This is a genomic window from Nitrosomonas limosa, from assembly GCF_054188085.1.
Genome location: NZ_CM135180.1, coordinates 57,672 through 115,342 on the forward strand (window position 1 = coordinate 57,672; position 57,671 = coordinate 115,342).

Sequence of the window (57,671 nt, forward strand, 5' to 3'; positions counted from 1 at the left end):
CAAAGAAGTATTAGGGTATCATGCCGCAGTTTAACTGGCGTATTATTTTTTGCTGGTTTTAATTATCATTCGCTCTCATCATAATTATTAATATCGGATTCTGCCACTATGTTTAATTTCTTGAGCAACAGTATTCTTGGAAGTTATTTTTCAACAGACATGGCGATTGATCTGGGCACAGCCAATACGCTGATATATGTCCACGGACAAGGTATCGTACTGGATGAACCCTCTGTAGTGGCTATTCGCGAAGAAAGCGGCGCTAATGGAAAAAAAATGATTCAGCAAGTCGGTCTAGCAGCCAAGCAAATGCTCGGCCGCACACCGGGCAATATCACCGCAATCCGTCCGATGAAAGACGGTGTGATTGCAGATTTTACTGTGACTGAACAAATGCTCAAGATGTTTATCCGTAAGGTAAATCCGCCACGGTTATTTTCCACCAATCCCCGGATCGTTATTTGTGTGCCTTACGGCTCAACGCAAGTGGAGCGGCGGGCAATCCGCGAAGCAGCTTATGGCGCCGGTGCGCGTAAAGTCGAATTGATCGAAGAACCGATGGCGGCGGCATTGGGTGCTGATTTGCCGGTGGAATCGCCGACCGGGTCCATGGTGGTGGATATCGGCGGCGGAACCACGGAAGTCGGTGTGATATCGTTGGGAGGAATCGTATTTTCCAATTCGGTCCGTGTCGGCGGAGATAAATTCGACGAGGCGATTATCAATTATATTCGCCGTAATTATGGCATGCTGATCGGTGAAGTGACCGCAGAAATCATTAAGAAGGAAATCGGTTCGGCATTTCCGGGTTCAGAAGTCCGGGAAATTGAAGTGAAAGGCCGCAATCTTGCGGAAGGCATTCCGCGCAGCTTTACCATCTCAAGTAACGAGATCCTGGAAGCATTGGCGGAGCCGCTCAACAGCATTGTGAGCGCGGTGAAATCGGCGTTGGAACATACGCCGCCTGAACTGGGCGCGGATATTGCCGAGAAAGGCATGGTTATGACCGGTGGTGGCGCATTGCTGCGGGATATTGATCGATTGTTGATGGAAGAAACCGGTTTGTCGGTTATCGTTGCCGATGATCCGTTGACTTGCGTGGTACGCGGCGCCGGGATTGCGCTGGAGAATATGGATCGATCAATCGGTATTTTTGCTCGCGATTAGTACTGGCTTATGCGCTAATATTTTGTTTTTCTTGCGTGTCGGTTCGGAAAAAATCCAATGATTGAGTACGAGACGTAATGGAAAAAACGCCGCAGTTTTTCAGAAATGGCCCCGGTCCGTTCGCAAGATTACTGGTATTTGCGCTGCTTTCATGCGTATTGATTGCCGAGGATACCCGTTTCAAGTTTTTTCCAGAGTTGCGGCAGACTATCGGTGTCCTTATTCACCCTTTGCAGAGAATGGCCTATTTTCCTGCAACCGTTTATGACCAGTTGGAAAAATTTGTTGCGAGTTTTTACTTGCTGGAAGAGAACGCCAAGTTACGTCAATTGTATTGGGACCGGCGTGAGCAATTGCTGAAACTGGAAGCGCTGGAAGCAGAAAATCTGCATTTGCGCAAACTGCTGGGAGCTATTCAGCAAATTCAAGCCAGTATCAAAACCCGAACTATCTTGGCAGAGATCCTGTCGACACCGCGCGATCCCTTTAACCACAAAATTACCATCAACAAAGGCAGCTTCCACGGAATTCAGCTCGGACAAGCAGTTATCGATGATAAAGGGATTATCGGGCAAGTCACACAACGCTATCCCTGGTCTGCTGAAGTGACGCTGCTGACCGATAAAGATCACTCCGTGCCGGTTCAAGTTGTGCGTAACGGGTTGCGTTCGATCATTTCTGGCAGCGGAAAGAATAATGAGCTCGAACTTCGTTACTTGTCGGTTAATACCGATATTCAACGAGGCGATTTGTTAGTGACCTCCGGCATCGGGGGCGTTTATCCGCCGAGTATCCCGGTTGCTATTGTCGAAAGGATCGGACAAGATCCTGCCGGCGATTTTGCGCTGATCATCAGCACACCGGTGGCGGGTGTGGAACGAAACCGGCAGGTTTTGGTGCTATCTTTAGTACAATCAGAGCTTAACGAGTCTGGAGAGGTGCCGGCAATTGAACCGGGGCAGAATTAAAGAGAATAATGCTATTCAGGAAAACTATTTAGAGCAGGATCTGTATGTTCCCGCCAGTAGTTGGTTTGTTGCTATCAGCCTGGTGGCCGCCCTGATACTGAATTTCTTACCGCTTCCGGATGAAATCACATTTCTGCGCCCCGATTTCGTTGCGCTCTTACTTGCTTTCTGGAACATCAATCATCCCGACAAAATGGGCATGAGTGTCGCGTTTGGCATGGGATTGATGATGGATGTCGCCAATGTCAGCATACTGGGGCAGCATGCATTGGCCTATTGCGTGGTAATTTATCTGACGACAGTGTTTGGGCGTCGCTTAAGGTTGTTTGGATTTTTGCGGCAGGCGCCGCAAATAGGTCTCGTGTTATTCATTATGCAAATCGTTATCGTATTGATCGCCGCATCCACCGGCGCATCATTTGCCGACTCGCAGTTTTTTATTGCTGCTGTTTCTGGCAGTATTGCCTGGGTGCCAATGTCTTGGTTACTGTCATTACTGTTACAGCCAAAACCTGATCCTGATGCATTATGAAGCAACACGTAGAGTTACGTAATCTTCCTGTTGAATTAAGTAAATTCCGGGTTCGTCTTGCCATAAGCATGGGTTTTATGCTTGTGTTATTTCTGATTCTCTATGCGCGATTCTATTATCTGCAAGTGACTCAACAGGAGCACTATCATACGCTGGCGGAAGCAAATCGTATTTCCATTCTTCCGATAGTGCCCAATCGAGGTCTGATTCTGGATCGGAATGGCCGGGCGCTGGCACAAAATTATTCGGCTTACACCTTGGAGGTGGTTCCCAGTAAGATCAGCGATCTCGATGTGACTTTGGACGAGCTGGCGACACTCATCGAGATTACTCCAACGGATCGGCAACGCTTCAAGAAATTATTGAAGGAAAGTAAGCGTTTCAGAAGTCTTCCCATTCGAAGTCGTTTGACGGATGTGGAGATCGCAACTTTTGCCGCAAACCGTTATCGCTTTCCGGGGATTGAAATCAAGGCGCGAGTGTTTCGTCAATATCCAGAGAAGGAGATTGTGTCACATGTGATCGGCTATATCAGCCGTATCAATGATCAAGATCTGGAGTATCTGGAGCGTAGCGGAGAGCTTCGCAACTATCGCGGTTCGCAGCATATCGGGAAAATTGGTATCGAACAGAGCTATGAAAAGCAGTTGCATGGAATCACGGGGTTCGAGGAAGTGGAAACCGATGCGGCGGGGCGCTCGATTCGGGTTTTATCTAGGACGCCGCCGATTCCGGGTAATAATCTGATTCTTTCTTTGGATTTAGGATTGCAGCAAGCAGCGGAACAAGCTTTTGGCGAACGCCGCGGCGCATTGGTTGCGCTGGATCCGAATAATGGCGAAGTGCTGGCGTTTGTCAGTAAACCCGGATATGACAACAATCTTTTTATCGGCGGGATTGATCATGAGAATTGGAAATTACTGAATGGATCGATCGACCGGCCACTCAATAACCGGGCTTTGCGCGGGGTATACCCGCCAGGGTCAACGTTCAAGCCTTTTATGGCATTAGCCGCGTTGGAATTAGGCAAACGTACGCCGGAATACAGTATGAATGATCCAGGATTTTTCTCGCTGCCAGGTGTCGATCGGCGTTACCGCGACTGGAAACCGGGAGGGCACGGCAGGGTCGACTTGCATAAATCCATCGTTGTGTCATGCGACACCTATTACTACAGTCTTGCGAACGATCTTGGCATCGATAATATTTATAATTTTATCAGTCAATTTGGTTTGGGGCGCAAAACAGGCATCGATGTTGAAGGCGAGGTATCTGGATTATTGCCGTCGGCTGCCTGGAAAATGAGCCAATACAAACAAAAGTGGTATGCCGGAGATACCATTTCGGTTTCAATCGGTCAAGGCTATAACCTGACAACTCCTCTACAGCTAGCGTTTGCCACGATGTTGATTGCCAATGAAGGCAAGGCTTACCGGCCGCATTTTGTCAAACAAATTCAGGACAGTCTAACCGGCGAGATCGAGGAAATCCCCGCGCAACTGATGTATACCTTGAATTTAAAGCCAAGGCACCTAGAAGTGGTCAAGCAAGCATTGGTGGATGTGACCAAACCGGGTGGAACGGCGGCGAAAGCCGGAGCCAATGCAGCTTATACGTTTGCAGGGAAAACTGGAACATCGCAAGTTATTGGGATCAAGCAAGGGGAGCGTTACGATGAGAAACGCATCAATGAGCGGCACCGCGATCACGCGATGTTTATCGCATATGCGCCCGCAGAAAATCCCCAAATCGCGCTCGCTATTCTGGTAGAAAATACTGGAACGGGCGGTTCGACTGCAGCGCCGATTGCAAGGCAAGTATTCGATTACTATTTATTGGGGAAAAAGCCGGAAACTACAGTGGCGCAACTGACTGACTCGTCTGAGAACCATGATCATTTGTGAGACAACATCAACGATTCTTAATCAATTATCCTAGCGCGACAATAGACCAATTTTTGCATGATTGAAGTTAAAACCATTTGGCATTTCCTGACCCGCTATATCGATAGTTTTTTGCTGATCGGGCTGTTGGCGTTGATGACCGTCGGGTTGTTTGTGCTCTATAGCGCTACCGGCGCCAATATGGCGCGCGTCAGCAATCAATTCGTTAATATGCTGATAGCGCTGGTCATTATGTGGCTGGTTGCGAATATTCCTTTGCAGCAGATCATGCGCCTGGCATTGCCGCTCTATTTGTTCGGACTCGCATTACTCGTCGGCGTGGCGTTATTTGGAGAAATAAATAATGGCGCCAGACGCTGGTTGAATATCGGAATTACCCGGGTTCAGCCTTCGGAATTAATGAAAATCGCCATTCCGCTGATGATGGCGTGGTATTTTGATAAGCATGAGATTACCTTACGCTTGCGCGATTATCTGGGCGCCACCATTCTGCTGCTGCTGCCGGTATTCCTGATTTTGCGGCAGCCTGACTTAGGAACCGCATTATTGATCGCTGCCAGCGGTTTCTACGTACTGTTTTTGGCAGGATTGTCCTGGCGTATCATCATGGGCTTATTACTGACAGTGTCGGCCAGTCTGCCAATTCTGTGGACATTTATGCATGATTATCAGCGACGGCGTATCATGACACTGCTGGATCCGACGCAAGATCCCCTTGGAGCGGGCTATCATACGATCCAATCGTCGATTGCGATTGGTTCCGGCGGTATTAGCGGTAAGGGCTGGTTAAACGGCACGCAAACGCAACTGGATTTTTTACCCGAGCAAAGCACAGATTTCATTTTTGCAGTTTTTTCAGAGGAATTTGGTCTTATCGGTAATACCATGTTATTATTGCTTTATTTGTTTGTGATCGGGCGCTGTTTGATGATCACCGCAAACGCTTCAACACAATTTACAAGATTGATTGCCGGGTCCATTACACTCACTTTCTTTACCTATATTTTTGTAAACATGGGCATGGTCAGCGGCATTCTGCCTATTGTGGGAGTACCGCTGCCGCTGATCAGTTACGGAGGCACTTCCATGGTGACGATGTTACTGGGTTTCGGTATTTTGATGAGTATTCAGACGCATCCCAAGCTGGTCAAAACCTAATAAACACGAATTCAGTTTTGCAGGAGGTAGTTAGTAATTGTATATATTCTCACCGTTCGCAATTAGATTGTTACTGGCACTGCCAATAGTTATATTGTCCGCTTGCAGCAGCACACCGCAATACAACCAGCAATCTTCCATTCAAAAAAAACCGGATGCAGTCACTGCAGTCTTATCCGATTCGAAATATCGCTCAGCAACTGTCGGCAAACGTGGCGGCGGTTATTACCTTGATGACGGACCGGAAGATAACCCTCCATCAAATTTGCATTTGGTTCCGGACGCCGTTCCCAAAGCCGAACCGCTACGGTCGGCAAATATGCAACCGTATGTTGCTTTGGGTAAAACTTTTAAGCCGATGACCGAATTGACACCTTATAAAAAGCGAGGAATCGCTTCCTGGTACGGACGCCGTTACCACGGAAATAATACCGCTTCGGGTGAGGTCTATGATATGTATGCCATGACAGCGGCTCATCCCACACTACCGATCCCAAGTTATGCCAGGGTGACCAATCTGGATAATGGTAAGTCGGTCATCGTGCGGTTGAATGATCGTGGTCCGTTTCTGGCGGATCGATTAATTGATTTGTCCTACACGGCGGCATACAAGCTCGGAATACTGGCGGCGGGCAGCGGCCGCGTGGAGGTCGAAAGCATTTTGCCCGATAATGATTCAATGACATTGGCCATTTCCAAACCATCGAAATCATTGCCGGTAGCGGATAGTAATGCTGAAATGGCTCTGGTTTATTTGCAGTTGGGCGCTTTTGGTTCACCCGATAATGCCCGGAATTTTCTGGCACAGGTGCAGAAAAGAATTCCTTCTTTGAAAGATTCCGTCAACATCTCTAAAAATAATGGGCTGTACAAAATTCATGCGGGACCTTATCCCGATCAAGCGGTCGCGAAATTAGCGGCCAATTCGATCGGCCGTCATCTGGCGGTTACCCCGATCGTAGTGACCGACTAACAGGCCGTTGAAAAACTATCTGTGTTGCCGCTACGGTGTTAAAAACAAGCTCAAAATGCTCATTTATACCGCATAAACTGCGCTTTTTCGCCTGTTTTTGCCTTGTATCGGCTGCCTCGAAAACGTTTTTCAACGGGCTGCTAAGCGAAGCAAAAAAATCCCTATTGCAAGCAATAGGGATTAAAGGGCCTCGTCATAAAATCGTTCATCACAATCAGCGGTCGAATGTAAAACATCTTCATCAGTAAAGTATCGCTACGTTTTTTACATTCCGCTTCGATGTTTGGATCGATTGCGATTAATTGACTTTAAGTTTAATACTTACTGAATATTTTGAAGATGAAAACAGAGGGGAAATATACCCCTATCTTTTAAATATGACTGTGACTTTTCTCACACCGTTGTGCAGATTTTTTTTGTGACCATTAACTGCCGACTTTGACAAAACTGCCGTCCTGATTCACCCAAACCTCGCCGGTAAAAGCATCGGTAATCGTTGTGGCATCGGTTGCAAAGCAATCGGCAACGGTTTGATTGGTAAAGGTTCCTCGAGTGTAATACTTCACCGGCGGCGTCACCACAATGCCTTCGATAGGAAGGCTGGACAAAGTCCCGGTCAGTGATGCTGTAATGTCGAGACAGAGATCGGAATTTACAACCAGATTGGCGGATTCAGCAGGGGCATTAATCGTGCAATGCTTCACACTGGCAGTCGCATCGACAATGGCTTGGAACGGATTCGGTAACCCTGGGATGCTGGTTGATATACCTTCAATACTCGACGATGTGACATTATTGCTGCCAAGCAAAGAAATACCACTGGCCGCAGTTTGTTCCGGTATCTTACACAGATTTGTGTTGGAGAGTTCAGGCGCAGTAATGCATGAACCATTTGTCGTCACTGTCACGACATTGCCACTTTGACTATAATTGAATCCAGGTAACGCGTTTGAAGTATCACAAGCTGAGATTTCACCCGAACCCCCTGAACTATTAATATAGTTGATGAGGTTTGAAAGTGTGTCGATCAATGCAGGCGTCTCGCCCCAAGGACCTCCCATTGCGTAAACCCGATTGTCGCTTTTGTTGACGCCGACATAAATATTGGACTCAGGATAATGCCGGAATAGCCAGGGCTCGATACTCTGAGTTGCACGACGGCTAGAAAAGATCGACGGAAAGGTATTTTCCGCCCAGTTGAAAAGTTTCTCGGTATCGCTTGCGATCGTAGCGTGAGCCGAATGGATATTACCGATCAAGGCGAAAGTACAGAATAGTAATTTGAATAGTTTCATGGGGAAAATCTCCTGTAGGCTGTATGGAGTAAAGTATTTAATATCAATGGATTACCTCATTATAGCTAAAGGTAAAGCAAGCAATGATTTTAAAGAAGTTATCGTGCAATCAATAATGGGAAATAGCTATCAAAAAGGGGATATTTCCAAGAAATCAGTTTGATACTTATCGAGACCTTTGCACGGCTACTACGCGGCATGATAATCGCGTTAAAAATTCGCGAAAAATGCTCATTTACTCCGTGTAAATTATTGATAGACCTTGGCTGCGAGTTGCAATAATTTCGAGCTGATATCCAATCCTGCTTTTCTCGCGATTCCCAGATTGATTTCAAAAACGACTTTTTCGTTCACCAGATTCATATTGATTGCGATACCTTTTGAGGTAGCATTGGGGCTGTCTGCCAATGTCAGAATCGGTTTGTCTGACAGATCGCGCATCAACTCCGCCAAGTCATTATTGACGGATTTGGCAAAGAAAATCGCCTGACATTGCGCCAATTGCTCCGGATTGCTGATTCGCGATACTTTAAGCGAACGCGTGCCTACCGCTTTGTTTTGCAGCTTATCGATTTCATGACCAAAATAATCTTCACCATATAAGCACAGATTTACTTCCGAATCAGCATCGCTTGGCCATTGCGTGAACGCAATGAAATTGTAAATAAAGGCTGCTTTGACTTGATACTCAAGGGCGTTATCCGCTCGGGCCGTTTCGTGAACAACCGGCAGGCCAAAACCTAACCACACGGTCAGCAGCAAGCGGCTAGCCCATCGATCGGCTAGTTTCGCTAAGTATTTATTGAGTCGGTTATCGATGCGCATATCGCTTTTACCGTATCCTCTATTAGAAACGCCACTGCACACCGGCAAAGACTCCTCGCGGAATCGCTGCTGGCACCAAAGGAATAAAGTCGGAAGTCAGTTCCCGGTGATGCTGGCTGAACAGGTTTTGGCCGACAACGAACAATTCAGTATTTTTTGCCGGTCTGTAGACCAGTTTGGCATCCATTGTGACGTAACTTGGAATCTGGTAAAAAGCGATTTCGCTGGTATAGCGCAACCACAAGTTCAGTTGTAGCCTTTCAGAAAAATCGTAGTTGGAGCGGACCGACAGTTGATGTTGAGGATTCGCTTTTTCGGATCCTCCGGTGGTCGGATTGGTGTTTTTGAGCAAGTTATTCGAAGAGAAATCGATATGGATAAAACTGTAACTGGTCTGGATACGCCAGTTTTCTAGCGGTCTCAGGTCGATCGATGTTTCCACGCCATACGTCAAAGCCGATCCTTGGTTGTTAATGAATACCGGTTGCAGCAATCGCAACGGCAAGCCGGTACTCAACGAAAATGCGCCGAAGGAAACATCGCGCAATTGACTGTAGTCGTTGGCGAAACCGGCGATATCGATGGAAGCTTGGGGAGAAAACTGATGCCGGTATCCCGCTTCGTAAGCAATCAGCTTTTCCGAATTGTATTGCCCGCTGCCGAGCAATGTGGCCGAGATCGGAAACGGCAAGCTGGATAATGCCAAACCAGTTGCGACCGGCAAGAAAGGCGTGATATCGATTTTGCTGTCATTTTCAGCACGCGATGGTGTGCGGACAGCGCGTGACACAGCTATCCATACCGAATTTTCCGGGTTTGGTGTCCACATCAGCCGTGCATTCGGCTGTATTTCCATGCCGGTAAAATCGTTGTGTTCAAACCGGCTGCCAATTGTGAACATCAGCCGATCCGGTATCAGCGTGATGTCATCGCGAATAAACGTACCAATTAAATGATTGGTCTGGTTACGTGGAGAGAACGTCAATAAAGGCGAATCAAATACCTTGTTATGATAAAGCCGGTAGTGCGCGCCCCAAGTGAGTTGATGGCGATCGAACAGCGGGAAGCGATATTGCAGATCGACGTCGAAACTTTCGGCGTCAAATTTGCCGATGGGTAAGAGCTGCGAATGGTGCCGGTCGTAATAGGTTTGCAGCATGATCGACGATTGCTCGGAAAAAGTCCGGTCCCAACGGAAACGGATATTACCGCCTTCGTTGTGTCCCCGCATCTGGCCGCCAGGGGATGCTGAAAGATATCGTGCGTCATAATCCAGCGTGCTGCCGTCGAAATTGGAGAAGACATCGCCTTGCAGTGTAAATTGATCGATACCGCGTTGATGATCGACGCGGAATCCGCCACGGGCGGAATGCCATTGATCGTTGGCATGCTCACCCGCCGATGCTTGCGTTTGTCCGCGGGAGAACCCTTTGGCGTAAACGCGGAAAGGCGTTTCATCATTGATTTTTCCGCCGTAGCGGGCGCCCGCAAAGCCGTGTTCAAAGCTTCCGCCGCCAGCGGTAAAGAGCGTACCTTGGGTATCGGCGGCTTTTTTGGTAATGATATTGATAACGCCATTAACCGCATTGGCGCCCCAGGAAGTCGCCGCCGGGCCGCGGATCACCTCGATCCGTTCGATGTCTTCCATCAGCGTATCCTGCTGTTCCCATAAAACACCGGAGAAAATCGGCGAGTAGACACTGCGACCATCCATCAGCACTTGCAATTTGTTGGCATATACGCCGTTAAAGCCGCGGATACTGACCGCCCATTTATCGGTACCGACACGTTCGACCTGTACACCGGGCGCCATACGTAACGCATCGGGGATGCTGGTGGCGCCGGAACGGCGGATGTCATCCTGGGTAATTACGAATACCGCTGATGCGACTTCCGTCAGTTTTTGCGGACGCCGGGAAACCGTCGTGACTTTGACGTTCATCAGTTCTTCGATGCTTAAATTCAAGAACTGGCCATCGGCGGATTTATTGCTGGCCAGTGCAAGTTTCATAAAGCATCCGAGGAAGCTGAAAACCGCCAGCGATAATACCCATTTATGCACGATAACCTGCTTCCGGACCAAGGGGCTGGATCTGTTGAATTGGTGGGGTGTATATCCGGTATTCATCGCTAAAACCGCCATTCCACGCCGGCATAAACGCCACGCGGGATATAAGTGGGAAACGAGGGAATAAAATCGGAAACAAACTCCCGGTGATTCTGGCTGAACAGGTTCTGGCCGACTACAAAAAGCTCAACGTTTTTTCTCGGCCGATACACTGCTTTTGCATCCATCGTGGTATAGCCAGGCAAGTGATAAAAGTCCACACTGCTGACGTAACGCAGCCAAAGGTTCAGTTGCAGCCGGTCGGAGAAATCGTAGTTCGAACGCGCTGAAATCTGATGCTGCGGGCTGACGGAATCGGCGCTGCCGGTGGTTGGATCGAATTGCCGTAATAACGAATCCGAATGAATATGCATCTTAATGAAGCTGTAACTACTCTGCAGCCGCCATTTCTCGTTTACCCGCCAATCAGCCGACGCCTCGACCCCATGCGTGTGTCCGGAACCTCTGTTGGTCAGCAGGATCGGCAGGATGAGATGTTGCGGAAAGCTTGATTGAAACGATAGCTGCTGAAGGTTCGGCGCTAGATCACGCAACTGACTGTAATCGTTATAGAAAGCGGCAATATCAACCGATGCGGTCGGTGAAAATTGATGCCGGTATCCAATTTCGTAAGCGAGCAATTTTTCAGCACTGAAATTGGTGCCGCCGGCTAACTGTGTCAATACCGGGAAAGGCAGCAAACCCGACAAGCCGGGTATGTCCCTTGCGCCTAAGGTTCTGGCATTAAAGAGAATATCGTTTTCCGCGCGCGAAGGGATGCGAACCGCACGGGAAACCGCCAGCCACAATGAATTCTTTTCATCCGGTGTGAACATGACGCGCGCATTCGGTTGAATCTCCCAGCCGGTGAAATCGTTGTGATCGAAACGGGAACCCAGTGTCAGTTTTAAATGTTCCGGGATCAGCGTGATGTCATCGCGAATGAAGGTGCTCACCATGTGATTGGTTTGCTGGCGCGGACTGAACGAAATCAGTTCGTTATCGAACACTTTGTTGTGGTACAAGCGGTAATTGGCACCCCAGGTCAGATCGTGCCGTTCAAACAATGGAAAACGATGCTGGAAATCGATATCGAAGCTTTCCGCTCTGAATAGAGAACTGGTGAGCAAGCGGTAGTCGACCCGGTCGTAATAGCTTTGCAGCATGATCGACGAACGGTCGGACAGGGTGCGATCCCAGCGGAAACGGATATTGCCGCCTTCGTTGTGGCCTCTGGCGGAATCCGCCTGGATGATCGGGGCGCTCAACTGTGTTTTATTCAGGTGATCGCCAAAAGCGTTATGAAAAATATCGCCTTGCAGCGTGAATTGATCGATACCGCTTGAATGATCGACGCGGAATCCGCCTCTGGCGGAATGCCATTGATCGTTGGCGCTTTCTCCCGTAACGGTTTTCATGTTGTCACGAGTAAACCCTTTGGCGTAGAAACGGTAGTAAGTATCTTCATTGATTTTTCCACCGTAGCGGGCGCCTACGAATCCGTGTTCGAAACTGCCGCCACCGGCAGAGAACAAAACGCCTTGCGTGTCGGCGGCTTTCTTGGTGATGATATTGATCACGCCATTCACGGCGTTGGCGCCCCAGACAGAAGCATTCGGCCCGCGGATGACTTCGATACGCTCGATATCCTCCATCATCGTGTCCTGCTGTTCCCACTGCACGCCGGCGAACAACGGATTGTAAACACTGCGGCCATCGATCAGCACTTGCAGCTTGTCGGCAAAACGGCCGTTGAAACCACGGATGCTGATGGCCCATTTGTCGGTGCCGATCCGGGCGACTTCGACGCCGGGCGCCATACGTAACGCTTCGGGAATACTGGTGGCGCCCGAGCGGCGGATATCGTCCTGGGTGATAACGAAGATGGCGGCAGGAACTTCTGAAAGTTTTTGCGAACGGCGGGCAGCGGAAGTCACTTGAATGTTCATCAATTCTTCGATACTGAGTTCCAAGAGCTGATTACCAGCCGGTTTTTTTCCTTGCGGCGACAACTTTTCTGCAGCCGCAATATTGCTTAGACTGCACACCACAATGGCGCTTAGCAATAATCTTTTGTTCAATCGCGATATCAGATCAAGCATTGTGGTAACAGATGCCGGGTTTCGGGTATGACCTATGGTGATTGGGCGGTAATTATTGAATTCAGACTGATTATTATCTGTCAGAACTTGCTATCTTACTTTGTCAGAAAGTTCCTGAAAACCTCAATTACCGCAGATTCAACCGCTTTTTTTAGCAATTTGACTGCATTCAGGAATTCTCTGCCGGTTTATTGTTGCTTGTAGGCGCTGCAATGAGTTTGTTGTTAAGCGACAGATAGACTCTGTTTCTTCCGGCATTCTTGGCGGCGTATAGTGCTTTATCGGCGGTGTTGACCAGGTGATCTTCACTGTGCATTCCCGGTTCTTTTAAAGCGACACCGATACTGACTGAGATTTGGATATTAATATTTTCAACGGTGATTTGCTGGTTATGGATATGTTGGCGCAGCCTTTCAGCAAATAGCACGGCGGACTTCGCATCGGTATTTCCCGGCTGGCACACGACTAAAAATTCTTCACCGCCCAAGCGGCAGAAAGTATCGCCTTTGCGGGCGGTTTTGCGGATGATTGCTGATACCGCGATGAGTACCTTGTCGCCGATCGCATGACCGTAACTGTCATTGATGACTTTAAAATGATCAATGTCGATCAGCATGATAGCCATCAATTGCCCGGTCCGGTTGGCGATACTCCAGGTTTCCGCCAGCGTTTCCATGCCGGAGCGGCGGTTCGGCAGCTCTGTCAGCATGTCGGTCAGCGCGAAGTGTTCCAATTTCCGGTTGGTGACCGCCAGCTCTGCGGCAAAGCGTTTAAGCTGCTCTCGATCGCGTTCCCAGGATTCTTGCAATTGGCGATAGTGCCAAGCCGCACGCAGTCTGGCGCGGAATGCGCGAATATGGATCGGCTTGGTGATGTAATCGTCGACACCGGCATCAAATGCCTTGATGACTTCTTCTTCGTCTTCGACGCTGGTCAGCATGATGATGTATAAATTCTGACCCCATTCGGTCACGCGCAATGCTTTAGTCAATTCCAGGCCGCTCATAACCGGCATGAGCCAATCGGTAATGACGATATGCGGCATGGATTCCATTGCCAACGAGAGTGCTTGCTGACCGTCGGAAGCAGAAAACACGGTGTGGCCGAGCACATTTGCAAGCAGCTCTTTGACCAATATGTGATTGGATGGATCGTCTTCTACCAACAGTACCCGTAAGGAAGACGCATTGGTCGCATTTTCCGGACGCGGCGCCGCAGCATTCATCATTTTAAGGAATGGGGGCGGTAATTCGACCACCGGCAGCTTGAGAATTGCCCGCCAGCCATGCCATTCTTTCATGATCTGATCGACAAAGGTGCCAAATGACTCGGTATCGAGTCCAATTTTTCCACCCAGCAGCAATAATTCGGGGATATGTTTGTTGCGCTCGGATTCTTCAACTAACCCGAAATCAGCGATCTGCTTGGCCAGGTTTAACAGATGCACGATTTGATAGGGGCGGGAGCCCTCTGAAAACCCTGATTCGGCGGGTGCTTCATGATAATAAACCGGTTCGACAAAAATTGCCGGAAAACCAAAATTCATCAGCATCGCTGCGGTAATCTGATTGTGATCGGTCTGCAGGAATTGTTGTTCCAATTGCACGATTGGTGCTTCGGGCGTTTGCTTTTTCAATAGCTCGGTATATTGTTCAGGGTAGATAGTGGCTAGCGCCAAGCAACCGATGCGTGCCATCAACCCGCAGGCGAACAATTCATCCGGTGCGGAAACCCGGTTTACTTTACCTAGTTCCTGCATGGCAATCGCCATTAATAACGAATGTGACCAGAATTCCTGATAGTCGAAGCCTTTGCAAGGACCTCCCTGAAATTGATCGATCAGGGAAAACCCCATCGCCAGTTGTTTAACAACGTTTAATCCCACATGCGGAATGGCTTCCATAACAGAAGAAATGGCACGGGTGCGCTGGTTGGTGGCATTGGCTTTCTGTATCAGGCGGCCGGACAGTACCGGATCCGTTTGGATAAGCTTGGCAATTTCATTGATAGTGACATCTTCCCGCCGGCACGCTTCGGTTAGCGCCAACGCCACCCCCTTGGGGCTTGGCAGCAGTTGGCTGATTTTAAGCTGGTTGATATCAGCGATCTTCATGGTGTATGTCATTAGGCTTCATTGGTTGGATCGACCAGCGTTTGTTGCTGGCACAGAGGATTTCAGTTTCTCCGATCGGTTTGCTGAAATAGAAACCCTGCAAAGTTTCACAGCCGAGATATTTCAGGACTTGCGCTTGTTCTATTGTTTCAATACCTTCGGCAGTGATTGCAAAGCCAAGGTTTTTCGATAGGGAAATAATGGCGCGGACGATGGCAAGATTGTCGTCGTCGTCCAGCAGGCCACGGATAAAACTTTGATCGACTTTCAAGCAGTTGATGGGCAGGCGCTTCAAATAATTCATGGAAGAATACCCTGTACCGAAATCGTCCAGCGCAATTTGAATATTGTGACTGCGCAACGTATGAAGCGTATTTAAGGTATTCTCATTATGCTCCATGAGTGCGCCTTCGGTAATTTCGAGGACTAATTTTTCCGGCGGGAAGTTTGTTTCCGCCAGGATATCCAATACCGATTTGACCAATCCGGGATTCTTGATTTGCAGCGGTGACAGGTTGACTGCGACTTCCAGGCAATGACCTTGTTGATGCCAGCGTGCAGCGTCACTGCATGCTGTGCGCAATACCCATTCTCCGATAGGGATAATTAAGCCGTTTTCTTCCGCTAACGGGATGAAATCGAGCGGCGAAATGGCGCCTTGCTTGGGGTGATTCCAGCGGATCAACGCTTCGACCGACTGGAAGCTTTCTGCGGCAACGTCGAATTGCGGCTGATATACCAGGAAAAATTCATTTTTTTGTAACGCATCGCGCAGGTCGTTTTCAAGATGCATGCGTTTTTCCGCCCGGAGCGTTAACGCGATATTGTAAAACTGGCAATTATCGCGGCCTTCATTTTTGGCATGATACATCGCAGTGTCGGCATGCTTCAGCAAAGTTTCGGCATCGTCGCCATCGTCCGGGTAAAGCGCGATACCAATACTTGCAGTGAGCACCACATCGCGGCTTTCGAGATGAAAGGGGCGGCGCATCGCTTCGCGGATTCGGTGCGCCAATATTAGCGCATCTTCCGCGCGATGAAGGTTCGGAATGACAACGGTAAATTCATCACCGCCAAGCCGGGCCAGCCTGACTTCCGATTGTTTCGGGTTGTTCCGCGATACGAAGTCGGATTGCCGCGTGCTGCTTTGCAACCGCTCGGCCGCCCATTGCAGCACCGTATCTCCGGTAGTGTGCCCCATGGTATCGTTGATACTTTTGAATCCATCGAGATCTAGGAAAAGGACTGCTAACTTATTGCCGGTATACTTGGCGCGGTTGATTTCTCCTTCAAGACGCTCCATAAAGGACTGACGATTGGGTAATCCGGTCAGGTTGTCAAAATACGCCAAATGAAAGATTTTGCTTTCGGAATCCTTGCGCTCAGTGATGTCGCGCACAAGGCAGAGCGTTTCCTTGGCGTCAATGGCAACAACGCGATTTTCATAATACCGGGTTTTACTGTCATTCAGCGTCAGCGGATATTCGAAAGGTTCAACGATGCCTTGATGGCGCGCCCGATCCGCCGCTTCTAGATAAAGTTTTGCAATATCTTCCGGCAGTGAATGGGTTAATGCGTTCTCCACATTTGCTTTGAGCCACGGTGTACTCTCGGAATGGCTGCAAATATCGATCACTTTGTCTTTTTCGTTCAAGATGAACATGGTATCGGGAATTGCGCTGAAAATCGCTTTATTGCGCGCGTTTGCAGCCTTGAGCGCAAGCATGTTCAAATAACCGCGCCGCAAATATAAAATTCGATAAGCGATCAAATTCCAATTGATCGGTTTAGCGATAAAATCGGTAGCGCCGGCTTCGAATGCGCGATTAATCGATTGCATGTCATCCATGCCCGTCACCATCATGATCGGTAATTCATTTCCAATCTTTGCCCGTAAATACGAACATACCTGATAGCCATCCATGCCGGGCATTTCAACGTCCAGCATGACCATATCCGCAGGATCTGCTTCAAACAGCCGTACCGCTTCTTCACCGTCGCAGGCCAACGTTACTTGGAATCCTGCTTTCAGCAAGGCGGCATGCATCAATAATCTGACCGTAGGATCATCATCGGCCAGTAAGATTCTAAAAGCTTCTATTGTCACGATTGATTGAGTATTTGCTTGATTTCGGTGGTTACGCCTTGGTATTGCAATTGCATGCTTTCCAGAAGCGTTCTGGCATGAGCGAGTTCTCCAGCCTTGGCATCCGCTTCTATCTGCTTGAAGATTGCAGATAAATCATCCGCGCCGACATTGCCTGAACTTGATTTTAATGCATGAGCGGATTGCCGCAAACTTTCCGCATCATCGTTGGCAATCGCTTGTTCAAGCTGGCGGACATAACTTTCCGCTGAATCCAGATAAGCTTGGAGAATCTTGTGCAATAGGCTATCGCTGCCCGATGGATCAAGCTCGCGAATCTGATTAAGACGTGTAAAATTGATCGTAGACATAGCGCTAACCTCATCGTATTTTTCAATTGATCCGGCTACTGACGCGCCCGTCTTATCCGCTTTTTCTTGAGACAGCCAAGCGGTTATTTTTTGTTGTAATTGCTCGATGGAATAAGGTTTGGAAAGAAAATCATTCATTCCGGCGTTCAAGCAAAGCGCTCTATCTTCTTCAGTGGCGTTGGCGGTTAATGCAATAATCGGGATGCCGCCATACTGCTTTCTGATCAACGAAGTCGCTTCCAAACCGTCCATGACTGGCATTTGGCAATCCATCAGAATAATATCGTACTGATTTTTTTCAACAAGATCAACAGCTTCTTTTCCATCGTTAGCAATGGTCGCGGTCATGCCAAGTTTTGATAACATGGCTTTGGCGACTTCCTGGTTTACCAGGTTATCCTCCGCGACCAACACTGCTCCGCTGATATGGGGCATTTCAGGTGACGGAGCAGTCCGCGCCGGAGCGACTTGTCCGGCAGCATTGTTCAGGTTACGGCTCATGACGTCGCGGATAATATCGAATAACTCTTTCTGGCGGATAGGCTTGTTGACGCAGCGCAAAATACCGACACTTTCTCTTTCGAGCTGCGTTGCATCGCTGTGAGTTGAAGTCAGCATCATCATGCGGGTTTTGCACAGCGCGGGGCGCGAATGGATTTCTCTGGCCAGTTCCAATCCATCCATTTTGGGCATGTGCATGTCGAGGATCACTAACTGGAATGGCTCATTTGTTTCCACTGCTTCGGTCATCAATCGCAGCGCTTGATCGGCGCCATCGGCGCATGCCGTATTGATATGCCAGTTTTGCAACTGAATCTTGAGAATTTCCCGATTGGTTTGATTGTCATCAACCACCAATACTTTGAGGCCGAGGAAATCGGCCATATTTGATGCTGTGCTATGCGCTAGCTTGGATTTCTCCAATTGCAAGTGGATCCAGAACTTGGAGCCTTGGCCTTGGGTGCTCTCAACCCGGATGCTACCTCCCATCAACTCCAGCAAGCGTTTGCAAATCGTCAAACCAAGCCCGGTTCCGCCATATTGGCGGGTAGTGGATCCGTCCGCTTGCGAGAAATGCTGGAAGATCTTTTCGTGATATTCGGGAGGTATGCCGATCCCGGTGTCTTCCACGCAGATGCTGATATTTGCCAGAGTCCCGGATTCCTCGGTCATTGTCGTACGGATGACCACTTCACCTTCGCTGGTGAATTTGATAGCGTTATTGACCAGATTGGCAATCACCTGACGCAACCGGAAAGAATCTCCCCGCACCATCAGAGCGGTATTCGGCGGGGTGAATTGCACGGCTAATTCCAGCCCTTTTTTATCAGCCGGTTGCGCGAACATTACGAGCGTATCTTCGATCATTTGGACCAGATCGAAATCGATGATTTCCAATTCCATGTGATCCGACTCGATCTTGGAGAAATCGAGAATGTCGTTGATGATGCTTAACAAGTGTTGACCGGAACCTTGCACGGTTTCGGCAAAGCGGCGCTGATCCTTGTCCAGAGCTGTGCCTAGTAATAACTCGGTCATTCCCAAAATACCGTTCATCGGCGTGCGGATTTCATGACTCATGGTTGCCAGAAATTCGCTTTTTGCTTTACTCGCAGCTTCCGCCGATTCTTTGGCGATTACCAGCTCTTCAGTTCTTCTCGCGACTTCATCTTCCAAATGATCGAGATGCAATTCCAGTTTGGCATCGCGTTCCTGGATCATTTCCAGCATATTGTTGAAACCGTAGGATAAGGTGTTCAATTCCACGATGGCACCGGGCTGTAACCGCGTGGAATAGTCCGCTTTGGTGGTGACATGCCCCATCACGCTGGAGAGCTCGTTGAGCGGATCCAACACCGAACGGTTCAACCGCTGCAGCCTTAAGTTAGCGATGAATAACGCCAGAGCCGCAGCCGCGCTGGTAACAATGATGTACCAAAGAATTTGCCAATATAGCGGGGACAGTGCTATTTCCAAATAGAGACTGCCCAGCAACTGATCGCTGAAATAAATAGGCTGATTGATCGTTAAGTGACTGATGCTGGTTGCAATGCTCTCGGTCAACGACATCAAGGTTTCAGGAAGCGGTTTATTCTCAGTCGAATATTGCACGAATTGGTTTTTTTCAACATTGTAAATCGCCGCAGCTTGTACGTCTGGCGTATTGTTGAGCGAGTGCAGTAATGTTCTGGCGGTATTGGTGTCCTGGAACATCAACGTCGCGACTGCATTCTCAGCCAGCAATTTCGCGGTGGAACGGCTGGTCTCGAGCAATGACAGATAACTGATAAAGAAGCTGCTGATAATAACCAAAGCTGCAACCAGCAACATCGCAGTGCCTTGGGTGGCATAGCTGATCTGCTGCAATTTGGCGCGCAAAGTCATAGCAGCAATTGTTGGAGACTCCATTATTGATGTACCTCACTGGCGAAACGTAGTAATTGAGAACTGAGATTAAGGCGATTTTTTCCAGCCATGGCGATGTTGGCTTCAAATGTAACCTTTCCTTCTTTGATGGCCATATTGAGCACTACGCCCCGGCGGCCAGCCCCAGGGCTGTCTGCAATGGTTAGTATCGGCATTCCTTGTAATTGTTTAATGATGTCATCAACGTCTTTTATGACGGATTGAGTGATAAAAACCATATGACAATCAGTAAGGTCTATGATATTTCTCGTGTATTTTATCAATATATCATGTTCGTTGATTTTTTTACCGTGCAGGTGCTGCAAGTTTTGACCAAAGGGGTCCTCACCATGAATACAAAGCGTTAGATTGCGATCCGGCGGATTCGGCCATGTTGTATACGCGGCAAAATTGTACAGAAAAGCCACTTTCAAACGGTATTCCGAAGGTTGTTCTTCGGCGTAAAGAAAAGAAGGGGTACACAACTGCAAGAGTAGAGAGAAAACCATTATTCGCCAATCAGTTAAGAATCCCTTCCTGGAATTTTGATGATCGGCAGCTACGATGCTTTTTCTTCTGGCCATGAAACGAGCAAATCTCAGATATCTGGCGATAACAGATCGGGTAGAAAATTTTTTGTCGTGGAACTTCCACATGCCCGGCAAACCTAGAAACGGTAATCCAAGCGGAAGCGCACGGTGCGTCCCGGCTGCCAGAAAGTGTTCTGCCAGTTAATGTCGGAAGCCGGATGCAGGTAATTTTCGTTAAACAGGTTATAGAAGCTTAATGAGGCCTCCAATCCTTTTATGCGCGGAACATCGGTTACCAGATTGAGATTGGACAGCACGTAGCTATCGGTATTCGAGCCATCGAGTGTTTTACGCTTGCCGAAGTATTGCAGTTCATAGCCTGCTCGCAGCCCGGTGATCAATGGAATGGGAATGGAAATATTGATTTTTCCGAGATGGTAGGGTGAATTAGGCAAGTGTGAATCTTGCTGATTCGCGCCCTGAATGCCATAGCTGCTGCGGAAACGCCCTCCCCAATCCCAGGTTTTGTCGAGCGACAGCTCCACGCCTCGGGCCTTTACTTTACCTTGTGATCGTTGATATTGCGTTAGTTTGCTCACCGGATCAATGCCTAACGCAATCAGGTTGTGCATATCCCATGCATAAGCCGTGGCCCGTAGATTCATGCTCGGCTGAGGGCGGTAATCGGTTATGAATTCCAAAGTATCTACCATCTCGGCGTGTAATCCCGGGTTGGCGACTTGAGAAATGTTGTCGCCGAAATCACGCTCGAAAGCATTCGGGGAACGGTGAGCGCGTCCATACAGCGCTTTAAATGTGGTTTTAGGCGTGGCTTGCCAAATCAACGCGCCGCGCGGACTTAACCGGCTGTTGATCCAAGTGTTGAAATCGTAGCGTAAACCCGCAGTAGCCGACAGCGTGTCGGTGATGCGCCATTCATCCTGGAGATAGACGCCTGCACGAACTACCGAGCTGTTGATCGATAAATTATTGTCGGGCGCATCGAAGTTTTGATAGGTTTGTTTGATGCTGGTATTGTTTTGATACTCGACGCCTAGCATTAAATTATGATTCGTGATGGCGGTGGAGAGTAATCGCACTTCTGCGCCATGCCAATTGCTGGGGCCAGTGGATAGAGTGCTTTGTCCCTCATAGATATACGCGGCATGATAATCGTATCGACCCAAAAATAGCCGGCCCATGACATTCAGCGTATTGTTGGCAAATTGCTCGTTATACTGAATCTGGGTATTGAGCCGCCGGTCTTGTTGAAATTGCCCGCCGGTCAAAGGATCGGAAAAATAAGCGCTGGTGGGGTCTTCTTTGTTGCGATTGCCGTAAATGAAATCGAACGAAAGCGGTCCTCGTGAGATACTGGTAAAAAATTGTTTAACGTGCTCGCCGTCCAGACGGCGTGCGAAACCGGAAAGCCCAGTATCACCGTAATCGAAAAAACGATCCGTACCGCGTGCCTGCAGTGCTGAGAAAGAAAATATCGCATCGATGCCATTATCGAATTTCTTTCCCATGGTGATTCGCTCTTGCGGCATGCTTTCTGCAGTTTGGTACGATGCCGACAGTTCGATGCCTTTTACATCGGAGCCTTTACGGGTAATGATGTTCACTACGCCCAGCATGGCATTTTGACCATAAACGGCGCTGCCGGGGCCCGGAATGAATTCGATGCGTTCGATCAAGTCGATATCGAGTGGAAAATCCCGGCCAATGGGGCCTTGATCATAAGTGGCATCGTTGATGCGATTGCCATTGATTGTAACCAGAACACGTGTTGTGAAATCACCCGGCAGGCCAAAACCTCTCACTCCCAAAAAATCGTACTGATAGTCATACGTTGTATAAATACCGGGAAGACTAGCCAATGCCTCGCCCAATGTGCGCCAGCCGTAAGTGCGGATATCGTTGCGTGTGATGACGCTCACTGCAGCCGCCACTTGTTGTTGTTTTTGCTCGTATTTTGAAGCACCGACGATACTGACATTCATCAGTTGTTCCAGGCTCATTTGTTCCAAGCTGGTTGCGAATGAAATTGCTGGAGCTTGTAACGCAAACAAGCAAAGATATAAGGATATTCTTACGCGGTTGAATGGTTGGTATTTCGATGTATCGGACACGATTAGCGGTTTAAATCTTTAGATGTCGCATTTAATCATGTCCGGCAGTTGGGTAAATTTTGGAAAATAGCGTATTAATTACTCTAATTTACAGAATGGTTTTAATGTTCAACTTGATGAGAATGCTACAGCGTCTGTTACGGTTATGTAGGAATCCGAAACAGATGATTTTCCTATTATGGATGTGACTGCGAGCGCACTGATCCACATAGTGGTTGCGATGCTGCACCTAAAAAACATCGTAACGGATTGTTCATACACAATTGGCTGAAGCCAGGTAGGGTGAAATCAAGGTTGCTCGTTTTCAAGCAATCCCAAAAAACCGCCGGATTGGTGGCTCCACAATTGCGCGTAAAGCTGGTTATTGGCGATGAGTTTTGCGTGGCTGCCTTGTTCGACGATGCGGCCTTTGTCGAACACGATCAGCCGGTCCATCGCGGCGATGGTCGATAGCCGGTGCGCGATCGCGATCACAGTTTTGCCTTCCATCAATTGGTACAGGTTCTGCTGGATACTGGATTCAACTTCGGAATCAAGCGCTGAGGTGGCTTCGTCCAGCACCAGGATCGGTGCGTTTTTCAACAGTACGCGTGCAATTGCAACGCGTTGCCGCTGGCCACCGGAGAGCGTCACGCCGCGTTCACCGGCATACGCATCGTAGCCGGTGCGGCCTTTGATGTCGCGTAATGCGAGGATGAATTCGTGCGCATGTGCTTGTTTGGCGGCGGCGATCATTTGCGCTTCAGTTGCATCGGGTCTTCCGAACAGAATATTGTCGCGGATCGAGCGATGCAATAGTGAAGTATCCTGCGTCACCATCGCGATGCTGCCCCGTAAACTGTCTTGGGTGACGTCGCGGATATCCTGTCCGTCGATGGTGATGCGGCCTTGTTGCGGGTCATAAAAACGCAACAGCAAACTGACAAGTGTTGATTTGCCGGCGCCCGAGCGCCCGACAATGCCGACTTTCTCACCGGCGGCGATTTGCAAATTGAGATTCTCGAAAATATGAAGCGGGTCGCGATGTTCCGAATGGTAGGAAAACGATACTTGATGGAATTCGATGGCGCCATGTTGGACGGTTATATCCTGAGCATTGGCGGTGTCGGTGACGAGCTGTGGCTTTGAGATGGTGTTGATACCATCCTGCACGGTGCCCATGTTTTCAAACAACATGTTGACTTCCCACATGATCCAATGCGACATGCCGGTTAACCGGATCGCCAGACTCATGACAATTGCAATCGCACCCGGGCTGATCCCGCCTTGCATCCAGATGGTAAGACCCAGCGCGCCGGTGGCAAATACCATCAGCATGTTGATGGTCCACACGGAGAAATTAAGACCTGTCGCCAGACGCATTTGCGGATAGACCGTTGCCATGAATTCTTCCATACCGGCTTTGACGTAAGCCGATTCCCGCTGGCTGCGGGAAAACAGTTTTAATGTTAGGATATTGGTATAACTGTCGACGATGCGGCCGGTCATCAATGCACGGGCATCGGCCTGTAAGGTGGAGATGCGTTTCAGTCGCGGTACGAAATAAAACAGGATACCAATGTATAACATCAACCAAACCAGCAATGGCACGCACAGTAACGGATCGGCGTTGATGATCAGAAACATCGTGGTGGTCAGATAGATGGTGACGAACAGCATCACGTCGAGCAGCTTTAATACCGTCTCACGTACAGCCAAGGCGGTTTGCATCACTTTGGTGGCGATCCGTCCGCTGAATTCGTGTTGAAAAAAGGCGTAACTTTGGCTGAGCAGGTAACGATGCGATAGCCAGCGCACCCGCATCGGAAAATTACCCATCAGCATCTGGTTGATCGCCAATGCGTGCAGTAACACCAACAATGGAATCCAGATCAGAATGAAAACCGACATGGCAAGAATGGTGGGCCATTCAGTTTCTAAGAAAGCATCGATTTTCTTTTCCGCCAGCCAATCCACCATTTGACCGACGATGCTATAGAGCATGGCTTCGCTGATCGCGAGCAAAGTGGTCAGGATTGCCAATACCACCAAGTGCGGCTCGATACCGCGAAGGTAATGGCGGCAAAACGGATAGAGCCCTTGCGGCGGTTCCGCCGGATGTTCCGGCGGATAAGGATCGATCAGGCGTTCGAAAAAGCCGAACATTATTGGCTAACCTGTGCTGAGTTGCTCAAATATTCTAAATCCGGCGACATAAGTGCCAATTGCGGAACCGAGCGTGGATAGAATAAAAATCAGCAGAATGCGGGTTACCTGATTGTTCCACCAACCCTTCAGAGTGGTTGTGTCCGAACGGAGCCGGTTAAAGTCACCAACTTGCGGTTTTCGGAGGTAGGTTTCAACAGCGGCTACGACCATGCCGGCGCCGATCGTTGGATTAAGGGATGTGAGCGGTGCTGCCAGAAAAGCGGTCAGAATGGATAATGGGTGCGCGAAAGCGATGGCTGCGCCGATTGCGGAGAGCCCGCCGTTAATTAAAACCCAATCAAGAACCATCGATGTTCCCAATTCAGGGCTGCGCATGAAACCAATGACGAATCCAGTCAGAATCAACGCGACGATCAGCCATGGAATCATCTTGAACCAGCGCGATGCTGGCGGGATAACGTCAAGTTGTGCGATTCTTTCATTTGGGTTGGCGATAGCATTCGTTTCAAGCTGCCGTGCCATGCCGTTTAAATGTCCGGCGCCCACCACAGCTAATATATGCTGATAGTTGTTTTCCCGGCATTCTTTGATGAGGCGCGCGGACATGTACTCATCGCGTTCACTGATCAGGGGTTGAAATAAATCTTTTTCGTTCTCAGCGAATTGCGAGAAAGAGCTTTCCAATACATCGCCTTCTTTCAGTTTTTCAATTTCCGCTTCGCTGAATTTTTCCTTGCTGATGACGCTGGCGATTAGTCCTGCAAACAAATTCATGCGTCTCCACCAAGGAACATTATGGTATATCCGTTTCATGGTGGTGCCAATTTCACGATCAATCAGCAGTACCGGCAAATGCGCTGTTTGCGCGTCTTTGATCGCTACACGCATTTCCGCGCCGGGTTCGATACCGAACTGTTCCGCCATACGTTGCTGGAATGCGCCCAGTGCGAGACTGGCCGCAACCATGCTGGCCTGGCCTTTTTTGATAACCTGGAATAAATCCATTTTGGCCATGGCGTCCGGATTGACGATGGCTCTGTGACGGCTGGGGCATAGTTCGACTGCGACCGCATCGTATTGTCCGGTGGCGATCAGTTCTTGCACTTTGTCGGCGCTGGCTTTCGAAACATGCGCGGTGCCTAGCAAGGTGATTTTGCACTCGTTAAGTTGAATCGTTTTGATCGGCTCGGCAGACTCTGCTGGGGAGTCAACCATGGTTGCTGCATTGGTTGTTGTCATTTTTTTATTAAAGAATTAAAAGGTTATAAATTTTCATATACTTTAGCGCGAAAGGGAGATTTTGCGGGAAAAATTCTTCTGGTGGCAAGAAAACGTTTTACATGAAACGTAATTATATATATCATTTCAAATGGGCTCGTCAGATTGTCATTGTTTTTTCATTCTACGTTGTTCGAAATCTGTTTGCTTATTCAAGAATACTAATAAACGCTTTAAGCAACATTTTATATATCTTTGGAGGTTCTAAAATGTTGAAATGCGGTTTTAAACTAAAAACAACGGCTATTGCATTAGCTTTAATGGCAGGTAGTGCCGCAAATGCAGCACCGGTTGTAATGGGGAATTGGGGAGATCATGATCCTGCGGAAATGGGCTTTTTCGCGTTGATCACCTCAGGAGCCACGCCGATCGATCATATCTATACATTCAGTGTGGCAACAGCGGTTAACGGACTATGGTCCAGTGTTTCCAACGATGCGCCGCCTGTATTCGATATCACAGGTGGTTTGGTGCAGTTGTGGTCAAGTGATGGCGATGCTGATTATGGCGGATCGGATCCCGGTGATAGTTTGGTTACATCACTGGCTTTTGATTCATCATCGGTCAATCAGACTTTTACCATTAATCCCGGGGATTATTATTATCAAGTAACGGGTAGTATCGACGGTTTATTGGGCGGCAGTTATTTACTGTCTTCTTCAGTGACTCCAGTTCCGGAACCTGAAATGTATGCGATGTTGTTGGCTGGTTTTGGTTTAATCGGCTTTTCTTTACGGCGTCGCGCAGTTTAATCCAGTTCGTATCTACCAGAAAACCACTGAGGGAAATACTCAGTGGTTTTTTTATTTCTTGCTGATAGCTAACTTCTTTTGGGCTGCTTCTGAGAGTACAATGTTGTGATGGCTTGTTCGTGCCTGGTCGCTTTCGAAGGGGAAGATGGCATGAGGCTATCCCGTTGCATTATCAGCTTTAATAGGTTAGTGAAAAACTATTTGGCGTTGCCACTGCGGTGTGTCAGTGAAGCTCAAAATTTTGTTTATTTTCGATACGCTGCGGTTTTTTCTTGTTTTTCGTTGCAGTGGCTCCTTCGGCAATGTGCTTCAACGACGAGTTGATGGAACCTGATAACGATTTGAATCAAACTAAAAAGGAAGTGGAAGCTATGTATAAACCCGTTACTTTGTTAGTGTTTGTGATCCCAATTCTAATGTCGCTGCCGGGTTGTGTGACTGCACCGGAAAATAGTTCTGCATCCTTTGTTTCGCCATCTCAGTTCCAAACTTACAGTTGCGAAGAGTTGTTGAAGGAAACCGAACGTATTCAAAGCAGAGTAAGCGAATTAATTGGCAAACCGGCGGATGCCGCGCCTGCCAAAGACAAATGGATTTTGGGAGCGGACTTGTCACTGTCGTGGGCAGCGTTGTTTGCGCTGGGCGGCACTAAAGAGCAAGAAGCGGAGTATCTTCAATTGAAAAGCGAATACGACGCGATTCAGCAATGGGCGGCTATCAAGCAATGCCCTGGCGTGATTCCTCCCGCAGAAAAGCCGCCGGAATTTGATCCCGATATGGTGGAGTCTGTCAGACCTGCGGCTGTTGCCGATCAGCGATGAAGCGTTCCGGGCGTGCCGGTTTGATGGCACGGTTGAAATCGCAGGTGCTGGATGCTGTTAACGGCGGCGATGCCGTGCAAGATAGCGGGGTGTCCAGCCGTAAGGAATTTTGTGCACGAAGTGGTAACGCGCTACATGGTAACTCGGATCAAAGCCATAGAAGTTAAGTTGCATCCTTTGAAGTTCTTCATCGCGGTAGCTTTGCAACGGTTTTTGATGTTCTTCTTGCTGGCGGCGTTGAATCTTCTGCTGCAAGCAGGAAGAGAATTCCTGACTGGCAGCGAGCGTTTCAGCGATCATTGCGATTTTTTTGGTGAAGTCGTTGGGATTCAAGGAAAAGCAATCATCGATCAACCCCATGTCTCGCGCCTCCGCAGCGCTGATTGGTAGCCGGTTTTGTGTCAGCGTTTGAGCATGAGTGCTTCCCACCCTCCGTGGCAATAAATAAGTCCAATATTCTGAGCCATACAAGTTTCCCATGCTTTTATAATGCGGATTCAAAATAACGCTGGCGTTGGCATAGATATAGTCAGCAGCAAGCGATAAAAACACGCCGCCTGCGCCGGCATTGCCTTGTAAAGCGGCAATTGTGAGCTGCCGGTCGGTAGTCATGATGGCATGCACTAAATCATTCATAGCGTTGATATTGCGCCAGGATTCATCCGCAGGACTGTCGGCATACTCGATGTGATTCAAGTGTATGCCGTTGCTCCAGAAATCCGGACCACCCATCAGCACCAATACACGGATGTCGCTCGACACTGCCTTGAGATAAGCATTGCGCAATCGTTCGCATTGTTTGGAGTCCATGGCGCCGTTGTAGAATGCGAAATGCAGATAACCGACTTCATGTTTTTTTTCAAACCAAATTTCCTGATAAGTATCATCAGCTGCGCCTGTAATGGGATCAAGGGAGATTTCCGGAACGTCGTTTAGCTGGTGCTTCAGTGCGCTGGTAGCGGCCAGTTTAAACGTCGATTCGTGATCCTTCCGCGGTTTGACATGACCGATCCAGATTGCGCCATCCATCGTTGCGCGGCAAATGGCGGAGTCACGTTTGGCAATGACGGTTCCGGGTTTGCCGCTAAGTTTCTTTTCAGGATGCGCATCGTAAAGATAATAGAGCTCTCCGGACAAAGAATCGAGGACACCGGGAGATCCATCGGCAGCATGAATTTTTTTCAGAATGTCGAGCGTGTTGTCTTGTTGCCAGTTGATGCAACGGTCGATTTGCCGCATGGGGGCATGTAAATTGCCATGTACATCCGGACGCGTGTAATCCAGCGGGATCGGCCGGTAAATTTGCGATTCGAAACGTTTAATTGCTGTTAAGACGGCGCGCGTTGCCGCTTCAACGACTTCGTGCCGGTATATGCTGCTTTTTGGGGCTAATCGCATGGGAAAGGTTTCACTGGCCCAGATATCGCCGGCGTCCATTTCCGCGTTGGCCTGTAAGACGGTGACACCCCATTCCGGCACACCTTTCATAATTGCCCAGTCGAGTGCGGAGGGGCCTCGGTCACCGACAATTCCTGGATGCACGATAAAGCAAGTGCGGGTGCGCCAGATGTTTTTCGGGATGCGGCGTTTAAGGAAGGGTGCAAGGATCAAATCGGGATGGAACAGCTCGACAGCTTCGCAAGTAACGGCATCGTTGATATCGAACTCGACTGATAGTTCGTATCCACGGCGCTGCAATTCGACGAAAAGCCGCTGTGTCAGGCAGTTAAAACTGTGCGTCAGGATTAAAATTTTCAACACTGCTGACTAACAGATGCGGGGCAGTTGCTCGCCACTCAACCAATCAATCACCCGATTGCCACCCATTTGAGTCTGCATTTGCACAAAACAATGGGTGTCATTGATCACTTCACCGATCATTGCGGCATCTTGGCCGAGCGGATGATCTTTCATCGCGCGTAACAAGTTTCCGGCATCTTCCGCGGGGCAGATTGCTATCAGTTTGCCCTCGTTGGCGATATACAGCGGGTCGAATCCCAGAAATTCACAAGCTGCCTGGACTTGTTCACGGATAGGCAGGGTATTTTCATACAGCAACATTCCCACCGACGATTGTTGAGCGATTTCATTCAGAGTTGAAGCCAAACCGCCTCGGGTCGGGTCGCGTAGTACCCGGATGGCGGGGGCAGCGGCAATCATGATAGCAACCAGATCATGCAAGGCGGCTGTATCCGATTCGATACTGGTATTGAACGATAAGTTTTCACGGCATGCCATCACTGCAATTCCATGATCGCCCAATGTGCCGGATACGATAATTTTGTCGCCGGGGCGGGCATTCTCTCCTGAAATGTCAATCCCTGCCGGTACGATTCCGATGCCGGTAGTCGTGATGAAAATCCCGTCACCGCTTCCTTTTTCTACGACTTTGGTATCCCCGGTTACAATCGGTACGCCTGCTGAATGCGCCGTTTCCGCCATGGAATTGACGATGCGCTGCAGATCGGCCAAGGGTAAACCTTCTTCCAGAATGAAACTGGCGGCGAGATAGCATGGTTTGGCGCCGGCCATCGCGATATCGTTGATGGTTCCATTGACGGCCAGGCTGCCGATGTTACCGCCTGGGAAAAAAAGCGGTGTCACAACATGAGAGTCCGTGGACATCACCATGCGACCGTTAAAACCCGGAAAACACGCATGATCGTTCAGGGGGTGTAAATATTCGTTATCAAATGCGCGAAGAAATAATTGTTGAATCAGCTGTGTCATTGCCCGGCCGCCGCTGCCGTGCGCCATTTCGACACAACCTTGTTTGAAGTCGAGTTTTCGCGTGTAGCCGGGTTTGATGTTATTGCGGCTGGGCATGGTTTTTTTCCTGTGGCAGATTGCGACTTTTTTCGCGGAAGCGTCCATAGCTGTAGTACGCGGCGCATGCGCCTTCCGACGATACCATGCAGGAGCCGATTGGATTTTCCGGGGTGCAAACCGTACCAAAAATTTTGCAATCCTGTGGACGTTTGACACCGCGCAAAATGGCGCCGCATTCGCAAGCTTTGTTATCGGGGATCGATAATGCCGGAATTGGGAAACGTTGCTCGGCATCGAAGCTGGCATAGCGCGATTTGATTTTTAATGCGCTGTAAGGCACCAATCCAAGACCGCGCCATTCAAAAGCGCGACGTAGTTCGAAAACATCGGATACCAGCATTTGCGCCTTAATATTTCCCGTAGGTGTGACGGCCCGAGTGAATTCATTTTCAACCTCAGCGCGGCCAGAATTGATTTGGCGAATCAGCATCAAAATCGCTTGCATAACGTCCAGTGGTTCAAAACCTGCAACCACCACTGGTTTCTGAAATTCTTCGGCAAAATAGTGATATGGCTGGCTGCCAATCACGACAGAGACGTGCGCCGGTCCGATAAAACCATCCAGCGAGACCACCCCGAGCTCGCGGACTTCGGGAGATTGCAAGATATGCGATATGGCGGATGGTGTAAGAACATGATTGCAAAATACGCTAAAATTTTTTAAATCGAGTGCATGTGCTTGTTTGATTGCAACCGCAGTCGGGGGTGTGGTGGTTTCGAAGCCAATGGCCAAAAATACGACTTGGTGCTGCGGATTGTTTTGGGCTATGGCTAGCACGTCGTCGACAGAATAGACCATTCGGATGTCCGCTCCCTGTGCCTTAGCTTTCAATAAACTCATACCACTGGGTGTCGGTACCCGCAACATATCTCCATAGGTGCAAAGGATCAATTCGGGAGTTTGTGCCAGTTGAATCGCATTTTCTATTCGGCCTGCCGGTAAAATGCATACCGGACACCCTGGGCCATGAATCATTTGAATGTTACTGGGCAGCAGATCCACGATGCCGTACCGTGAAATGGCATGGGTATGTCCACCGCAAAATTCCATCAAATGGTAGTGTCGCTGAGGATTGGCTTCCTGCAAGATATTGGCGGCGATCGTTTTCGCAAGAGCGCCATCACGAAATTCACTGATGTATTTCATAATGAATCATTGAGCCGCATCATTATTATTGAATGCTGACAATTCAGCAAAAATCGCTAAGGTGTGCTGTGCTTCAATCGGATCAAGTTTCTGTAGCGCAAATCCAACATGTACGACTACATAATCTCCTGGGACGACATCATCGACCAGTTCCAACGAAATTTCCTTGCGGATACCACTAATATTGACAATTGCGCGATTTCCATCGGTCAATTGCTCGATATACGCGGGAATAGCAAGGCACATAAGCGTCTTATGGAAGTTTGCGGATATAGAAATTATGACATAATTAGTTATCCTAATTCTCGTTAGTCAAAAAAGTGGACAAGCAAAATTATCTTATTCATTTCCTAATGGTCTTTTTGATTGGTTTGATCGGATTGATGGCAATCAGTAAGTTTGCTCAAGCAGACACTGGAATATGGATTGATGTCGATACTACGGAACATACTTTGTCGGTAATGCAAGGGGACACTGTTCAAGCAGTGTTCGAGAATGTTGCGATTGGGCGATACGGCACCACCCGGTCAAAAATGACGCTGGATGACAAAACTCCGTTAGGACAATTTAAAGTCGGCTGGGTGAACGAGAAAAGCCGCTATTACCGTTTTTATGGCTTGAACTATCCGAATCTAGAAACTGCGAAACGCGCTTTTGATGAAAACAGGATTGACGAGGATACATGGCTATCGATTTGGCGTGCAAAAATCAGAGGTAAAACGCCTCCGCAAAATACACCATTGGGCGGCTATATCGGCATCCATGGAATTGGTAGAGGCGATCGGGAAGTGCACCATCAATACAACTGGACCAATGGCTGCATAGCACTGACAAATGAGCAAATCGACCAGCTTGGAAAATGGATAAAACCAGGCATTATGGTGAATATTCGTTAATTGTGATTTGGTTAGCGATCAAACTGGCTGGTTTCATTTGTTTGTTGTTAATTGCTTGAATCATAAAAAATATATAAATCTTTATATTTATTAGATACTTGCTCTTTATTGTGTTGTGTTTATGTCTAATCCATTGGTAAATTTGTCACAGAATCCATTTATTTTGCGGAAGAAATCAGATAAGATTCCACTGCGTTGCCGATTTTACTATCGGTAACAACAAAGTTGTGGATGTTTGTGCGTATTGAATAAAATAAACAACTGAGGAGATCGGAATGAAAGGAAAAATCCAGCATCCAGTTCGTAAGCTAACGCTGGCAGTAGTTGCGGGAGCTTTTATTGGGTTAACAGGGTGTGCAACAACAGCACAGCTTGAAGAATTGCAAAATAAAGTGAATGCTGATATTGCTTCAGTAAAAGCTGACGCTGCTGCTGCAAGACAAGCTGCAGATGCTGCGAATGCGAGAGCAAACGAAGCAGTTCGCATTGCAGAAGATGCCAACAGACGTTCAATGGATACAGCAGAAAAAATTGATCGGATGTTCAAAAAAGCAATGCATAAATAAGCTTTATATTTAAAGTTAGCATAAAAAAACCCCTCATCTGAGGGGTTTTTTTATGGGAATCTAGAATAGATAGAAAACTAGAAAAAAACTAACTTTAACTGAGATTAGTTACTAATTACGTTTTGCGTGTGTAACTGATTTTGTGAGCGAGAGCGGGAAATTAAAACAGGAATCCCGCTTTTTTCCAAGATCGCTTGTTCTAGGGCTTCTTGATCAATTTCAAAATCCTCCGGGATATTTCTTTTGTTGCTATTGCGTGCGAGGAAATCATTGATGGCAGCAACTACAATACCGTGATAGTTGGAGTATTTCTCCTGATCTTCTTCTAAAGGCGGATGCAGTTCAGCGAAAAGCGAGTCAAGCTGCCATCCAAGTTTGATTGGTTGATTGACAACTTGTACTTGCGTGCCGATAGGAACTTTATCGAAGAGTGCTTCAATATCTTCAGGATACATTCTTACGCAGCCTGCTGAAACCCGCATACCGACGCCGAATGGCTTGATAGTGCCATGAATCAGGTAGCTGCCGCTACTGATACCCAAACGCATGGCATGCCGACCGAGTGGATTGGTCGGTCCAGGCGGCACGATACTGGGATAGGGCTGCTCGCCATTCGCGATTCTATCCATCTGCAAAGATTTGGGAGGTATCCAGGTTGGATCTTTCTTTTTTTCAACAATTTTTGAAATGCCCAATGGCGTAACCCAGTCCATTCTTCCAATTCCAACGGGATGAGTAATGATTACAGGCTTCTCCCCTTTTTTAGGTTCAGGGAAGTAATAGATGCGCATTTCCGGTAAATTAAGTAACAGGCCTTTGCGTTCGCCTTGGGGGATGATGTAGCGGCTCGGTAAAATGACTGTCGCACCATCTTCCGGCAGCCATCGGTCGACATTCGGATTGGCAAGCATTATCTCAATCTGGCCAATATCATATTGGCGTGCAATATCAAGCAATGTTTCCGACCGGCTTGCTTGGGTGGTTCGTATTTGACCGAAAATATCAATGTCCGGTGGCGGGAGTATCCAGGTTGCAGCTTGGGCAGACTGAATCAGGAAAGGGTTAATTAGGAGCAAAAAAATAGTAAAAATTTTATACATAATCAAGCCCTGCAATTAATTGAAATGCGAATAAGCGATAAGAACGAAATAATAATAACTGAAACTTGTGTTTAAAAAATGCTAAATAGCATGATTATTTGATATGAATTTCGAGTTTTAGTGAGAATTAGAATAAGTTGAAATGAATGTCGTAGTCAGGAAAACAACAGATTTGTTGTGTGTGTGCAACAGTATTGTTGCGGATTTCACAAAAAGTTCTTATTTTTCTTGCAGTACGTATATGTGTTATTGCACAATCAGACCAAACCTTCCGAGATGGAAGGTCCGAACAAGCGGGGTGCATTCCAGCGGAGTGTGGTGAGTGTTAAATAGGACGGCCCCAGTCGTTTTAAACATTAAAGGAGAACGTCGGTATGAAGAAAAAACTAATTTCGTTGGCAGTAGCTGGTGCACTAGCAGTTCCAATGGCAGCGTCAGCTCAAGGTACTCATGTAACCCTATTTGGTAGTGTTCAAGCTGAATACGCAACCGTTAACCGTGAGAACCAAAGTAGCCAAGCTCTGATAGGTGATGATACAGGGCGCTCAAGAATGGGTATGCATGTAACCGAAAGTTTGGGTGGTGGTTTTAAAGCTAAAGCGCATGTTGAGTATGGCTTTAATACAGGCGCTGGCGCGTTAGGTGTTGCACGTGAGCGCTGGGTTGCATTAGCGAATGATAACTGGGGTGAAGTGAAATTCGGACGTGTTCAATCACCATTCAAAGATTTTGCAGGTGGTATGACCATTGATCCATTCGCTTATACTACGCTCCAAGCAGGTGGTAGCGGCGGTACCATGATGTCATCTGCAAATGGCTATGGTTCGGGCGCGCAAGGCTTTGTAAACAGCGCAGTTCGTTATGATTCACCAAAAGTTGAAGGTTTTAGCTTTGCTGGTTTGTTAATGCCAGGCGATTCCAATAGATTGGATCCTGCAAATTTTATCGCTCCAACCAGTAGCTTCCAAGGTAGTCAATCGAATGCCGGTGGTGAAGATGGTGAATGGGATTTCCAAGTTGCGGGTAAATATGACAGACAATGGCAAGGTCATAACTTTGCGGTGTTCGGCGGTTATTCACGTGATAACGTCAGTACCCGTCAAAAAACAGTACAAGGTTTGTTGAACAATGAACACGTATGGCGTGGTGGTGGTTCATGGAACTACCAACAATTTACCTTAAGCGGTCAATATGAGCACATCAACAATGCGGTTGGTGCAGCGACCTGTACCAATGCAGCACAATTAGGCAACCCAGCAACGGGTCTGCCGGATTCACGTGGTGGTCTTGTTGCTGGTGGTGGAGCGCAATGTAATTCCGCTATGAACATGGGTGGTGACGGTAATATCTGGTTTGCTAGCGGTAAGTATGACTGGGGTAATACCAGTTTTGTCGCTCAAGGTGGTATGACCCACGCAAACGGTGTTGTTGGTCTTGCTCAAAGCCGTGAAGTAAGCAGTTTCACAGTGGGTGCAATTCATAACCTGAGTAAACGTTCAAGTTTGTTTGGCGGTTACCAACGTGCAATGGTTAATGACAAAAATGCGCAATTCCAAGACAGCGATACTTGGTCTTTGGGTATGCGTCACAACTTCTAAAAGCAATTTTGCTTAATAAAAAAGGCACCGCAAGGTGCCTTTTTTGTTTTCAAAAGAAACTATAATGAGCGCTTGTGCGTCACCGCCACAGAATTTTAATTTATTCTTATTCGCTCGCAGGCGTATTTTTATGGAGATGGTATGTTATGAGCATGAAAAAATGGACAGATGAAGAACTGATTTTAACACGCGATAAGCTGGAGTCTCTGGATAAGGCAAGTAAAAGCTCCGGATCTGGTTCGAAAATGTGGTTGTTTACCGGACTGCTGGGGGCGTTTGCTATTTCAACCGGCGTGACATTCATGATTCTGGACGGCGTCGATGTGATGAGTATCATTTTGATCATTATGGGTACCATCACGTGTATCTCATGGTATAAAAGCGACAAACAGCGCAAAGACAATCTTGCGTTTCTTGAAGAAATCAATCGCGAGATCAAATCCCGCAAATTAAAAGTGAAAGATACTTCCAAAACGAAAGATAAAGTAACGGAACAACCGGAAGGAACCGAACAGACGAGCGAAACTGAAGACCAAAGCGATAAAGCGGCCGTTGGATCTGAATCGAGTGATTCAAAAAATTCAGAAAAATCAGAAGGAAAATCTGACAAATAACCGGAAAATGAAAATCCGCAGCTTGCTGTCGGCGATTGAACGGCTGTTTCAACCGAGGGATTCGCAGACAGAAGAAAAAATACTTGATCATGATGAGCAATCCAGCCAAGCGGCATTATTAGCTTCGGAAGATCGATCTGCATTCGAGGCATTAAGCCAATTCCTTTGGGTGCAGGGTGAATGGTTGCCGTTGGTATTTGATCTGAATCATTCGATTTATACCAATCAAGGAGTCACTGCGGCATCATTGCAAAGATTAGCGAATGCCGGATTAATCCTTTTTGAAAAAGCAGGATTCGTCAAGAAAGGATTTGGCAAGCATACGCGCCTGTTTTATTGTGGCAAGCCAACCAAAATCGGTTTCCAGGCTGACGAAGATAATTATCTGGATTTGGGGCATGTATTGCTCACCGAACGCGGAAAACAATTGGCTTCGTCTATCTCAATCACAAAAAACCAGCAGTTTTACGAATATGTAATAAACCGGTGGTTTGAACAAGGCTTGTTACTGTCATCGATACAAATAGACCGGAACGGGGAAACTCCGATTGCTTCCAATCATGAACCCGCATGTTCGATTAAAGAACGAGAATCACACGATAATCGTTAACGTTGGTGCGTGTCGGGCCGGTCATGACTAAATCGTTCAAGCGCTGAAAGAAAGTATACGAGTCATTATTCGATAGGAATGAGGCCGGATTTAATTCGAACCCTTTTGCGCGAGTGAAAGAATCCGGTGAAAAAATTGCCCCAGCATTATTTTCCGTGCCGTCCAATCCATCGGTATCGCATGCCAAAGCGTAAACATTATCCATTCCATCCAGTTGAACAAATAGCGAAAGTAAGAACTCAGCGTTACGGCCACCTCGGCCATTACCCTTGACGGTTACCGTAGTTTCTCCTCCCGAAAGCAGAGCGATGGGCGTTTTTAGTAATCGTGGATATGATTTGATTTCTCGTATCAGTGCGGCATAACTTTTAGCAATTTCAGAAGCCTCGCCAGTGACGGTATCACCGAGTATCAAGGTATTGAAACCCAAAGCCTGAAAATAATTTTCCGCGGCTACCAATGACTGGTGTGCAGTTGCAATGATGGTATTTGCAGTGCGAGAGAAGAAAGGGGAGCCGGGTTTGGGAGTTTCTGCAACGCTTCCCGCTTGACCAGCGCGCAATAGCTGGGTGATCGAGAGCGGTGCATCCAAGTGATACCGATCAAGTACTGCGAGAGCGTCAGAAAATGTGGAGGGATCAGCAGTACAAGGACCTGAAGCGATATGAATCGCGTCATCGCCGGTCACATCGGAAATAATCAGTGAAAGAATGGCAGCCTGACAAGCGGCTGCAAGTCTGCCGCCTTGAATTCCGGATAAATGCTTACGGACGATATTGATTTCTTGGATTGTCGCGCCGCATTGCAACAATTGCTTTGTTACGGTTTGCAGATCTTGCAGTGAAATGCTGTTGAGCGGCAGCGGCAATAAACTGGAACCGCCGCCGCTGAACAAGCAAAGCAGCAAATCCTCGGCTGTTAATGCTTGTACAGCCGCAAGCATTTGTCGCGCAGCCTGCTCGCCGTTTTCATCAGGGATGGGATGCCCGGCTTCAACGATCTGAATAGCTTGAGTGGGGAGGCCGTGTCCGTAGCGCGTTACCACGATGCCATCAATTGGCGCTTCGGCTGGCCAGACGCTTTCAACGGCTGCTGCCATAGCGGCGGATGCCTTTCCGGCGCCGACTACGAATGTTCGTCCGCGAGGTGGCTGTGGCAGATACTGCGGCACGATATGAGCCGGGTCAGCGGCCTTGACAGCGACAAAGAAGCTTTCCAGCAGACAATCCCGTGGATTCATTTTGTCAGCATGGCGCGCAAGTAATGGCCGGTAAAGCTGTCAGGATTCGTTGCGATGGATTCCGGAGTGCCTTCCGCAACAATGCAACCACCGCCGTCGCCACCCTCCGGTCCTAAATCGATAATCCAATCGGCGGTTTTGATGACATCCAGATTATGTTCGATTACAACCACCGTATTACCGTGATCGCGCAATCGGTGTAACACCTTAAGCAACAGATCGATATCCTGAAAATGCAAACCGGTGGTTGGTTCATCAAGGATATACAAGGTACGTCCGGTATCACGTTTTGATAGCTCCAGCGATAGTTTGACACGTTGCGCTTCGCCTCCGGAAAGAGTGGTGGCGGACTGGCCCAACGTAATATAACCAAGACCTACATCCATCAAGGTTTGTAGTTTGCGCGCTACCACCGGGACCGGCTTGAAAAATTCCAATGCATTTTCTACCGTCATTTGTAAAATTTCACTGATATTTTTGCCCTTATATTGAATTTCGAGCGTTTCACGGTTATAGCGGTGGCCGTGGCATACATCGCAAGTGACATAGATATCGGGCAAGAAATGCATTTCAACTTTGATCACGCCATCGCCTTGACACGCTTCGCAGCGCCCGCCTTTGACATTGAATGAAAATCGCCCTGGTGCATAACCACGCTCACGAGCTTGTGGCACCCCGGCAAATAAGTCGCGGATGGGGGTAAACAAACCGGTATACGTCGCAGGATTGGAGCGCGGCGTTCGTCCGATGGGGCTTTGATCCATATTGATGACTTTATCGAAAAATCCCAATCCGTCAATATGCCGGTGGGGTGCAGGCTCGTCATTACTGCCGTAGAGATGGCGGGCGACTGCACGGTGCAGAGTTTCATTGATTAAGGTCGATTTACCCGACCCGGAAACACCGGTTACGCACACAAACAATCCGACCGGTAAGTTAAGCGTGACATCTTTTAAATTATTCCCGGTTGCGCCTTCGATGCGCAATATTCGATCTGCGTTGAGCGGGTGCCGTTGCGGCGGTATATCAATCGCGAGTTTGCCCGATAAGTACTTTCCGGTTAATGAATCAGTCTGTTGCTGAATTTCGATCGGCGTGCCTTGGGCAACTACGTTGCCGCCGTGTTCGCCGGCCCCCGGTCCCATGTCGACGACATAATCCGCAATTTGAATGGCATCCTGGTCATGTTCAACCACGATGACACTGTTACTCAAGTCACGCAGATTCTTAAGGGTATCGAGCAAACGGCCATTGTCGCGTTGGTGCAGGCCGATGGAAGGTTCGTCAAGAACGTACATGACACCGGTTAAACCGGAGCCGATTTGGCTGGCCAGGCGGATACGCTGGGATTCCCCGCCCGAGAGTGTGTCTGCCGAGCGATCCAGCGATAAATAATCCAGCCCGACATTATTGAGAAATTGCAAACGGCTGGAGATTTCCTTGATGATGCGTTCCGCAATGGATTGCTTATGGCCGGATAATTCGAGATGGTCGAATAATTCCCGGGCTTTTCTTAACGGCAGGGCGCTGATTTCGTAAATTGTCTGTCCGGCGACATGTACATGCCGCGCTGCGCGGCATAAGCGCGTACCCTGGCATTCCGGGCAAGTTTGGGCGTTCAGGTATTTTGCCAGTTCTTCACGCACCGTCTGCGATTCAGTTTCCTTGTAGCGCCGGGTCAGATTGGGAATAATGCCTTCGAAGGGATGAACATCCTGCTGTTTGCGTCCGCTTTCCGTTAAGTAAGAAAATTGTATTTTTTCTTTGCCGGAACCATACAAAATAATGTTGCGGATCGGTTCGTCGAGTTTCTCAAAAGGCGTTTCCAGATCGAACTGATAATGCGCCGCGAGGCTTGTCAGTAACTGGAAATAAAATTGATTGCGCCGGTCCCAATTCCGCACGGCGCCAGCAGATAGCGATAAATGCGGAAATGCCACGACCCGCGCCGGATCGAAAAAAGTGATCTGTCCTAACCCATCGCATTTGCTGCAAGCGCCCAGCGGATTGTTGAAGGAGAACAGTCTGGGTTCCAATTCGGCCAATGAGTAGCTGCATACCGGACAGCTAAATTTAGCCGAAAATAAATGTTCCTGGCCGCTATCCATTTCCACCGCCAAAGCGCGTCCGTCCGAATGACGCAATGCGACCTCGAATGACTCGGCCAGCCGTTGCTTGGCATCGGCGGAAACTTTCAGGCGATCGACCACAACTTCGACGGTATGTTTTTGGTTCTTTTGCAATTTCGGTAACGCATCGATTTCATACACTTCACCGTCGATGCGCAACCGCACAAAACCCTGCGCGCGCAACTCGTCAAACAATTCAACTTGTTCCCCTTTGCGTTCCACGATGAGCGGCGACAGAATCATCAAACGGGTATCCACAGGTAACTGCAAGACGTGATCAACCATTTGCGAAACACTTTGCGCCGTCAACACGATGTTGTGTTCGGGACAAAACGGATCGCCAACACGGGCAAACAGCAAGCGTAAATAATCGTGGATTTCGGTGACGGTGCCGACCGTCGAACGCGGGTTATGCGATGTTGCTTTTTGTTCGATGGCGATGGCTGGAGACAATCCTTCGATCAGGTCGACATCCGGCTTTTCCATTAATTGCAGGAACTGCCGGGCATACGCCGACAGCGATTCGACGTAACGGCGTTGTCCTTCGGCGTAAAGGGTATCGAACGCCAATGAGGATTTGCCGGAACCGGACAATCCGGTGATGACTACCAGCTTGTTACGAGGCAGATCGAGGTTGATATTTTTCAGATTATGCGTGCGCGCACCGCGTATTTTTATGGATTCCATGAACTATCTATGTAAGAGTCAACCTGTTAATATACCCAACTTTTTAGGAATATCACAACCTGATTCATGTCTGCTTCATCTTCATCTGAAAAAATGTCCCCAACGGAAGTGCGCGCGACGATCGGCTTAGCCGGTGTGTATGGGTTGCGCATGTTGGGGTTGTTTATTATTTTACCGGTATTTGCTTTTTACGCCGAAGACCTGCCTGGCGGAGATAATTACACCTTAGTCGGTATTGCGCTCGGCGCTTATGGTTTGACGCAAGCGATTTTGCAAATTCCATTCGGCTGGCTGTCGGATCGAATCGGACGCAAGCCGGTGATTTATCTGGGTCTGATTTTATTTATCATCGGCAGCTTCATTGCCGCATTTGCGACCAATATTTATTGGGTTATCATCGGCCGGGTCATTCAGGGAGCCGGGGCGATTTCGGCAGCCGTGATGGCATTGGCGGCGGACCTTACCCGGGAAGAGCATCGCACCAAGGCGATGGCGACGATCGGCATGACCATCGGCGTGGTGTTTGCCATTTCGTTGATCGCTGCGCCGGTGTTAAATCAGTGGATTGGCGTGCCGGGCATTTTTGCGATGACTGGATTTTTGGCGCTATTAGCCATGATCGTCGTCAAAAAAATCATTCCCGATCCGGCGATCAGCCGGTTCCATTCCGATACCGAAGCCTCACCCGCTAATTTCCGCAGTGTCTTGCGCGATACGCAGTTATTGCGGCTAAACTACGGTATTTTTGCGTTGCATGCGGTATTGATGGCGCTCTGGCTGGTAGTGCCGCTGACACTGCGTCAAGCGGGCATGGCGGCGGACAATCACTGGCAAATTTATCTTCCGGTGTTGCTGCTGTCGATTGTGCTGATCATCCCGGCGATTATTTATTCAGAGAAGAAAGCCAAGTTGAAACAAGTGTTTGTTGCGGCGATTGGTGTTTTGTTACTGGGACAGCTGCTGCTTGCACTGAACAGTGAGTCGATTTGGGGAACGGCATTGGCGTTACTGGTTTTTTTTGCAGCTTTCAATTTATTGGAAGCCAGCTTACCTTCGCTGATTTCAAAAATAGCACCAGTCGGCGCCAAGGGAACGGCGATCGGAGTCTACAGCAGCACGCAATTCCTGGGTGCTTTTGCCGGTGCGGCGGCTGGTGGTTACTTATACGGAGAATACGGCAGCAGCGCCTTGTATGCATTTTGCGGGCTGTTGCTGGTGGTGTGGCTGGCATTGGCGATGACCATGAAAGCACCCGCTGCGGTGCGCTCCAGAATGTATCCGGTACAGGAAATGGATTTCGACCAATCCAAAGAGCTATCGCGCCGCCTGGCGGCGATACCCGGTGTTTTTGAGGCACTGGTGCTGGTGAATGAGCGGGTGGCTTATTTAAAAGTGGATATGAAAGGCTTCGACGAAGAAAAGGTGATTCAATTGCTTGGGGAGGAAACATAGATGGCTTCTGTCAATAAAGTGATACTCATCGGTAACTTGGGCAAAGACCCGGAAACCCGTTACATGTCGAATGGTGACGCGGTGACCAATATTACATTGGCAACGACCGATACCTGGAAAGACAAAAACGGCGAGAAACAGGAAAAAACCGAATGGCACCGCGTGACTTTTTATCGCAAGCTGGCTGAAATTGCCGGGGAGTACTTAAAAAAAGGGCGCTCGGTTTATGTCGAAGGTCGTCTGGAAACCCGGAAGTGGACGGATAAGAACGGGATGGAGCGTTATACCACGGATATTATTGCGACTGATATGAAGATGTTGGGTAACCGGCCCGGCAGCGGTAGTTTTGAATCGTCGCCTGATCACGAAGAAGATAACGCAGTTCCGAGCCGACCTTCTTCGACGAAGAGCCCCAGCGGTTTTGACGATATGGAAGACGATATTCCATTTTAATCGAATCGAGTCCGGGGGGCTCTGGCGGTTTCTAGTGTTTATCAGGCAAGCGCAGAACTCCGTTGCGATATTCGTTACTCGCATAATTTGATTGGCTACGGGAAGGTAATGAAAATTCGATGCTTTCAATCGCACCGCCAATTTCTTTGGCCATGTTGCGGAATTCGAGTGCCAGCATACTTTTGGGGACGATAAATGTTTGCTTGAATCCAGACTTGAAGTGAACAAGAATTTTCATAACGTTTTCCAGTGAGTTTTAATTTTTTAAGCGCTTGATCGCTACAGTGGCATCGCTGCTGCTGTTCTTACGACGCAAACCGGCCAAACTTTAATTGGCCGTGCGCCCAAAGATTCTCCACCGCAACGTAAATTCGGGAACCATAGCGCCACTACATGGAATTACAAAACAATCGAAGAAATAGCCACTATTCCTTGCTTTTATTGAGAAATTACTCTTGACAGCTTTGACATAAGCTTAGATTCATCAAAAATTGACCGGATGCTGGCGGCAACGGGGAAAGGGAAATTTGCATGGAAAAAAGCGCAATATTAAGTGCGTTGGCAACGGAAGTGGAGCAAGGACGCTTGATTTTCCCGACCTCGACCCATGCCGCGATTAAAATCAAGGAAAAACTGGAAGATCCTGATTGCAGTCTCGATACCGTGATCCGGCTGATACAAGCTGAACCACTGCTGTCGACCAAGGTGGTGGCGATAGCCAATTCCGCAGTATTTAACCGCTCAGGGAAAAAAGTCACCGATGTGCGTTCGGCCGTCACATTGATCGGCATGCGCACCGTGCGCAACTTGGCCACGGTCATAGCCGTGCAGCAATTGACCGGACCGCAGGGAAGAAGCGAGCAAGCCGAGCAACTATGGAAACATTCCGCGTATGTTGCCGCGCTGGCGCAAGTCATCGCCCGCCGCGTTACCCGCAAGGACCCGGAAACCGCGCTGTTTGCCGGCATGATTCATGAGATTAGCTGGTTCTATTTGCTGGCGCGTGAAAAATATTTCCCTGGATTAATCGACGACAGCTTGGCCAGCTCGTGGAACGCCGACGAAGACCTGGAAGACGAAAGCGAGCTTGACTGTGAAATCACGATTGGCACCGCGATTCTCAGAGCGCTGTCGGTGCCGCAATCGGTGATCGACGACATCGTTTACCTGTGGCGCGGTTACTTATCATTCCCGCCGGATACGCTCGGAGACACGCTACTGATCGCCAATCAACTGGCGCCCGTTAAATCGCCCTTTGTATTGCCTTCCAACTTATCGGGCACGAATGCAATCGCAGACCTCGATGTAATAACCGACGAAGACACACTCAGCGAGATCCTGAAAGACTCAGCCGCTGAAGTAAAGTCGTTGACCGAAGCGTTGTGCGTGTAGTTTCCACAACCTAAGAACCCTAAAGCATCCTACGAGCGGCAAAGCCGCATAATTCCGCTGCTACTGTTGGCAGCATACTGACTCCCCTTGGTCATTCCTGAAAAACCGGTTCCGGCATTGCTCAGAAAAATCAAAAGATTATCCCCCGCCATCATTCAGTCCCGGTTCACCCAGACCGCATTACAGTGACTCATCCGCATCTGCTTGGAAAAAATAACCACAAGGAGAAGCATCATGAGCGTCATCACCACCGGATCATTCCCCGGCAAACAAAGAAAAGCTGGGTCGATTTCCAATCCAGCATTAAAAACCGCTGAGCTGAATTTATCGAGCCGCGCAATCGTGTTGATACTGCTGCTAGCCATGTTATTGCTCGGTGCTTGTAAAACCGTACCCATCGACGATCGGAATGCGACCGGTAACGGCGGGTTCTGGGAGCAAGACGAGAATTCCAGTGCGCGTTTTCACAACCCCAATCAGGTAGACAAGGCCGCGATCGGTTTGGTATTTGCAGCGGGGGAGAGTGCTTTACGTAACGGTACGCCGGTCGATGTCTCCGCAAAGTTGGCGAACCATTCCCGGATAAACACCGGGCCGCAAAGCAGCGCGCGCGTGGAGTTCGAAGCGGCTGGCCCGGTCTGCATAATTGAAATCGACGATTTCAATGCCGGCAATGCCTATGCGGATACAGCCGATTGCCGGCAACAAATAGAAACGCCGCATGCCCGCATAGACGCCAGTAACGCCATCCTGCATCTGCAAGTCACGGAGCATCAAACGAAAGTCACGGTGATCAGCGGCACCGTTGATGTGGTGCTGCTTGGAGATACTACGCAATCCATCGATGTCCGCGAAGACCGCGAAGTCGTGGTCACGCGCGATACACTCGGTCGGCCCTATTTACTCACGCCCGAAGAAATCTGGCAACGCATCCGCTGGCGGGACGACTACCCGCTCTATAAAAAAGTCATCGACTGGGGAACCATCGCAGCCACAGCGGCAGTCGTCATCGTGACCGCCGGGATCATCGCGGCGGTGGTCATACTCAGTAAAGGTCATGGTCATGGAGGCCGCCGTGGTCTGCCTGGACATCATTAGAGCTTATCCGCAAGCTTTCAGGATGAAATGGGTTTTAAGCTGCAATGTGATTTTCCGGAATTCGTTATAGAATCATTTACTTAGATTGAGGCTAAGCTAAATGTTGTCAATTTCAATTGCTTGAAAAGATGCAATAACTAATGCAACGAGAAGCTTCGCGTACCATGGCGTGTCGGGGTGGCGCACAGCAAGATACAAAGCAAAAGTTTCTGCATCGAGCCGATGCACACTTTGCTTGAGTTTCGCAGTCAATGGCAGCGATTTCCTAAAATTCAAGTTAGGCCTCTTCGCATCCTTCAGCATCTGCGACTTTCTTCGGGATGAGCCACCAGCTGCCCTTTCTTGCCGGCACAAGCCGTTCAACGGCGACGCTATGCAATTCATCGATCGAGATGCTCGCCATTTCCAGATCGGTAGGCGCCTTTGCAAACGATTTTAGATGCTCGACAAGCTTGCGTTCGGTTTCAGATGACATAGGCGGTTTCTCCACATCTTCTTCGGCTGAGCATGGGGTGTGTTTTGCCCAAAGGGCGACAACAATATTGGACGAGTTGCAGGGCGGCCGAGGAGCAAGCTTGTGCAACCCGACTTGACGCTCCAGTTCGGAGGTTACCATCAACTCGCGATTGATCCGAGCCAAGTCGCCCTTGAGTTCTGGCGCCCAAACAAAGTCTTGTTCCTTTCGTAGAAACTCCGGGGCGCAGAGTCTGTGCAGTTTGTCGCCAGATACGAAGACGTGACAAAACGGCAGGTAGAAGAGATATGCAATGTCAGCGCGATTGGAAGGGCGCTCTGCCGATATGAGATTGGCTGCTAGCGCGATCTGAAAAAAGATCTCGACCATCAATACGTGTGCGGCGTAACTGGCGTATTCGGCGAGCGGTGGAAATCCCGCTTGGGACCAACGGTGCACGATTGGCGCCCATAGATGCTGCGGGATCTGTACGAACGAGAATAGCAGGCCGACTTGTTGTTCTGGTTCACGGCGCGAGTGAACAAGCTCTGCAGCAATTCCATATGCCTCTTTGATACTTCGGCAAGTCTGTGAGTTGATGCCCAAGGTGCGCATGCGCTGAGCAATTTCCGGTAGGTTTAGTTCGGAGAGCATTGCGCGCCAATTGGAAGCGATGTCATGCTCAATCTCGTGGAACTGACCGCGCTGCCACCGCGCGAAGGCCTCAGCCTCAGGCGGGTTCTCAAAGACAACACCTGGTTTACCGCCAGCACCCCGAACTGGGCGTCCCCCTGCCACTGGAACCTGACCCAGGTGAGGTGCTTCTTGGCCCAAGAGGTTTGCGATGCAAAGTTGTGCGTGGTGGACGCAAGGAGTACCGGATAGAACTGGTGTTTTGTCTGCGATGACGCGAACTTCATCCTCAGGAGTGCGCGATGCGCCCTTGCGCTGCTTTGCTAGATCTGCAAGTGTCTCTACGAAGAACAGTGGTGAAACGACGGGAAGAAAGAAGTGGTCAAACCACACTGACTCGTCAACCGAGAGCGATTGCAGGAAGGATTTGTCAAAGAGTGTTATGGGTCCCACGGTTTTTCAAAGAAGCCTAACTACAATTAGACATCCGAAATGACGCAATCCATTACGTCAAAAATGAGGTCTATTACTGCACGTGTCATAGGATGTCCTTATGTTTCATAGGGATCGTTCGAATTAGCTTTTATCATAACAGACTTCGTTAGATCCACAATGAACGATGTTCTTGCAGATTTCAAAACACCATCACATGGTCAATCCAATACCGGCCGTCTCGATACACCAGCACCATTTCCGCGACGAATTCACCGGGTGCTTTCGTGAACGATTGTTTCCAGATGATCGCTGCCGAGCCCGGGCGGCGGAAGACGGCAACGGGGGTGCGGGTGGTGAAAAAGCCTTTTTCCGTCTGATACTGCTGGCAGATGCATTCGAAGTAATCCGGCGTGACGATGGCTTTCAGCCGGTCGGTGAAGTCGCGGACATGTCGGGCATGGTCGCGGTGCGTCGAAGCGTCCATCAGATTGTTCATGATCGGCTCGGCAATCGTCAGGATTTGTTGTTCACTTAATTGTTCGAAGTTCACGGCGCGCGAGTTGGTTGAGTTAATAGCCTGTCACTGCACTACCACGCTGGCGATGCCGAAATAAATCAGGATCGATAGCAGGTCTTGGATCACCGTGGCGAGCGGGCCGCTGCCGAAGGCGGGGTCGAGTCCGAAGCGGTCGAGCAAGGAGGGCAGCGTCATCGCTGCCACGGTGGCGGTGGAACATGCGGCGAATACCGATAATCCGACGCACAGCGCCACATCTGCTTGCTCCCAGCGCCACCATACCAACGGCCCGGCGACCACTGCGAGCGCAAAGCCGATGGCGAGGCCGGTCAATAACTCGCGCTTAACCATCCGCTGCATGCTGACGCCGACCGACAGTCCACGCACGACGACGGTTTCGGTTTGCGTGCCGACCGCATCCGCCAGGTAGACGATACCCGGGATGAAGAACGCCAACATCACCGTGTGCTCGAGCTGCGATTCGAACCAACCGACGAAATCCGCGGCGAGCAGGGCGCCGCCGAGTCCGACGATAAGCCAGGGAATACGATGGCGGAAGCGCCGTTCGACCGGTTCCTCGCTGGTGGTGCGGGCGACATGCGTGCTTTTGGTAAAACCGCCCAGGCGCGACAAGTCTTCCTCGTGTTCCGACAGCAATACCGCGAGCAGCCGGTGCGGCGGAATCACACCGGCGAAATTGCCATCCCGATCCACCACGGTCAAGGCGGATTCTTCGTTGCGCACGGCATGCCAGGCGGCGACTTCCTGATCGATTCCCGGCGCGACAACGGGTGCCTCGCGATCCATCAGATCGTTCAGCGTGACACCGGCAGGAGCGGCCAACAGAGCCTCGATGCGCACTACGCCGAGAAATTTTTGCTGTTCGCAAACGATCACCAGGCTGGCGCTTTCGTATTGCTGCCCCGCCAGTTGTTGCCGAACTTCATCGGCGCGGCGCGACGGCGGGAAAACCGGCACTTGCTGGCTGGCGTGCTGCGCGGCGGTTTCAAAGGTGAGCTTGCCGGGTTGTTCGGGATTCATGAGCGGATCACTTCCGGGTATCGGCGGCACCGGATTGCTTTTTATACGCTTCATACGGCGTGTTGGCGTTCGACAGGCAGCGCTCGCGCTCCAGTTGATCCAGCATCCGGGTGCATTCGTTGCGCTGCCACGATTGGCCGGTGGAGTAGAGCTGCTGCGCGGTGCAACCGCTAACCGTCAATCCTATCGCCGCAGCGATGCCGATGATTGGGATGCGGACTATCATCCGTTGCATTCGGTGGTGACGACGTTGACCATCCAACTGATGCCGAAGTGGTCGGTCAGCATGCCGAACTTGGGCGACCAGAAAGTTTTCGCCAACGGCATTTGCACCTGGCCGCCGTCGGACAACGCGGCAAAGTAACGCTCGGCTTCCGCTTCGGTGGCGACCGAAATCGACAGCGAGAAACCTTTGAATGGCGAACCGGGTTCGCATCCATCCGACGCCATCAGCACATTGCCGGCGATGCGGAAGCTGGCGTGCATGATCTTGTTTTCAAAACCGGGTGGCAGCATGCCGGGTGGTGGCGGATCGGGGCTTTCTTGGAAGCGCATCAGCATGTCGATCTGCGCGCCCAGCGCGGTGCGGTAGAATTCCAGCGCTTCCTCGCAGCGCCCGCCGAACATCAGATAAGGCTGAATCACGGGATGGGTCATGGTAGCTCCTTGATTGAGTGATTGAAGGTTATAAGGTTTTCAAGTATTCGATGATGGCAAATGCGCCTTCCTTATCGTTCGACCAGTTGAGACGGTAGGTTTTTTTGCCTTCCACGATGTCTTTATCATGCCCTTTATTGCTCAGCGCCGGGATGGCATTGGCCTGGAACGGATAGCCTTCTTGCTGCATGGCGGTTTGTTGCGATTCCCAGGCAAAGCCGAGCAGTTTCGCATCGTAATCGAGACGGCTTTTGACAAAGCTCGCCGGGCGTTCGTCCGGCACCAGCAAGTGGTAGATCGTCGGTACCGTGCCGTTGTGCAAATACGGCGCTTGCGCCCATACACCATTCAACGGCCGGGCGTTGTAGCCGTGGTGCTCGTTGTTCGGCGACATCAATAAATCTTTTTTACCGGCCATCGACACGCCGTCGAATTCGGCGCAGGGTTTGACATCCTTGCCTTCTAACTGCACCGTGGTGTCGGGCGAACAACTGTCATACAACTCCTTGCGCGCCGCATAGTTCAGCAGCGCGCCGACCACATTGGCGCGTTTCATGCTGGTGCCGAGGTTGTCATAAACTTTCCCGTTTTTCGGCTGGTGGCAATCGGCGCAGTGTTCGGCGAATAAGGCTTGTCCCTTCTTAGCAAGTGCAACGTCAACCGCGAACGGATACGGGCTTGCCGGTAAACCGTTAAGCAGTTCTGAGGCGAAAGCCGCGACGCGCACATCGGTTTGCTCCAGCCCGAGCGTTAGCATGGCAATCAGATTGCGGTACACCGGAATCGGCACGTTGCCGTTCCATTGGCCGCCGCCGTTGATCAGCCGCTTATGGTTTTCATCCCAACTGGCGCGGCGCTTGTCCTGCTCCCATACCGACATGAAATCGGTAATGCCGGGTTCCGGCGGCAGCGAAAGTCCGGCAAACCATTTTAGAATCGGGCTCTTGCGTGCGCCGATATATCCGTTGACCGCGCTCAACCCGGTGGCGTCGGCCATGCCGGGAAAGCCGGCCAGCATCGGTTGCTCGAAGCCGGCATAGTTTTTAGCGATCAAGGCGCCGAAACCATCGTATTCGGCTTCGACGCGCTGCGCGAATTGCTTGATCGTTTGCTCGGCATTTTTCTTGAACAAGGCGATCTGGGCAGCTTCGTAATTCGCATCAAAATGCCGGGTGGCGGATTGGAAGTTGTTGTAAAAATAATGCGGATTCTGTTGATGTGTTTCGTCCAAGGCCGCCAGCAGTTTTTGCGTCAGCGCTTGGTATCTGTCGTCGCCGGTTTTGCCGCCGTAAGCTTGTTGCAAGGTTTGGTAGAGCTTGACGCGGAACGATACGATATTGAAAGTCGTATTTACGCCGCCGTCGAGATAATCGATCTGACCGTTTTCCAGCCGCACCCGGCCGATATGACAAGCGCCGCAGGTAAACGACGCGTAGTCGATATTGCTGTTGGCATCGACACGCGATAAGCCGCTAAAGCCGATCCCGCGCGCAACCGGATACGCGGGTTGCCGCTCGTCGATGAACAAGCCTACCGCGTCGAGAAAGTTTTCAGCGCTGCCCCAGAGCTCCGGCGCTAGCTTCGGTATGAGTTTCAACGCGATATAAGGGATGCCATCGGTTTCACTGAAGGCAAAATTGCCGAACCAGTCGTACGCGACCTGCTGCGACTGCAGATAAGCCGATTTCTCCTGGGTTTTGTTGCGGAAAGCTTGCTCCCAATCGTCGGGTACCGCTTTTACATATGCGGGTGGCGGCGGTGCTTCCAAAGGTTGGGAAATACAGGCGGATAAGACAAGAGCGAACAAAGCAACGCAGACGATTTTCATAGCTGTCCTTTATTGGATGGAATCGTTGAGGTGATGCGAATGATCGGATTGACGCTGTTTACCAGGCTGTTGAAAAACTATCTGCGTTGCCGCTACGGTGTTAAAAACAAGCTCAAAATGCTCATTTATACCGTATAAAATGGGCTTTTTCGCCTGTTTTGCCTTGTATCGGCTGCCTCGAAAATGTTTTTCAACCGTCTGTTACGGAAGAAATTGTAGCACAGCGACGATTTGCGCCCTATCGATCGCAACGTTGCGGTAAAGCGCCAAAACAAAAACCCGCCGAAGCGGGTCTTTATTTGGCTACTTCGAGTTGATCAGGTTAAACCGTTAAACCGATCGGTTTGATATTGCGGCGGTAGGTGAAGCTCAATAATGCCAATCCGGCGAGCAGCATCAAATAAGTTTCAGGTTCCGGGACCGGCAAAGCAACCGTTTCTATCCTCGGCGGCATAAACATTACCGGCTCGGTCAAGTCGGTCAATTTCAGGTAATCGATGCCATAAAAATCGCTGGAATTGTTGCGGTCGATGGTGATAATCAGCTCACCGGTCGCATTGATCGAATTAAGCACGGCATCGTTCAGCACAAAAGAGTGAACCGCGGTTTTTGTGTAACCATCGTCGAATGCGAAGTCCTGAGAAATACCGTTAAACGCCGCGGCAACGGCGCCAAATTCGGAAGCCTGAAAATCCGCCAAATCGATTTCCAGTTTACCGGATGTCCAGTGCGTGCCTAATCCGCTGAAATGGAATGTGGCGACGGTTTCCAATCCATGCGGGCTAAAACCTGGGTGCGTGGTGCTATAGGTGTCGGTATATTGCGCGCCGTCGGTCGCAAGTTTTTCCGCAGCGCTGCGGCCGTCATGATCGGCGCTGAACCCGTCAAAGGTGTGCGAGCAGTTATCGCAAATAGCCGCGCCATAGCCGTCATTGTCGCCAATCTGGTAAACAGCCGCAGTCGCGGAACCGCTTGTTAAAGCAAGTAGTGCAAGAATCGATACAATACGCATAATAAAGTCTCCAATTAGTTACAACGAGATATGTTGATTTCACCAACCCAGCGGGTGACTGGTTTCTGCCATAATGCTCATGCAATTGCAGTGTTAATCAGTTCCGCGGTTACGAGAAATTGCCCTCTACAGCTTTATTAAACCTTGTTGCTTTGCTGCTTATTGTTATGAGTACTGCTTAAAAAGATGCTTGAAACAGTTGTGTGTACGATAAACGCAAAGCTGGTTGAAAGGAATGGGAAATTATTACTTTTTTTACTAGTACTTAGTTACTACAGTTTAAGTAAAAGAGTAGGACACGTAACAGGATGGTTGTCCTGTCCATCGAATCATCACACTCACCGGGTTGCCAGCATGCATTGGCTGATAGTTAAAATATTATTATTTATTACAGTTACTTACAGCGCATTGTGCAGCGGGCAGGTTGTCCCGATTGAAACACCGCTGGAAGCGGTACGCTACGCCAGAATCAGCACGTCGAACGAAATCAGCCGCTATATTCATGCGCTGGCCGAGCGTTATCCGGAACTGGTGCGTGTGGAGTCGATCGGTCGCAGCGTTCTGGATCGCCCGATCGAAGTCATACGATTTTCCGCGCCGCGCCGCGATGATTCGGTAAAGCGGCTCACGGTCATGATTGTCGGTTCGCAACATGGCGCCGCAGAACCCGGGGGTGGCGAAGCGATGCTGATAATCGCGCGGGAACTGGCAGATGGATATCTGCGGCCGCTGCTGGAGGAAATGGATGTGATTTTGTTGCCCAATGCCAATCCAGATGGACGGGACTTGGGGAGGCGGTCGAATGCTAACCGCGTCAACATCAATACCGATTTCGTATTGCTCACGCAACCCGAAACCCGCATTCTGAAAGACGCAGTGGCGCGTTACGCGCCCGATGTATTGCTCGATTCCCATGAATCGGCGGTATTGAAGCGGGAAACGCTTGCCACCGAAGGCTATCTGACCGACTTCGACGCGCAATTTGAAATCAGCAATAATCCGGCAGTACCGGCGGTATTGCGGGATTATGCCTTGAATACTTTTTTGCCGGCATTAATCGGCCGGGTAACAGACGGCGGATTGCCGTCGCATCGCTACATCGGGGAGATCACTCGTATTAAACAGCCGATCACCAACGGTGGACTAACCTTGCGCAATTTCCGCAATGCCGCGGCGATGTCGGGTGCGCTGTCGCTGCTGGTCGAAACCAAGCTGGATTCGCGCGAACAAGTTTTTCCAACATACCGCAATATTGCTCAGCGTGTCGCACGGCAATTATTATGCTTACGTTCGTTCCTGACGCTGGCGCATGAGCAGCGTGCCGAGATTCAAGCAAAAACGGCGATGGCCCGTGCCGCGTTGCATCGAGAATCGTTAACGTTGTATGCCGGTTATGCGTTGAATCAGGCGCAGCCACTCACATCGATTCCAATGCGGCGGCTTGATAACGGCCAGCTTCAGCAGCTTGATTTTCCAGATCACCGGCACCAAATAAACGCTGATGAGATCGCCTTTCCGCCGATGCTGGTGATTACCCGTCATCAGGATATCATTCGTCCGTTGCTGGATCGTCATCGCATAGATTATCAGCCGGTTTTGCAGTCATCAGAATACGAAGTGGTTGCAATGCGTCTCAATGCTCCCGCCAATAGCACGATGCGCGCCGGGCTGCTGGCGGAGACGCAAAAGACTCTGACGATTGATCGCGGCAGCCTGCTTATCGATTTGTTCCAGCCGAACGGCCGTGCTGCTGCATTGCTGCTGGATCCACGCTCAATCAGCAGTATTTTTCGTTATCCCGAATACGCCAGTTTGGTGGATCCGGAAACAGAGTTTTTTATTTACCGCATTGCCGAGAAAATTCTGCTTGGTCAGCCATGAATCTGATTAAGACGCCTCTTGAGCAGAACGTTTTTCAACGCTATTCGAGTTCGGATGAGATCGCCGGTTTTTTGCATACGCTAGCCACAACTGCCGGGCGCCTTGCCCGGCTCGATCGCATCGGTTATTCAGCGCATGGCCGGGAGATTCTCGCTGTGTGTTGCAGCGATCATTCCGAAAATCCGGGCATGGCTTTGCAGAAATTACGGGTCATGCTGGTCGGTTCGCAACACGGCGCTTCGGAAGCGGCTGGTTGCGAAGCCCTGCTGCATCTGGCACGAGCCATACTCACGGGCGAATTGCAGCATCTGCTGGAGAAATTTGAAATCATCATTATTCCGAACGCCAACCCGGATGGCCGCGAGCGGGATTCCAGCAAGAACGGCAACGATGTCAACATCAATCGCGATTTTGTTTTGTTGTCGCAGCCCGAGAGCTGCGCGTTGGATACTGCGGTGTTGCGCTATCAGCCTGCGGTGGTGCTGGATATGCATGAATCTGCCGTGTTGAAGCGCAAAACCCTCGGAGTCGAAGGTTATCTGACCGATTTCGAGGCGCAATTCGACATCGCAAATCATCCGGCAATTTCAGAAAATTTGCAAAACTATGCCGAATCACAACTGCTGCCGGCATTGATCGCAGCGGTTGAGACACGCGGCCTGCGCGCCCAGCGTTACATCCGCGAGATCACCTCAACGAAGCAACCGATCACGCATGGCGATCTGACGATGCGCATCTTCCGCAACAAAGCAGGATTGCGAGGCGCGATGGCTATTTTGCTGGAAACACCGATGGAACCGAAAGCCGATCATCATCCGACATTTCGCAATATCGCGGTTCGAATGGAAAAGCAATGGTGTTGCTTGCAAGCGTTGTTACAGGTATTGCAGTCGCAACAACCGGCGATTCTGTCAGCCGTCGCACGCGATGCGCAGCTTCCGCCGCAGGGGAATATAGCACTCAACGGTTTTTACGTGCCCAGAAACGAATCGCCGGTAACACGGATCAACCTGCGCCGGCGCGATACGCGCGAGATCGAATCCCTCGAGTTTGCCGATCATCGCGCCATTGCGGCGCACGATTTCTTGCAGTTGCCCAAGGCATATATCGTGCAAGCGCATACTGACGTTTTTGCGGATTTGTTCGAGCGGCATCGCATCCCGTTCGATACGGTTACGGAACCGTTCGAGGCGGTCCTGGAAAGCGATGTTTTCGCGTACGGCGATTCCTCGGAACGCATCCTCCCGGTGCTGGATACATCCCGCAATCGCGATGTGGTCATGCCCGGGTATCTGTATGTCCGGCTACTGCCGGATACCGCACGGCTGCTGCCGTTATTGCTGGATCCGCGCTCGATCAGCAGCGTATTCCAGTATCCGCCATTTGCGCGATTAATCGCAGCTTGCCAGCCTTTCTTCATCGCACGCATGTTCGATCAACACCAGTAAGTCTATGCTTTATATTCGATAAGCAGTGTGACAAAAGTCACATTGAGCCGATCCGGCATGACGGTAAACTTATTAAACCTCGTTCATTGTCCGGAACTGGCAGGTCGGCCTAATAAATCATGAATTACCGATCAATCATGAGAAAACTCAGACTCTTACTCATCGGTGAAACAATACGGAAAAACAACCGCTATGCCACGGCAACCGTGGCTGTCAGCGCGGGATATATCTACCGGAAGACCGGTGAAACCATCAGCAAGGACCTAGGGACTGTCGAAACGGATACCAATGGCTATGTATCGTTTGACCTGTTCAGCGCATTGCCTGACGAGCAAGAAATCGAATTACGCCATTTGTGGCTTGAGCTTGCCGGAGATCGCGAGGGTAAACGGGATATTCTGTACGAATACCGCGCAGCGCACACCACCAATCTGCTGCTCATTCATGTTCCCGAATCGATTTGGCATTCACCCTCCGCGCTGGAGGCATAAGCCGGAAAAAAACGATGGAAAAGCGGTTGGAAGAAAAGCGCCTGGATTTGATAGAATAAGCGCACTATCGATGAGGTGCGCATGATGAAAAATAAATTGTTTTTTATGGTTACGGTGTTACTGGCATTCTCGCTGACTGCTTGTGCCTGGGTAAAAGTAACGGGAAAAGGCGAGGGCGTGCGTGTGCTGCAATCCGCTCAATCACTCGAGTCGTGCAAAAAAATGGGCAATGTGAATTCCAAGGTGATCAGCCAGTTCATTTTTGACCGCGATGCCGAGAAAGTTGCCGGTGAGCTCGCCGATCTGGCGCGCAACGAAGCTGCGTTAATGGGAGGCGATACCGTCGTTCCGGTTTCTAAAATCATCGATGGCCGCCGCAGTTTCGCAGTGTATCAATGCTTCCAGCCTGCCCGGTAGCTGCCGCACGTTCATGACGGAATGATAGGGTCACGAACGTAATCGGCAGGTAGGGCGGTATGGAATTTTTACGGGTTAGTCGTTGCGTTGGGTGACTTCGACTAAATGATACCCAAACTGCGTTTTAACCGGTCCTTGCACTTCACCGACTGGTGCGCTGAATACCACCGTGTCAAATTCCTTGACCATTTGGCCGCGGCCGAATTCTCCTAATTCACCGCCTTGCTTGCCCGATGGGCATAGCGAATGTTGTTGCGCCAATGCGCCGAAGTCGGCGCCGTTTTCGATTTCCGCTTTCAGGTTGTTACATTGTTCCTCGGTTTTTACCAGAATATGACGGGCGCTGGCTCGTGCCATAAGTGTTCTCCTTAAAGGTTGTGATGCAGAAATAATCGGGAAAGCTCGCTACCATCGCATCGTTTGGAATTGACTGAAAGCGCGCGATAAGCAAGATGGAATTTAACACAGAGCACCGCCGCAATGCAGCTTTTTCTAACAACAATCGGATCTAAAGTGGCTTACGAGGCTGCTGCCAGGGCTTGTTCCAGATCTTCCAGAATGTCATTAATGTGCTCGATGCCGATGCACAACCGGATCATATCCGCCGTCACGCCCGCCGCAGCCAGTTCGGGCTCGGTGAGCTGACGGTGGGTGGTTGACGCCGGATGCGCTGCCAGCGATTTGGCGTCGCCGATATTAACCAGACGCTTGAATAATTTGAGCGCGTCGTAGAATTTCACGCCGGCATCGAAACCGCCTTTGATACCGAACGCCAGCAATGCCGAAGGCCGGCCTTTCATGTATTTCTGCGCCAGTTGATAGTATTCCGACGACGGCAAACCGGCATACTTGACCCATGCGACACCCGGATGCTTCTCCAGGTAGTGCGCCACATTCAACGCGTTTTCGGTATGCCGCTCCATGCGCAGCGACAGGGTTTCAATCCCTTGCAGGAAAAAGAACGCATTCATCGGCGACATCGCCGAGCCGGTATTGCGCAAAGCGACCGTGCGCACCCTGCCGATATAAGCCGCCGGTCCCAGCGCTTCGGTATAGATGACGCCGTGGTAGGCCGGTTCCGGATTATTCAGCATCGGAAAACGTTTGGCGTGCTCGGCCCACGGGAATTTTCCGGAGTCGACGATGATGCCGCCGATCGAAGTGCCGTGTCCGCCCATGTACTTGGTCAGCGAATGCACCACGATATCCGCGCCAAACTCGATCGGTTTCATCAGCACCGGTGTCGGTACGGTGTTGTCGACGATGAGCGGAATTCCATGACGATGCGCCAGTGCTGCAATGGCTTCCAGATCCGGGATATTGCCCGCCGGGTTGCCGAGCGTTTCGCAGTAAACCGCAGCGGTTTTATCGTCGATCA

Annotated in this window: 50 protein-coding genes (1 of these 50 only partly in view); 21 read left to right on the forward strand and 29 right to left on the reverse strand. The window is 49.7% G+C overall.

The window, feature by feature from the left end:
* Nucleotides 1-108: 108 nt before the first annotated feature.
* The 6 genes from ACV7NC_RS00260 to ACV7NC_RS00285 all read left to right on the forward strand — a co-directional run bounded on the left by ACV7NC_RS00260 (nt 109) and on the right by ACV7NC_RS00285 (nt 6,702).
* Nucleotides 109-1,167: a rod shape-determining protein gene (locus ACV7NC_RS00260; protein ID WP_458153401.1), complete on the forward strand. Its 1,059-nt coding sequence runs from the start codon at nt 109-111 to the stop codon at nt 1,165-1,167.
* 77 nt (nt 1,168-1,244) lie between these two features.
* A complete protein-coding gene (gene mreC, locus ACV7NC_RS00265) occupies nt 1,245-2,135 on the forward strand; it encodes a rod shape-determining protein MreC (RefSeq protein WP_458153402.1) in 891 nt (296 codons plus the stop codon).
* A complete protein-coding gene (gene mreD / locus ACV7NC_RS00270; RefSeq protein WP_458153403.1) occupies nt 2,116-2,667 on the forward strand; it encodes a rod shape-determining protein MreD in 552 nt (183 codons plus the stop codon). The genes mreC and mreD overlap by 20 nt, the downstream gene beginning before the upstream one ends.
* A complete protein-coding gene (gene mrdA / locus ACV7NC_RS00275; RefSeq protein WP_458153404.1) occupies nt 2,664-4,571 on the forward strand; it encodes a penicillin-binding protein 2 in 1,908 nt (635 codons plus the stop codon). The genes mreD and mrdA overlap by 4 nt, the downstream gene beginning before the upstream one ends.
* Before the next feature lie 57 nt (nt 4,572-4,628).
* Nucleotides 4,629-5,729 carry a rod shape-determining protein RodA gene (gene rodA / locus ACV7NC_RS00280; protein ID WP_458153405.1) on the forward strand — a complete coding sequence of 367 codons (1,101 nt, stop codon included), beginning with the start codon at nt 4,629-4,631 and terminating at the stop codon, nt 5,727-5,729.
* A 37-nt stretch (nt 5,730-5,766) separates the two neighbouring features.
* Nucleotides 5,767-6,702, forward strand: coding sequence for a septal ring lytic transglycosylase RlpA family protein (locus tag ACV7NC_RS00285; RefSeq protein ID WP_458153407.1), 936 nt, complete (start codon nt 5,767-5,769; stop codon nt 6,700-6,702).
* A 425-nt stretch (nt 6,703-7,127) separates the two neighbouring features.
* On the opposite strand, the gene ACV7NC_RS00290 is transcribed toward ACV7NC_RS00285, so the two are convergent.
* The 11 genes from ACV7NC_RS00290 to ACV7NC_RS00340 all read right to left on the reverse strand — a co-directional run bounded on the left by ACV7NC_RS00290 (nt 7,128) and on the right by ACV7NC_RS00340 (nt 26,056).
* Nucleotides 7,128-7,997 (reverse strand): hypothetical protein, encoded by an 870-nt coding sequence (locus ACV7NC_RS00290; RefSeq protein ID WP_458153408.1) that lies wholly within the window; start codon nt 7,995-7,997, stop codon nt 7,128-7,130.
* A gap of 249 nt (nt 7,998-8,246) precedes the next feature.
* Nucleotides 8,247-8,822 carry a YfiR family protein gene (locus tag ACV7NC_RS00295; RefSeq protein ID WP_458153410.1) on the reverse strand — a complete coding sequence of 192 codons (576 nt, stop codon included), beginning with the start codon at nt 8,820-8,822 and terminating at the stop codon, nt 8,247-8,249.
* A gap of 22 nt (nt 8,823-8,844) precedes the next feature.
* On the reverse strand, nt 8,845-10,884 hold the full coding sequence (locus tag ACV7NC_RS00300) for a TonB-dependent receptor plug domain-containing protein (RefSeq protein WP_458153411.1): 2,040 nt from the start codon (nt 10,882-10,884) through the stop codon (nt 8,845-8,847).
* Nucleotides 10,885-10,952: 68 nt separating this feature from the next.
* On the reverse strand, nt 10,953-13,031 hold the full coding sequence (locus ACV7NC_RS00305) for a TonB-dependent receptor plug domain-containing protein (protein ID WP_458153412.1): 2,079 nt from the start codon (nt 13,029-13,031) through the stop codon (nt 10,953-10,955).
* Nucleotides 13,032-13,200: 169 nt separating this feature from the next.
* A complete protein-coding gene (locus tag ACV7NC_RS00310) occupies nt 13,201-15,144 on the reverse strand; it encodes a GGDEF domain-containing response regulator (RefSeq protein ID WP_458153413.1) in 1,944 nt (647 codons plus the stop codon).
* Entirely contained in the window at nt 15,131-17,251 is a 2,121-nt protein-coding gene (locus tag ACV7NC_RS00315) for a two-component system response regulator (RefSeq protein WP_458153414.1), read from the reverse strand. The genes ACV7NC_RS00310 and ACV7NC_RS00315 overlap by 14 nt, the downstream gene beginning before the upstream one ends.
* Nucleotides 17,248-20,010 (reverse strand): response regulator, encoded by a 2,763-nt coding sequence (locus tag ACV7NC_RS00320; RefSeq protein WP_458153416.1) that lies wholly within the window; start codon nt 20,008-20,010, stop codon nt 17,248-17,250. The genes ACV7NC_RS00315 and ACV7NC_RS00320 overlap by 4 nt, the downstream gene beginning before the upstream one ends.
* Nucleotides 20,010-20,591, reverse strand: coding sequence for a YfiR family protein (locus ACV7NC_RS00325; protein ID WP_458153417.1), 582 nt, complete (start codon nt 20,589-20,591; stop codon nt 20,010-20,012). The genes ACV7NC_RS00320 and ACV7NC_RS00325 overlap by 1 nt, the downstream gene beginning before the upstream one ends.
* Before the next feature lie 83 nt (nt 20,592-20,674).
* Nucleotides 20,675-22,558 carry a TonB-dependent receptor plug domain-containing protein gene (locus tag ACV7NC_RS00330; RefSeq protein ID WP_458153418.1) on the reverse strand — a complete coding sequence of 628 codons (1,884 nt, stop codon included), beginning with the start codon at nt 22,556-22,558 and terminating at the stop codon, nt 20,675-20,677.
* Between the two features lie 399 nt (nt 22,559-22,957).
* Nucleotides 22,958-24,814 (reverse strand): ABC transporter ATP-binding protein, encoded by a 1,857-nt coding sequence (locus ACV7NC_RS00335; protein WP_458153419.1) that lies wholly within the window; start codon nt 24,812-24,814, stop codon nt 22,958-22,960.
* Between the two features lie 6 nt (nt 24,815-24,820).
* Nucleotides 24,821-26,056 (reverse strand): TraB/GumN family protein, encoded by a 1,236-nt coding sequence (locus ACV7NC_RS00340; protein ID WP_458153420.1) that lies wholly within the window; start codon nt 26,054-26,056, stop codon nt 24,821-24,823.
* A 101-nt stretch (nt 26,057-26,157) separates the two neighbouring features.
* Between ACV7NC_RS00340 and ACV7NC_RS00345 the strand changes: the two genes are divergently transcribed.
* Nucleotides 26,158-26,847 (forward strand): FxDxF family PEP-CTERM protein, encoded by a 690-nt coding sequence (locus ACV7NC_RS00345; protein ID WP_458153421.1) that lies wholly within the window; start codon nt 26,158-26,160, stop codon nt 26,845-26,847.
* Nucleotides 26,848-27,218: 371 nt separating this feature from the next.
* Nucleotides 27,219-27,668, forward strand: a complete 450-nt coding sequence (locus ACV7NC_RS00350; protein WP_458153422.1) for a hypothetical protein — start codon at nt 27,219-27,221, stop codon at nt 27,666-27,668.
* A gap of 57 nt (nt 27,669-27,725) precedes the next feature.
* On the opposite strand, the gene ACV7NC_RS00355 is transcribed toward ACV7NC_RS00350, so the two are convergent.
* From ACV7NC_RS00355 to ACV7NC_RS00370, 4 genes are read right to left on the reverse strand one after another with little or no spacing between them, the layout of a single operon-like run.
* The gene (locus ACV7NC_RS00355) at nt 27,726-29,429 is read right to left on the reverse strand and encodes a hydrogenase maturation protein (protein ID WP_458153423.1); all 1,704 of its coding nucleotides are present in this window, start codon (nt 29,427-29,429) and stop codon (nt 27,726-27,728) included.
* A gap of 6 nt (nt 29,430-29,435) precedes the next feature.
* On the reverse strand, nt 29,436-30,494 hold the full coding sequence (gene hypE / locus ACV7NC_RS00360) for a hydrogenase expression/formation protein HypE (protein ID WP_458153424.1): 1,059 nt from the start codon (nt 30,492-30,494) through the stop codon (nt 29,436-29,438).
* A complete protein-coding gene (gene hypD, locus ACV7NC_RS00365) occupies nt 30,478-31,644 on the reverse strand; it encodes a hydrogenase formation protein HypD (RefSeq protein WP_458153425.1) in 1,167 nt (388 codons plus the stop codon). The genes hypE and hypD overlap by 17 nt, the downstream gene beginning before the upstream one ends.
* Before the next feature lie 6 nt (nt 31,645-31,650).
* Nucleotides 31,651-31,890, reverse strand: coding sequence for a HypC/HybG/HupF family hydrogenase formation chaperone (locus ACV7NC_RS00370; protein WP_458153426.1), 240 nt, complete (start codon nt 31,888-31,890; stop codon nt 31,651-31,653).
* Between the two features lie 107 nt (nt 31,891-31,997).
* On the opposite strand from ACV7NC_RS00370, the gene ACV7NC_RS00375 reads away from it, so the two are divergent.
* Together ACV7NC_RS00375 and ACV7NC_RS00380 are read left to right on the forward strand one after the other, a co-directional pair.
* The gene (locus ACV7NC_RS00375) at nt 31,998-32,540 is read left to right on the forward strand and encodes a L,D-transpeptidase family protein (RefSeq protein WP_458153428.1); all 543 of its coding nucleotides are present in this window, start codon (nt 31,998-32,000) and stop codon (nt 32,538-32,540) included.
* 275 nt (nt 32,541-32,815) lie between these two features.
* On the forward strand, nt 32,816-33,106 hold the full coding sequence (locus tag ACV7NC_RS00380; protein WP_458153429.1) for an Lpp/OprI family alanine-zipper lipoprotein: 291 nt from the start codon (nt 32,816-32,818) through the stop codon (nt 33,104-33,106).
* Nucleotides 33,107-33,210: 104 nt separating this feature from the next.
* Here ACV7NC_RS00380 and ACV7NC_RS00385 read toward each other — a convergent pair whose 3' ends face one another.
* Nucleotides 33,211-34,062: a L,D-transpeptidase family protein gene (locus ACV7NC_RS00385; RefSeq protein WP_458153430.1), complete on the reverse strand. Its 852-nt coding sequence runs from the start codon at nt 34,060-34,062 to the stop codon at nt 33,211-33,213.
* 518 nt (nt 34,063-34,580) lie between these two features.
* Between ACV7NC_RS00385 and ACV7NC_RS00390 the strand changes: the two genes are divergently transcribed.
* The 3 genes from ACV7NC_RS00390 to ACV7NC_RS00400 all read left to right on the forward strand — a co-directional run bounded on the left by ACV7NC_RS00390 (nt 34,581) and on the right by ACV7NC_RS00400 (nt 37,028).
* Nucleotides 34,581-35,804: a porin gene (locus ACV7NC_RS00390; RefSeq protein WP_458153431.1), complete on the forward strand. Its 1,224-nt coding sequence runs from the start codon at nt 34,581-34,583 to the stop codon at nt 35,802-35,804.
* Nucleotides 35,805-35,950: 146 nt separating this feature from the next.
* Nucleotides 35,951-36,418, forward strand: coding sequence for a hypothetical protein (locus ACV7NC_RS00395; protein ID WP_458153432.1), 468 nt, complete (start codon nt 35,951-35,953; stop codon nt 36,416-36,418).
* Entirely contained in the window at nt 36,372-37,028 is a 657-nt protein-coding gene (locus ACV7NC_RS00400; protein ID WP_458153433.1) for a hypothetical protein, read from the forward strand. The genes ACV7NC_RS00395 and ACV7NC_RS00400 overlap by 47 nt, the downstream gene beginning before the upstream one ends.
* On the opposite strand, the gene ACV7NC_RS00405 is transcribed toward ACV7NC_RS00400, so the two are convergent.
* On the reverse strand, nt 36,997-38,268 hold the full coding sequence (locus ACV7NC_RS00405; protein ID WP_458153434.1) for a glycerate kinase type-2 family protein: 1,272 nt from the start codon (nt 38,266-38,268) through the stop codon (nt 36,997-36,999). The genes ACV7NC_RS00400 and ACV7NC_RS00405 overlap by 32 nt on opposite strands.
* Nucleotides 38,265-41,084: an excinuclease ABC subunit UvrA gene (uvrA, locus tag ACV7NC_RS00410; RefSeq protein ID WP_458153435.1), complete on the reverse strand. Its 2,820-nt coding sequence runs from the start codon at nt 41,082-41,084 to the stop codon at nt 38,265-38,267. The genes ACV7NC_RS00405 and uvrA overlap by 4 nt, the downstream gene beginning before the upstream one ends.
* 66 nt (nt 41,085-41,150) lie before the next feature.
* On the opposite strand from uvrA, the gene ACV7NC_RS00415 reads away from it, so the two are divergent.
* Both ACV7NC_RS00415 and ssb read left to right on the forward strand, forming a co-directional pair.
* Nucleotides 41,151-42,536: an MFS transporter gene (locus ACV7NC_RS00415; RefSeq protein ID WP_458153436.1), complete on the forward strand. Its 1,386-nt coding sequence runs from the start codon at nt 41,151-41,153 to the stop codon at nt 42,534-42,536.
* Nucleotides 42,537-42,989: a single-stranded DNA-binding protein gene (gene ssb, locus ACV7NC_RS00420; RefSeq protein WP_458153438.1), complete on the forward strand. Its 453-nt coding sequence runs from the start codon at nt 42,537-42,539 to the stop codon at nt 42,987-42,989.
* A 31-nt stretch (nt 42,990-43,020) separates the two neighbouring features.
* Here the strand turns inward: ssb and ACV7NC_RS00425 are convergent, their stop codons facing one another.
* On the reverse strand, nt 43,021-43,227 hold the full coding sequence (locus tag ACV7NC_RS00425; protein WP_458153439.1) for a hypothetical protein: 207 nt from the start codon (nt 43,225-43,227) through the stop codon (nt 43,021-43,023).
* A 293-nt stretch (nt 43,228-43,520) separates the two neighbouring features.
* On the opposite strand from ACV7NC_RS00425, the gene ACV7NC_RS00430 reads away from it, so the two are divergent.
* Nucleotides 43,521-44,381 (forward strand): HDOD domain-containing protein, encoded by an 861-nt coding sequence (locus ACV7NC_RS00430; protein ID WP_458153440.1) that lies wholly within the window; start codon nt 43,521-43,523, stop codon nt 44,379-44,381.
* 234 nt (nt 44,382-44,615) lie between these two features.
* Nucleotides 44,616-45,479 (forward strand): hypothetical protein, encoded by an 864-nt coding sequence (locus ACV7NC_RS00435; protein WP_458153441.1) that lies wholly within the window; start codon nt 44,616-44,618, stop codon nt 45,477-45,479.
* 96 nt (nt 45,480-45,575) lie between these two features.
* Here the strand turns inward: ACV7NC_RS00435 and ACV7NC_RS00440 are convergent, their stop codons facing one another.
* From ACV7NC_RS00440 to ACV7NC_RS00475, 8 genes are all read right to left on the reverse strand, one after another.
* Nucleotides 45,576-45,755, reverse strand: coding sequence for a hypothetical protein (locus ACV7NC_RS00440; RefSeq protein WP_458153442.1), 180 nt, complete (start codon nt 45,753-45,755; stop codon nt 45,576-45,578).
* 1 nt (nt 45,756) lies between these two features.
* Nucleotides 45,757-47,019 (reverse strand): hypothetical protein, encoded by a 1,263-nt coding sequence (locus ACV7NC_RS00445; RefSeq protein WP_458153443.1) that lies wholly within the window; start codon nt 47,017-47,019, stop codon nt 45,757-45,759.
* Between the two features lie 181 nt (nt 47,020-47,200).
* The gene (locus tag ACV7NC_RS00450; protein ID WP_458153444.1) at nt 47,201-47,551 is read right to left on the reverse strand and encodes a hypothetical protein; all 351 of its coding nucleotides are present in this window, start codon (nt 47,549-47,551) and stop codon (nt 47,201-47,203) included.
* Between the two features lie 30 nt (nt 47,552-47,581).
* Nucleotides 47,582-48,613: a magnesium transporter gene (locus ACV7NC_RS00455; protein WP_458153446.1), complete on the reverse strand. Its 1,032-nt coding sequence runs from the start codon at nt 48,611-48,613 to the stop codon at nt 47,582-47,584.
* Nucleotides 48,567-48,794, reverse strand: a complete 228-nt coding sequence (locus ACV7NC_RS00460; RefSeq protein WP_458153448.1) for a hypothetical protein — start codon at nt 48,792-48,794, stop codon at nt 48,567-48,569. The genes ACV7NC_RS00455 and ACV7NC_RS00460 overlap by 47 nt, the downstream gene beginning before the upstream one ends.
* Complete coding sequence (locus ACV7NC_RS00465) at nt 48,782-49,216, reverse strand: VOC family protein (protein ID WP_458153449.1); 435 nt, start codon at nt 49,214-49,216, stop codon at nt 48,782-48,784. Before ACV7NC_RS00465 ends, ACV7NC_RS00460 begins: the two co-directional genes overlap by 13 nt.
* A gap of 28 nt (nt 49,217-49,244) precedes the next feature.
* The gene (locus tag ACV7NC_RS00470) at nt 49,245-51,044 is read right to left on the reverse strand and encodes a c-type cytochrome (RefSeq protein ID WP_458153450.1); all 1,800 of its coding nucleotides are present in this window, start codon (nt 51,042-51,044) and stop codon (nt 49,245-49,247) included.
* Between the two features lie 322 nt (nt 51,045-51,366).
* Nucleotides 51,367-52,056 (reverse strand): PEP-CTERM sorting domain-containing protein, encoded by a 690-nt coding sequence (locus ACV7NC_RS00475; RefSeq protein WP_458153451.1) that lies wholly within the window; start codon nt 52,054-52,056, stop codon nt 51,367-51,369.
* A 354-nt stretch (nt 52,057-52,410) separates the two neighbouring features.
* On the opposite strand from ACV7NC_RS00475, the gene ACV7NC_RS00480 reads away from it, so the two are divergent.
* From ACV7NC_RS00480 to ACV7NC_RS00495, 4 genes are all read left to right on the forward strand, one after another.
* The gene (locus ACV7NC_RS00480) at nt 52,411-53,937 is read left to right on the forward strand and encodes a M14 family metallopeptidase (RefSeq protein ID WP_458153452.1); all 1,527 of its coding nucleotides are present in this window, start codon (nt 52,411-52,413) and stop codon (nt 53,935-53,937) included.
* Nucleotides 53,934-55,385, forward strand: coding sequence for a M14 family zinc carboxypeptidase (locus tag ACV7NC_RS00485; RefSeq protein WP_458153454.1), 1,452 nt, complete (start codon nt 53,934-53,936; stop codon nt 55,383-55,385). Before ACV7NC_RS00480 ends, ACV7NC_RS00485 begins: the two co-directional genes overlap by 4 nt.
* A 137-nt stretch (nt 55,386-55,522) precedes the next feature.
* A complete protein-coding gene (locus ACV7NC_RS00490; protein WP_458153455.1) occupies nt 55,523-55,876 on the forward strand; it encodes a hypothetical protein in 354 nt (117 codons plus the stop codon).
* An 81-nt stretch (nt 55,877-55,957) separates the two neighbouring features.
* Entirely contained in the window at nt 55,958-56,293 is a 336-nt protein-coding gene (locus ACV7NC_RS00495) for a DUF4156 domain-containing protein (protein ID WP_458153457.1), read from the forward strand.
* Between the two features lie 75 nt (nt 56,294-56,368).
* Here ACV7NC_RS00495 and ACV7NC_RS00500 read toward each other — a convergent pair whose 3' ends face one another.
* Entirely contained in the window at nt 56,369-56,650 is a 282-nt protein-coding gene (locus tag ACV7NC_RS00500; protein WP_458153459.1) for a peptidylprolyl isomerase, read from the reverse strand.
* Between the two features lie 161 nt (nt 56,651-56,811).
* On the reverse strand, nt 56,812-57,671 hold the 3' portion of the coding sequence (locus ACV7NC_RS00505) for an O-acetylhomoserine aminocarboxypropyltransferase/cysteine synthase family protein (RefSeq protein WP_458153460.1). The gene runs 415 nt beyond the window's last position; 860 of the gene's 1,275 nt are visible here — the last part of the coding sequence; the start codon falls outside the window, past its right edge; the stop codon is at nt 56,812-56,814.

What these genes read in the sequence shown, in the direction of transcription:
- ACV7NC_RS00260 (WP_458153401.1), top strand. Translation starts at nt 109, where the DNA reads ATGTTTAATTTCTTGAGCAACAGTATTCTTGGAAGTTATTTTTCAACA.
- mreC (WP_458153402.1), top strand. Translation starts at nt 1,245, where the DNA reads ATGGAAAAAACGCCGCAGTTTTTCAGAAATGGCCCCGGTCCGTTCGCA.
- mrdA (WP_458153404.1), top strand. Translation starts at nt 2,664, where the DNA reads ATGAAGCAACACGTAGAGTTACGTAATCTTCCTGTTGAATTAAGTAAA.
- rodA (WP_458153405.1), top strand. Translation starts at nt 4,629, where the DNA reads ATGATTGAAGTTAAAACCATTTGGCATTTCCTGACCCGCTATATCGAT.
- ACV7NC_RS00290 (WP_458153408.1), bottom strand. Translation starts at nt 7,997, where the DNA reads ATGAAACTATTCAAATTACTATTCTGTACTTTCGCCTTGATCGGTAAT.
- ACV7NC_RS00295 (WP_458153410.1), bottom strand. Translation starts at nt 8,822, where the DNA reads ATGCGCATCGATAACCGACTCAATAAATACTTAGCGAAACTAGCCGAT.
- ACV7NC_RS00305 (WP_458153412.1), bottom strand. Translation starts at nt 13,031, where the DNA reads ATGCTTGATCTGATATCGCGATTGAACAAAAGATTATTGCTAAGCGCC.
- ACV7NC_RS00310 (WP_458153413.1), bottom strand. Translation starts at nt 15,144, where the DNA reads ATGAAGATCGCTGATATCAACCAGCTTAAAATCAGCCAACTGCTGCCA.
- ACV7NC_RS00320 (WP_458153416.1), bottom strand. Translation starts at nt 20,010, where the DNA reads ATGGAGTCTCCAACAATTGCTGCTATGACTTTGCGCGCCAAATTGCAG.
- ACV7NC_RS00325 (WP_458153417.1), bottom strand. Translation starts at nt 20,591, where the DNA reads ATGGCCAGAAGAAAAAGCATCGTAGCTGCCGATCATCAAAATTCCAGG.
- ACV7NC_RS00330 (WP_458153418.1), bottom strand. Translation starts at nt 22,558, where the DNA reads ATGAGCCTGGAACAACTGATGAATGTCAGTATCGTCGGTGCTTCAAAA.
- ACV7NC_RS00335 (WP_458153419.1), bottom strand. Translation starts at nt 24,814, where the DNA reads ATGTTCGGCTTTTTCGAACGCCTGATCGATCCTTATCCGCCGGAACAT.
- ACV7NC_RS00340 (WP_458153420.1), bottom strand. Translation starts at nt 26,056, where the DNA reads ATGACAACAACCAATGCAGCAACCATGGTTGACTCCCCAGCAGAGTCT.
- ACV7NC_RS00345 (WP_458153421.1), top strand. Translation starts at nt 26,158, where the DNA reads ATGAAACGTAATTATATATATCATTTCAAATGGGCTCGTCAGATTGTC.
- ACV7NC_RS00350 (WP_458153422.1), top strand. Translation starts at nt 27,219, where the DNA reads ATGTATAAACCCGTTACTTTGTTAGTGTTTGTGATCCCAATTCTAATG.
- hypE (WP_458153424.1), bottom strand. Translation starts at nt 30,494, where the DNA reads ATGCCCAGCCGCAATAACATCAAACCCGGCTACACGCGAAAACTCGAC.
- hypD (WP_458153425.1), bottom strand. Translation starts at nt 31,644, where the DNA reads ATGAAATACATCAGTGAATTTCGTGATGGCGCTCTTGCGAAAACGATC.
- ACV7NC_RS00370 (WP_458153426.1), bottom strand. Translation starts at nt 31,890, where the DNA reads ATGTGCCTTGCTATTCCCGCGTATATCGAGCAATTGACCGATGGAAAT.
- ACV7NC_RS00375 (WP_458153428.1), top strand. Translation starts at nt 31,998, where the DNA reads ATGGTCTTTTTGATTGGTTTGATCGGATTGATGGCAATCAGTAAGTTT.
- ACV7NC_RS00380 (WP_458153429.1), top strand. Translation starts at nt 32,816, where the DNA reads ATGAAAGGAAAAATCCAGCATCCAGTTCGTAAGCTAACGCTGGCAGTA.
- ACV7NC_RS00390 (WP_458153431.1), top strand. Translation starts at nt 34,581, where the DNA reads ATGAAGAAAAAACTAATTTCGTTGGCAGTAGCTGGTGCACTAGCAGTT.
- ACV7NC_RS00395 (WP_458153432.1), top strand. Translation starts at nt 35,951, where the DNA reads ATGAGCATGAAAAAATGGACAGATGAAGAACTGATTTTAACACGCGAT.
- ACV7NC_RS00405 (WP_458153434.1), bottom strand. Translation starts at nt 38,268, where the DNA reads ATGAATCCACGGGATTGTCTGCTGGAAAGCTTCTTTGTCGCTGTCAAG.
- uvrA (WP_458153435.1), bottom strand. Translation starts at nt 41,084, where the DNA reads ATGGAATCCATAAAAATACGCGGTGCGCGCACGCATAATCTGAAAAAT.
- ACV7NC_RS00415 (WP_458153436.1), top strand. Translation starts at nt 41,151, where the DNA reads ATGTCTGCTTCATCTTCATCTGAAAAAATGTCCCCAACGGAAGTGCGC.
- ssb (WP_458153438.1), top strand. Translation starts at nt 42,537, where the DNA reads ATGGCTTCTGTCAATAAAGTGATACTCATCGGTAACTTGGGCAAAGAC.
- ACV7NC_RS00425 (WP_458153439.1), bottom strand. Translation starts at nt 43,227, where the DNA reads ATGAAAATTCTTGTTCACTTCAAGTCTGGATTCAAGCAAACATTTATC.
- ACV7NC_RS00430 (WP_458153440.1), top strand. Translation starts at nt 43,521, where the DNA reads ATGGAAAAAAGCGCAATATTAAGTGCGTTGGCAACGGAAGTGGAGCAA.
- ACV7NC_RS00435 (WP_458153441.1), top strand. Translation starts at nt 44,616, where the DNA reads ATGAGCGTCATCACCACCGGATCATTCCCCGGCAAACAAAGAAAAGCT.
- ACV7NC_RS00455 (WP_458153446.1), bottom strand. Translation starts at nt 48,613, where the DNA reads ATGAAGCGTATAAAAAGCAATCCGGTGCCGCCGATACCCGGAAGTGAT.
- ACV7NC_RS00460 (WP_458153448.1), bottom strand. Translation starts at nt 48,794, where the DNA reads ATGCAACGGATGATAGTCCGCATCCCAATCATCGGCATCGCTGCGGCG.
- ACV7NC_RS00465 (WP_458153449.1), bottom strand. Translation starts at nt 49,216, where the DNA reads ATGACCCATCCCGTGATTCAGCCTTATCTGATGTTCGGCGGGCGCTGC.
- ACV7NC_RS00470 (WP_458153450.1), bottom strand. Translation starts at nt 51,044, where the DNA reads ATGAAAATCGTCTGCGTTGCTTTGTTCGCTCTTGTCTTATCCGCCTGT.
- ACV7NC_RS00475 (WP_458153451.1), bottom strand. Translation starts at nt 52,056, where the DNA reads ATGCGTATTGTATCGATTCTTGCACTACTTGCTTTAACAAGCGGTTCC.
- ACV7NC_RS00480 (WP_458153452.1), top strand. Translation starts at nt 52,411, where the DNA reads ATGCATTGGCTGATAGTTAAAATATTATTATTTATTACAGTTACTTAC.
- ACV7NC_RS00485 (WP_458153454.1), top strand. Translation starts at nt 53,934, where the DNA reads ATGAATCTGATTAAGACGCCTCTTGAGCAGAACGTTTTTCAACGCTAT.
- ACV7NC_RS00490 (WP_458153455.1), top strand. Translation starts at nt 55,523, where the DNA reads ATGAGAAAACTCAGACTCTTACTCATCGGTGAAACAATACGGAAAAAC.
- ACV7NC_RS00495 (WP_458153457.1), top strand. Translation starts at nt 55,958, where the DNA reads ATGATGAAAAATAAATTGTTTTTTATGGTTACGGTGTTACTGGCATTC.
- ACV7NC_RS00500 (WP_458153459.1), bottom strand. Translation starts at nt 56,650, where the DNA reads ATGGCACGAGCCAGCGCCCGTCATATTCTGGTAAAAACCGAGGAACAA.